Raw genomic sequence first — 57,671 nt, 5'->3', positions numbered from 1 at the left:
AAAACCGCCATGAGTGATGGCGGTTTTTAAAGTGCTTTTAAAACAGTTGGTTGAATTTATGCCAATTCTGCTTTCTCTGCGATAAGTTTATCTACAACGCTCGGATCGGCAAGCGTTGATGTGTCTCCGAGGTTGCTAGTATCACCCGTTGCAATTTTACGCAGGATTCGACGCATGATCTTACCAGAACGAGTCTTCGGTAAGGAATCCGTCCAGTGCAGTACATCTGGTGTTGCAATTGGACCAATCTCTTTACGCACCCAATCTTTCACTTCTTTGTGTAGCTCTGCTGACGGGAATTCACCATCGTTCAAGGTAATGTAAGCGTAGATAGCTTGGCCTTTGATATCATGCGGAATGCCCACAATAGCGGCCTCAGCAATTTTATGATGTGCGACAAGAGCCGATTCTATTTCAGCGGTACCCATGCGGTGACCCGACACGTTTAGTACGTCATCAACACGGCCCGTGATCCAGTAGTAACCGTCTTCGTCACGACGAGCCCCATCACTAGTAAAGTACATTCCCTTGAAGGTTGAGAAGTAGGTCTGTTCAAAGCGCTCGTGGTCGCCATAAACAGTACGCATCTGACCTGGCCATGAATCAAGGATCACCAAGTTACCTTCTGCTGCGGTTTCTTCAATGATGTTGCCCATGTTATCAACCAGTGCAGGTTGGACTCCGAAGAATGGTCGAGTTGCTGAGCCTGGTTTTAAATCTGTTGCGCCTGGTAGTGGTGCAATTAAGATACCGCCGGTCTCTGTTTGCCACCAAGTATCAACGATAGGCGAGCTCTCGTTACCAATCGTTTTGTAGTACCACTCCCACGCTTCAGGGTTGATAGGCTCACCTACTGAACCCATCACACGTAAGCTTGAACGAGATGTCCCTGCTACCGCTTCGTTACCTTTTGCCATTAGTGCACGAATAGCGGTTGGCGCAGTGTAGAGAATGTTCACTTGGTGCTTATCAACCACTTCACTCATACGAGCCGTGCTTGGGTAGTTTGGAACACCTTCAAACAGAATGGTTTTGGCCCCGTTCGCTAGTGGACCATAAATTAGGTAAGTATGGCCTGTAATCCAGCCCACATCCGCGGTACACCAGAAGGTTTCTCCTGGTTGATAATCGAAGACATATTTAAAGGTCATTGCCGCGTAGACGAGGTAACCGCCTGTAGTATGTAGTACGCCTTTAGGTTTACCTGTCGAGCCAGATGTGTAGAGGATGAACAGCGGGTCTTCGGCTTTCATCTCTTCTGGTGGGCAAACGTCAGAAACGTTGGCTGTTGCTTCGTGCCACCAAACATCACGGTGTTCATGCCATTCAACATCACCACCTGTACGTTTAAGCACGACGACTTTATTGATGGTTTTTACGTCTGGGTTGGTTAGTGCTTCATCCACGTTCTTTTTCAGTGGAACAGCGCGTCCGCCACGTACGCCTTCGTCTGCGGTGATCACGACTTTAGCGTCAGAGTCGATGATACGGCCGGATAGTGCTTCTGGTGAGAAACCGCCAAATACTACGGTGTGAACCGCACCAATACGGGTACAAGCGAGCATAGCCACAGCGGCTTCTGGCACCATTGGCATGTATAGACACACCACGTCGCCCTTGCGTACGCCTTGCTCTTTCAATGCGTTGGAGAATCTACACACTTCTTTGTGCAGTTCGTTGAAAGTGAGTGTTTTGTCGTCGGCTGGATCATCGCCTTCCCAAATGATGGCGACGTCGTCCCCGTGTTCTGCAAGATGACGGTCAATACAGTTAGCCGAGACGTTCAGTGTGCCATCTTCAAACCAGCGAATATCAACATGGCCAGTGTCGAAAGAAGTACTTTTTACTTTGGTGAAAGGTTTGATCCAATCAACGATTTTGCCGTGTTCGTTCCAGAAGCCCTCTGGATCGGTTACCGACTGCTGATACATGGCTAAGTAAGTATCATTATCCGCGTGTGTATGAGTTTTAATATTTTCTTTTACCGGATAAACGTGGGCTTCGCTCATGGCTTCTCTCCTTGTGCCTTATTTCTCGGCCTTACACCAATCTAGATAAGATTTTGAATATATTTTTGTAGGGCTGTTTTTTGGTTCTAAATAACTTGGTCGTGGTAATGACGACGTTGTGCTTATAACTGTCAGTCACCGCGCGTATTTCCACAATTAGACTTTAGGATGAGAGTGATAGAAGCGCCGGGAAATCGCTGAAACAAAAGTATTTCTGGGAGCTAGGTCAACTGATTTTTATGTATACGGCGTGGTTAGGTTGGGTAAATCGCCTTTCGTTAAGCGGACAAAGACCAAAGCGGCAGAAATCGCGTCTTGCAAGGCGTCGTGTTTGTCTTGGATAGGAAGTTCGAGGTGTTTACAAATGGCATCCAGACTTAAGTCGAAATAGGCATTCGGCAAATGTCGTTCCAACTTATCGTGGTAAATCTGACTGACTTCGATCAGTGGGTTAGGAAGTGGGAAGCCAAGTTGCCGCAGACAAGCAAGGTCTAAGATCTTTTTATCGTAACGAATGTGATAGCCCACAAGTGGTCGGTTGCCGATAAAGTCGAGCAGCTCGAGCAGCGCCTCTTTTTCACTGATGCCATCGACTAAGTCTTGGTGGCGAATTCGATGGATCTTGACCGAGCCTGAGTCGAGCGATTGCGGCGCGCGTAAGCGGACTTCAAATGGTTGACTGGTGATGATGCGGTTGTCGATGATCTTGGTGGCTGCAATAGTCACCAGCTCGGCGCGATTTGGGTCAAGGCTGGTGGTTTCGCAGTCAAGAGAGACGTATTCTGTTTTATCTGGCGTGCAAAACAGCGACTGATAAGGCGAGCCTTTCAATTTGTAATGCCAGTATTTGCGTTGTAACCAGTTCATTGCTTACGCCTCTGTGATTTATGAAAATCAGGGTTAATCACGAATTTGATAATGGAAGCCTAAAAATTGCTTAAATTTCTTCACCACATGTAAGCTGTGGCGAAGCAAATCACGCTCAGTTCTATCCAGTTGTTTAATATCAATGTTATTCAACGCTTCTTGCTTTTTGAGTTGCTGATTAAGACGAAGTTTAAAGAACAATTTAAGTGCTTCGTTGAGATTATCTGCCGTTTCGGATTCTAAGATGCGCTTATTTCTCAGAGCTTCAATGCGTTCAAACGTGTTCTTCTCTTCAATGGCATACTCCAAAGACAAGGCGCGAATGCCGTGTACAATTGGGAAAATACCGCCGCGTTTAATGTCCAATCCGTCTTTAGCACTTTTTACGTTGCCAAATAGAGTTAGGGGCACCGAAAACTGCAAGGCAGGGCGAGTAAAGTCAGACAATATCAACATGCGATCTTTCATTGTGTCACGAAGATGCGCCGCAATTGGAGCCAGCAGCTCGCAATTCCCAGCAACAGCATGGGCGTCACTGAAAATGGCTAAGTCCATGATTTGTTCTGGTGCGGCTTTAGCTATCCAGTGGTTTAGGGTGCTTATCCATTCTTGCTGTGTTTTGACCCATTTCGGGTTGTTAACCATCACTTTACCAGGGCAAAGTGGATAACCGAGCTGTTGTAGGGTGTGTGTGAAGGATTGCATCACTTGTTCGCAATGAGGCCATTCCAGACCATCTTGAATAATCAGGGCATTGTCTTGATCGGTTTTGAGAATTTGCTCTCCTCGGCCTTCAGAGCCGAGTACGATCAAGCAACAATGGTCGTGCAAGGCTGGTGGTATCACTAACTCGAACGCTTTCTCGATAATTTGTTCGTTTACGGCTGAGATAAGCTCCATGATGAAGCGAGTGCGGATGCCGTTTTTCAATAAGCTCTCGACCAATTGACGTTGGCGGTTTGAGGCCAAAGCGAGCTCTTCCACGCTGCTTGCTCGAGCAATACTGAGCGTTAACACGTGAGAGTGGGTTGAGAACGCGCTAAGAATTTGGGTCATATCCAGCATGCCGACAGCTCTGTTGCCTTCACATACCATGAGGCGTTTCATTCTATTTCTGGTCATTGTGATCATGGCGTTGAATAGAAAGTCTCCATCATCAACGTGATAAACAGGAAAGCTCGCGATCTCACCCACTGGTGTGTCGAGCGCGCAACCATCTATCATCACAGAATGCAGCATATTAGTACGAGTCACTATTGCGTACAGGTGGGCTGATGGCCATTTTTCCAATCGTGGATCATCGCCATGGAGTTGAACCAATGCAGCGTCAATCCCATTTTCTTTTAAGGCACGTGTTACCTCGTTAATTGGTGTATTTGGTTCAAGGATCATCGGTGGGTGATAAATGCTGCGGTCAACTTTAGTGAGAATAAACTCCGCTAAGTTTTGCTGTTGATGGGCCGCTTCGATGAGCTCTTGCCGTTTCGATAAATTGTTATCGAAATAGGCTGCAAACTGGCCATTTTCGTTGTAAAGGGCAAGGAAAACTTCTTTCGGCAGTAGGTAAGAGAGCGTGTCCTCAAGCGCGATGTAGTGATGACGTACCTTGTCTTCAAGTAACGAGCGTACATCGAACATATCGTCGTTGGCATAATGTGCGAACACTTCCTGTTGATCGTTGGAGCGCTCTTCTACCGCGCCTTTGATCAGAATATGTAAGTGGGGGTTCTTCTGTCCGCAGGATAAAATAACATCTCGAGCTCGATAGTAGGCGACGTCCAGAGACGATCGCAGTCGCGTTTGTTGTGCTTCAGTTAAGCGATCGAACGGTGGAGATTGCATGTTAAATTTGTCAGGCATGAGAACACCCAATAATGATGGAAGGAACACTCTCTAAGTCTGACAAATTTCTTACCGGAAGCCAGACGACTTTGGTCTAAATTACGATGTTTTCGTTTGAAGATGCCAAATGTCGCAAAGTTAGTATTCCATCGAGGAAACGATAAGTTTCTTATTCTTCCCTTTTTATAATACGCATGGCGATCCATAATTCCCGGCTCGAACGTTGGTGTTCCCGTTTTAGGATATTAGTAATGTTGAAACCTTCTCCGTATGGCTGGATTTCCCAGTACTTTCTCGGATTCTTCTTTGCGTATGGCGTGTATCTGCCATTTTGGTCACTTTGGTTTAAGGATCAGGGCGTATCTTCGACAGATATCGGTTTGCTGGTCGGGTTAGGCCTTGCGACACGTTGTGTTGCCAATATCGTGATCACCCCACGAGTACACAAAGTCGAACATCTTATGCCTGCTTTACGTTGGTTGAGTTTCGCTGCCCTCCTTTTTGTTGGATTTCACTTTTTTACGGGTGGTAGCTTTTGGTTAATGGCACTAGCGACAGTGTTGTTCAATCTTTGTTGTGGACCGATTATTCCGTTGTCGGACGCGATGGCAAATTACTACGCTCGCCTGAAAATGCTCGATTATGGCCGCACGCGGCTATGGGGTTCGATCGCCTTTATCGCAGGCTCGACGGCAGTGGGCTACCTGGTGGCTGAATTTGGCTCCGATATGATCTTGTACACTGCGATGTTCGGCGTGTTTATCTCGTTGCTGTTTGCTATGCGACCGACTAACCCAATGCCTGTAACGCACGGTGGGCAAAGCGCAGAACGTCCAAAGCTGACCGCTCTTTTGACCGACAAGCCGATACTAAAATTCTTAGTGTTGGTGTCACTAATTCAGGGCAGTCATGCGGCTTACTACGGCTTTAGTGCGATTCACTGGAAGGCCGCTGGTCACTCGGAAGATGTCATTGGCTACTTGTGGAGCTTAGGAGTAGCCGCAGAAGTGGCAGTGTTTGCATTGAGTAAGCGCTTATTCGTAGGTTGGTCAATACGCGCGCTGTTTATTGCTGCTGCCGTTGGTGTAATGATGCGTTGGGGTATTACGGCGTCGACAACATCAATTATTGCTTTGGTGGTTGTTCAACTATTGCATGGTGTGACTTTCGCTACCGCGCACATTGCCGCGATCCAATATATCCAAAACTCCGAAGAAAATAAGATCGTAGCGTTGCAAGCGTTGTATAACGCGATTCCGTTGGGCGCATTTATCGCGTTAATGACCGTATTGAGTGGCTGGGGTTATGAGCACTGGGGACCGCTTGTGTTCTGGGGCATGGCCGCGATGGGGTTATTGGCTCTGTTCATCAAGCTTGATTCGCAAGACCCACATCAGGTGGTTGATGTATCAGACAAGCCACTTGAAACACAGAATTAGACTTATGTAACAAAGGTTAAAAACTAAGCTTTGTCTCCGTTATCAAAGCAGTGTTAAATGAAACCTCTCCCTCATGGAGAGGTTTTTTTATTCTCTTGCTTTAAAAGTAGCAAGAAAGGCAAGAAAGGATATCGGATGCAAGGATGGCTGGTGGTTCCCGTTTCTTTAGCGTATTTGGGAGCTTTATTTATCATCGCGTGGTACGGCGACATTCAGAAAAGGTGGCTAGCGCGCTGGCGGCCTTGGATTTATAGTCTTTCCATTGCGGTGTACTGTACATCATGGACCTTCTACGGCACGGTCGGGCAGGCCAGCAGTAATCCTTGGTCTTTCTTGCCCATCTATATTGCCCCCATTTTAGTGTTTACCATCGGATGGCGCGTTTTAGCTCGGCTTATTTTGATTGCTAAACGGGAACACATCACGTCGATTGCTGACTTTATCGGAGCACGCTACGGTAAATCCCAAGGTTTGGCCGTGGTTGTTACGCTCATAGCGGTTGCGGGAATTTTGCCGTACATCGCTTTACAGCTGCGTGGTATCACTATGGGGCTTGAAATCATTGCTCCAGAGCTGGCTACTGATTTTGGTTATCAAAACGATAGCGTGTCGTGGTTTGTTGTGGTCGCATTGGCGATTTTTACGATGCTATTCGGTACCCGCCACATTGATAACACGGAACACCATCGTGGGATGATGATGGCAATTGCCTTCGAATCCATTATCAAACTGCTGGCTTTTTTAGTTGTTGGTGTCTTCATTGTTTGGTTGGCGATGAACACCGAGAGTTTGAGCTTACTTGATGTTGCCGCGCAGACGTATCAGTCACCAAATATCCCGACTATATTGATTCATACTGTACTGACCATGCTGGCGATCGTTTGCCTTCCGCGACAATTCCATACGATGGTGGTAGAAAATGAACGTGCTCAAGATTTGCATGTGGCTCGTTGGTTGTTCCCCATTTATCTGATCTTAATGGGGATTTTTGTTTTACCTATTGCGTGGGTAGGGCAAGGTCTCTTGAGTGGCGCTTCGCCTGATACTTATGTCATCAGTGTGCCGATGTCGGTAGGGGCGAGTGAAATCGCCTTGCTTGCGTTTTTAGGCGGTACTTCAGCGGCAAGCGGCATGGTTATCGTATCGACGATTGCCTTAGCGATCATGGTCTCGAATGACTTGGTTATGCCATTGCTATTGCGTCGCATGCGACTGACGCAGCGTAACCACCACCATTTTTCTGAATTATTACTGCGGATCCGCCGTGGTTTGATTTTAGTTTTGTTGATTGGCGCGTGGTGTTTCTATCAAGCGTTGGACACCATTCATTCACTTTCTGCTATCGGCTTTCTCTCGTTCGCGGCTATCACGCAATTCGCTCCTGCGCTGGTTGGCGGTATGTATTGGCGTCAAGGGAATAAGAAAGGTGTGTATGTTGGCCTCGCGGTGGGTTTTGCTACCTGGCTGATTACGTTAATGAGCCAAACAGACATGCTTGCCGGAGACGCCAGTAATAACTTCCTGATCTGGTTGATTACACCACCAGAGGTATTGGCTAGTTTTGATATCGCGATTTCAGATTGGGGGATGATCCTCAGCGTGGTCGCTAATGCAGTGTGTTTTGTTGTGGTTTCTATGGCTACCCGACCAAGCCTAAGTGAGCGCTTACAATCGGCATCATTCGTTGGTACACCGTTGCCTGAAAGCGAAAATATGAGTCTGTACCAGAGCCGCGTTACGGTTGCAGAACTGGAAATGCTAGCGTCCAGATTTGTAGGACGAACGCGAGTTAAAGCGGCGTTTCAAGCCTACTGGAGCCAGCAACGAGAAGAGTTAATGCCGAATCAACAAGCGCCATCTTCTCTGATTCGGCATACGGAGCGTGTGCTAGCAGGGGTATTTGGAGCATCTTCTGCTAAGTTAGTACTTACTTCCGCTCTGCAAGGAAGAAACATGCAGCTTGAAGAGGTGGCGACTATCGTCGATGAAGCCTCTGAACTGTACGATTTTAGTCGGGGTTTACTCCAAGGCGCGATTGAGCATATTGGACAAGGTATTGCGGTCGTCGATAAGCAACTACGCTTGGTAGCGTGGAACCAACGCTATTTAGAACTCTTTGAATTTCCGCCAGGCCTGATTCAAGTAGGTCGACCGATTGCGGATGTGATTCGGCACAATGCAGAGCAGGGGTTGTGTGGCCCTGGTGACCCTGATGACCACGTTCGTCGCCGTGTTTATCACCTTGAGCAAGGAACTCGGCACACCTCTTCTCGGGTTCGTCCCGATGGTCGCGTGATAGAGGTGCAAGGTAACCCAATGCCAGGTGGTGGCTTTGTGATGAGCTTTACCGACATCACCGTATTCCGTGATGCAGAGCAAGCACTGAAAGACGCCAACGAGACATTGGAAGAAAGGGTACGTCTGCGGACTCGAGAATTAGAACAACTTAACAAGCAGCTGGTGGAAGCGACGCAGCGCTCGGATTTGGAATCGAAGTCCAAATCACGGTTCTTGGCGGCAGTAAGCCATGACTTGATGCAACCGCTCAACGCGGCGCGTCTATTCGCATCTTCACTATCGGAAGTCGCCAAAGACAGCGAAGCCAAAAAGCTGTCAGCACACATTGAAAGTGCTTTAGAGGCTGCCGAAGACTTAATTGGAGATTTGCTGGATATCTCGCGTTTGGAATCGGGCAAGTTGGAAGTCAACGTGCATGGCTTTGCGTTAAATGATGTGTTATCGAATTTGAATGCTGAGTTTAGTGCGTTAGCCAAACAGCAAGGTATAGAGTTCACCATGATTCCGTCCTCACTCATGGTTAAGTCGGATCCCAAACTGCTGCGCCGTGTGGTGCAAAACTTCCTGACCAATGCGTTTCGTTATAACCCGAATGGCAAAGTCGCACTCGGTGTTCGCCGCGTGAAAGGGCGAGTGCGTATTGATGTATGGGATAATGGAGTGGGGATTGAAGAAGAGAAGCAGCAAGAGATTTTTGAAGAGTTTAATCGCGGAACTCAAGTTCGTTCCGACCAAGGTCTCGGACTTGGTTTGGCGATTTCGAAAGGAATTGCTCAGGTACTTGGGCATGAAATTTCGATGCGCTCTTGGGTTGGAAAAGGCAGTGTTTTTTCCATCACCCTAGATAAAGCTGATCATGTTCAGCCTCATCCAGTTCACGTGGCAATGAGTAAGCAATCTGAACTTGGTCATCTGAGAATCCTATGTGTCGATAATGAGCCTGACATTCTAGTCGGCATGGAAAACTTACTTTCCCGATGGGGCTGCGATACACGAGTTGCGATTGATTTAGTTGAAAGTCTACAAGCGCTTGAGGATGGTTGGATTCCGGATGTAATTTTCTCCGATTACCGACTTGATGATGGTCGTACTGGTTTAGAAGTGCTACAGCAATGCCGCCTGAGATTAGGCCACAGCTTTGAAGGCGTCATCATCAGTGCAGATCGTACCGATGATATGCTTGATGGCATCAAAGCAAATGGGTTCAGCTTTATTGCTAAGCCAGTTAAGCCGCTTAAGCTGCGTTCGGTGCTCAATCGAGTCGCTTAGGATTGGAGTGTTTGAAAAATAGCTATAAAAAGAGACCTCCGAATGGAGGTCTCGATGTTTGTAATCTTAGTTGATAGGCTGAGTTTGCCGTTTATTCTGCGACGCCGCCTTGGGTCAGTTTGGCTGGATTAAGCAATCGCTCTAGTGTGGCTCTATCCAAATCAGTTTCTTCTTCCGCGACATCAATAATCGCGCGTCCCTGTTTGTAGGCTTTTTTCGCGACTTCTGCCGCTTTTAGGTAACCAATGACCGGGTTGAGAGCCGTGACCAAAATTGGGTTTTTGGCGAGTGCAACATCCAAGTTATCTTGGCGAACTTCAAACGTCGCAATGGCTTTGTCAGCTAAAGCGGTTGCGCTGTTAGAGAGTAAATCGATGCTCTCCAATACGTTATGAGCAATAACTGGCAGCATGACGTTAAGCTGGAAGTTGCCCGCTTGGCCTGCGACGGTTATGGTGGTGTCATTACCAATGACTTGCGCTGATGCCATAGCTGCGGCTTCTGGGATCACAGGATTTACTTTGCCAGGCATGATGGAAGAACCCGGTTGCAAGCCTTGTAATTCAATCTCACCTAAACCAGCCAATGGGCCTGAATTCATCCAACGAAGATCGTTTGCGATCTTCATGATCGCAACTGCTGCTGTTTTGAGCTGTCCCGACAGAGCGACGATCGCATCTTGACTGCTTAAATTGAAAAAGAAGTTATCACTGGCCGTGAACTGAATACGAGTTGACTGGGTTAGGTTGCTAGCGAATAAGTCTGCAAAGCGTGGATCGGCATTGATCCCCGTTCCAACTGCCGTACCACCTTGGGCTAAGGCTTTTACAGCAGGAAGAGCTTGTTCAATCGCTTGTTTTGCATGCTCGATTTGGAACTGCCAACCGCCAAGTTCTTGAGCAAAGGTAATTGGCATCGCGTCCATTAAGTGGGTGCGACCGGTTTTTACAACATTTTTCAATGCTCGCTGCTTAGACTCTAGTGTTTGGCTGAGGTGTGACAGTGCCGGGAAGAGCTGGTTTTCGATGGCTAATGCTGCGCTAACTTGAATGGCCGTTGGTACCACATCGTTACTGCTTTGCCCCATGTTGACGTGATCATTAGGGCTGACAGTGCCGCCTAGATGCTGGGAGGCCAGTGTTGCAATCACTTCATTCGCATTCATATTTGAGCTAGTGCCTGATCCCGTTTGAAACACGTCAATTGGGAATTGCTCAATATGATTGCCTTCGATAATTGCTTGAGCTGCGTCAGCAATCGCGTTGGCAATATCTCCTTCAAGCAGCCCTAGCTGTGCGTTGGTGAGTGCCGCAGTCTGCTTGATGTGTGCTAACGCTTTGATAAAACCAGATGGCATTTTATGTTGACTGAATGAGAAGTTATCGACGGCGCGTTGAGTCTGAGCTTGGTAGAGAGCATCTGCAGGGACCGTTACTTCGCCCATACTGTCAGTTTCTATGCGGAATTCGGTGCTCATGGTAGGGATCCTTTTGGTTAATCGAGTGAGATTTGAATCAGGCGTAATTGTTGTTGTAGTGCGAGAAATTTCACGTCGCCTTGTTCAAACTGGTAGTAATAGCGTTTGAGGCAGAATAATGGCGTATGGATAGAATCGAGACAGACACGACGGAAGATACGACTGCGAGTTGAGTCTTGAATTGCGTCTAGTAAATGGAAATAAACCTGACGTAAAAACAGCTCACACAACAATAGATTTTCTTCATCGGCATCGTGTTCATAACAAGAAGACAACACCATTCCCCAATGAATATAGTCATGAATCACGTCTGGCTCAAAGCCATGTGGTGCGGCGAGAAGGAATCTATCTTGGGCTTTAAAAAATGCGTTAAAGATGTCCCGTTTGTTGTCCATAACCACCTCTCATTAAATGTAATGATAATTATTATCAATTAACTTGTGAGTTGGCAACCCTTTTTAGAGTAAGAGGTTGTTGAAGAAAGACTTACGGAAACAAAAGCCGACGCAAAGGCGTCGGCTGAGTAGGAATTCATTTATGCTGAGTGAAACTAAGTCACTGTCGTTTGAATACCGGTGAATTAGCTTGTCGCCGTTATTCAGTAAATAAGGTTTCGTACTTCACAAATGCGGTTTGTGTTTCACCATAATACAGTGTGCCGCCTGATTGAATGACGACTCTTAACCAGCTTTCTGCAGATGCAGGCTTTGGTAAGGTGATGTACCAGCTTTGGCCTGCTTGATCGGCGGGCTTCATATCAATCGGTTGAGCGTTTTTCTCTTTGTCACTCACAATAGAAACTTTAACCCCTTCGAGTGGGTAAGCGGCGTTGAGTGACAATTCTAAGTTATTTTTAGTGAGTTTTTCCGAGCGAAATTTCACTTTAAAATCGCCATTTTCCATATCACAAAGACCACTGGTGTAACGACAATTAGACTTACTCGCGAGTTTGTAAGTTTCCCCTTCTTGCGCCGCGTGGGGCTTCTCGCTGAGGGCCATATCGGTACCGAAGTAAGCGATCAAAGAGAGAACTGGCGCAATCAGTAGAGCGAGAATAAAGTGCTTGTTTTTGAACATCTTGGCTTCCTTGCAACGACATACTGCGAATATGGTAACTGAAAAGTGAGAATAAAAAAGCCCCGGACGGCTGGTTCCAAACGGGGCTTTTGTGGTTTTGATTAGTTTTTAGTGATCCACTGCGCTACCAGCACCTACTGGTACGCGAACGTGTTCGACTAGGTCTTTTACTTCTTGTGGCGTTTCTGCAGTTACTTTGGATACAGCGAATGCAACAATGAAGTTAAATAGTGCGCCGATAGCACCAAACGCGTTTGGCTCAATACCCAGGAACCAGTTTGTTCCCCAGCTTTCTAGATATTTCCAATCAGCGACGAAAAGAATGCCTTTGTGTTGGAATACGTAGAACAGCGTAATACTGATACCTGCAATCATACCGGCGATTGCGCCTTCTTTGTTGATGCTCTTGCTGAAGATGCCCATCATCAATGCAGGGAAGATGGATGAAGCGGCAAGACCAAAGGCGAGTGCTACCGTACCTGCGGCAAATCCAGGCGGATTTAGACCGAGATAGCCTGCGGCTGCTATCGCTACTGCCATTGATATTCGACTAGCAAGTAGCTCTTTTTTCTCGGATATGTTCGGATTGATAACCCCTTTGATTAAGTCATGGGAAATAGCTGAAGAAATGGCGAGTAGTAAACCTGCTGCGGTAGATAGTGCAGCTGCAAGACCACCTGCTGCCACAAGTGCAATCACCCAGTTTGGTAGTTTAGCGATCTCTGGGTTAGCCAATACCATGATGTCGTTATCAACGCGCAGTTCGTTGGTGGACGCATCTGAAGTGTATTGGATATTGCCATCGCCATTTTTATCGTCAAAACCGAGTAGTCCAGTTGTTTCCCAGTTTTTGAACCACGCAGGACGCTCGTCATACGCTAGGTGCTGACCCGGAGCTGGATTTACCGTATTCATTAGGTTGAGACGAGCCATCGCTGATACCGCTGGTGCTGTAGTGTAAAGGATTGCGATGAAGATCAGAGCCCAGCCTGCTGATGTACGTGCGTCGCGAACCTTCGGCACGGTAAAGAAACGGATAATTACGTGTGGTAGACCGGCTGTACCAATCATCAGTGACATGGTGTAGACAAACATATTAAGTGTGTCGCCACGTACTTGGGTCGTGTATTCACTGAATCCGAGTTCGGTCACAACTTGGTCAAGCCGATCGAGTAGATAGACATCGGTACCAGCCATGGTACTCCCCAGACCAATTTGTGGGATTGGGTTACCAGTGAGTTGCAGAGAGATAAAGATTGCAGGGATAGTGTAAGCAAGAATGAGTACGCAATATTGAGCAATCTGCGTGTAAGTGATGCCTTTCATGCCGCCAAGAACCGCGTACATGAAAACGATACACATACCAATTAATAGGCCAGTGGAGTAGTCCACTTCTAAGAAGCGACCAAACGCAACACCCACGCCTTTCATCTGACCGATAACATAAGTCACTGATGCGATGATAAGACAAACAACCGCTACGATACGTGCGGTATTGGAGTAAAAGCGTTCACCAACAAACTCTGGTACCGTAAACTTCCCAAATTTGCGTAGGTAAGGTGCTAGCAACAGCGCAAGCAGAACGTAGCCACCAGTCCAACCCATTAGAAATACTGAGCCGCCATAGCCCATGAAGGCAATTAAGCCTGCCATTGAGATAAACGACGCTGCGGACATCCAATCGGCTGCGGTTGCCATACCGTTTGCAATCGGGTTTACACCGCCACCAGCAACATAAAACTCTTTGGTTGATCCGGCGCGAGCCCAAATAGCAATCCCGATGTACAGGATGAACGTGGCGCCAACGACCAGGTAGGTAATAGTTTTCAAATCCATCTGAGTGACTCCTTATTCGTCCACGCCGAATTCACGGTCAATTTGGCGCATCTTCCATGCGTAATAGAAAATAATTCCTAGGAAGGCATAGATGGAGCCTTGTTGAGCAAACCAGAAACCGAGTTTGTAACCGCCTAGTTGAAATTGATTTAGTACGTCGACAAATAAAATGCCGCAGCCGAAAGACACGACGAACCAGATGACCATTAGGCCGATCATGAGCTTCACGTTTTTGTCCCAATAGGCTTTGGCTCTTTCTTCGCTTTCAAATGCCATTGCCGTCTCCTTACGATTGGTATTGTTGTTAATGAAATGTTTCAATATGTACATTAGCAAGGTGTTGGCAATAACTCTTTTCAACTTTAGTCGGGGTGTTAAAAATGAAGAACCCCCATATTATGGGCTTTTGCAGCGAACAAAGGGGTAAAACGTTATGTTAATAAACTGTTAAGTTAGCCAAAGGTCTAAAGGTTGATTGGATAAACAGGCATGATTAAGACGGGCCATTAATCTTTTCTTCATTGAACTTGGAGATGCTGTGTAAGTATTGGTGGTGATCTTGTGGCTCTTAAAGAGAGAAGGCGTAGATAAGAAAGCTCACAAGTAATTTATTTACATAAAGTTTTCGCATCAAATCACCGTTTTAACGCACAATAAAGTAATATAACTGAGTCATTCTCGTACAACCTCGCATTTTGAGACGGTGTAAAGGGGAGGCAGATTAGGGCATTACCTCATTAACGAAGTAGCCTTGCTCATCACAATTATTATCGTTTTTCATTAAGGGAGGGTGAGAATGGACGCAGACACCATTAACAGTTTTTTTCTAATAGGTGCGTTGTTAATCGCACTTAGCGTTCTTTTAAGCCCAGTGTCTTCTAAGTTGGGAATCCCAATTCTTTTGGTATTTTTAGCCGTTGGAATGCTAGCGGGGGAAGACGGCTTAGGCGGCATTTTATTCGATAACTTTTCCATCGCTTATTTGGTTAGTAACCTCGCATTAGCCATCATTTTGCTTGATGGTGGGATGAGAACGCGGGTCGCCAGCTTTAGGGTTGCGTTATGGCCCTCGGTCTCTTTGGCGACATTTGGCGTTGCGATCACCACCATTTTGACCGGGCTGATGGCAACGTGGTTATTCGACTTAGATTTATTGCAAGGCATATTGGTTGGTGCGATTGTTGGTTCCACCGATGCTGCCGCGGTCTTCTCTCTACTCAAAGGTCGTAGCCTGAACGAACGTGTTGGTTCAACGCTGGAAATTGAATCCGGCACCAATGACCCAATGGCGGTGTTTCTGACCGTAACTCTGATTGCTATTTTAGCGAACCCTGGCGCAGATTTAAGTGCGGGCTTTTTGGCGTTCAGTTTTCTTAAGCAGTTTGGTATTGGCGCGTTACTTGGCTTCGCTGGTGGCTGGATCTTATGGAAAGTTATCAATCGCAATCAATTACCAGATGGGCTGTATTCTATTTTAACGGTCAGTGGTGGCTTGCTTATTTTTGCTTTATCTAACACTTTAGGTGGCAGTGGTATTTTGTCGATTTACCTCGTTGGTCTTTTATTAGGTAACCGTCCAACACGCAGCCGACACTCTATTCTTCATGTTTTAGATGGTATGACGTGGCTAGCTCAAATTGGTATGTTCTTGGTGCTTGGCTTGTTGGTTACACCATCCAATTTACTCTCTATTGCGTTGCCAGGTCTTGCGCTTGCCTTCGGGATGATTTTGTTTGCCCGACCAATCTCAGTTTGGATTGGTTTACTGCCATTCAAGAGTTTCACGCCACGTGAAAAGTGGTTTGTCTCTTGGGTAGGATTGCGTGGCGCTGTACCTATCATCCTCGCGGTATTTCCGATGATGGCAGGGTTGCCAGATGCTCAACTGTACTTCAATTTGGCATTCTTTGTAGTAATGGTGTCTTTGATAGTACAAGGGGGCACGTTGACCAAGGCGATGTCTCTTGCAAAGGTCGAGCTACCTTCTAAGCCTGAGCCAATTTCGCGTACGGGGGTGGAGATTTACCCGACCAGTGAGTGGGAGCTGTTTATCTATAGACTTAAAGCAGATAAATGGTGCATTGGTGAGCCATTACGTAGTCTTTCGATGCCGGAAGGAACGCGTATCGCCGCTGTATTTCGCAGTAAAGAGCTATTGCACCCATCCGGCAGTACGCGCCTTGAGGAAGATGATACCTTGTGTGTATTAGCACAAGAAAAGGATTTAGATGCACTGAGCTTACTGTTTAGTGAAGCCCCAGAGAAAGCGTCGCTAGCGCGATTCTTCGGTGACTTCTTCCTCGATATTGAAGTGAAGCTTGCCGATATTGCCGTGATGTACGGTTTGAATCTGGGGGATGAACCGCTGGATAAAAGTTTGAGAAACCTTGTCGAAGAGCAATTAGGTAGCACGCCAGTATTGGGAGACCATTTCGAGTGGCAAGGTTTGCATTGGATCGTCGCTGATGTTGTTGATCAGCAGGTCACGAAAGTCGGTATCCGATTGCCAAACGAAAAAAGTAAGGACGATAAGACGTCAATCTAGTCGCTCATTTCCGTCAGCATAATCACGGCTTGCGTGCGGTTCTTTACGCCGAGCTTACGGAAAATCGCTGTCATGTGCGCTTTTATGGTGGCTTCTGAAACATTCAATTCGTAAGCGATTTGCTTGTTCAGCAAGCCATCGGACAACATTCCCAACACTTTATATTGCTGTGGTGTTAGCGCAGCAATCTTTTCCGCTAAGTCATTACATGCCGCGTTATTGGTGATCAACCCTTCAGGGAAATATGGGTCGCCATTTAGCACTTGATTGAGTGCGTTCACTAATTCGCGCATGTCGCTGGACTTGGGAATAAAACCAAATGCACCATGGCTTTTCACCTGCGTCACGATCGCCGGCTCTTCACTCGCTGAAACGACGACGATAGGTAAATCTGGATGCTCTGCTCGCAAATGAATCAAGCCAGACATACCATTTGCTCCTGGCATTTTGAGGTCCAATAGCACTAAATCTGGCTCTTCCTCTCGCTCCAACAAAGCCAGAAGTGCGTCGAGTGAGTCCGCTTCCAGCAAATTTGCACCACTAATAGCCATGTGGATAGATTGAAACAAGGCATTCCGGAAGAGTGGGTGATCATCTGCAATAATGATGGTGTAGGTCGAATCCATGACGTTAAACACTTTTGACTATTTCGTTAAATTTATTATTGTCCAGCTTTGAGAGAGTGGACAATATTTATTCGCTAAAAGTCTGAACCAAATCGACTTTTATTAGGAAAATTGCATATAAACGCAATGTTCTTATTCAAATCTGAGCAATAAAAAACGCCAGTGGACATCACTGGCGTTTGAATATCTGGTTATCAGAACTGCTTGATATGCTCTAAGAAAGGCTCGGCTTGCATAAAGCCCGTCAAACGAGCGTTTGAAACGTGTTCGCCACTGGCATCCCAAAACTCAATTGTTGGTAAACCAAGTACATTCATGTGCTTCAATAGTTCGATGTCTTGCACTTGGTTTTTGGTCACGTCCGCTTGCAGAAGAACGAAGTCTTGCAGTTTGGCTTCGACGCTTGGGTCATGGAAGGTGTACTTTTCAAACTCTTTACATGCTACACACCAATCGGCGTAGAAATCGAGCATGACGGGTTTACCTGCCGCTTTCGCAAGTGCCAGTTGTTCTTCAAGCTCCGCCACGTTAGCAATGCGAGTAAAGCTAACAGTGGCTTGCTGAGTTTGTGTTGTGTTGTTGCCAAACCAGTAATTTAAGATAGGTTGTGCTGAGGCTAGCAAACCTAAGACGGCGATTATGCCCACGGCACTTTGTTTCCAGCCACCAAACTCTAGACTGTTTTTGATGTGGTATAGCCAACCAAAAGCAGCAATACCCAGTGCTGACCACAGAATCGTTGACCACATTTCTGGCATGATACGCTCTAGTAAGAAGATAGGTGCGGCAAGCAGAATAAAGCCGAACAGCGTTTTCACGCGGTCCATCCAACCGCCGGCTTTTGGTAGCAACTTGTTGCCAAATACCGCTACAAGGATCAACGGAATACCCATGCCCATCGCTAGCGCGTAAAGGGCGACCCCACCGGTGAGTAAGTCGCCACTTTGTGCGACGTAAAGCAGCGCACCAGAGAGTGGGGCGGTAGTACACGGAGAACAAACCAAGCCAGATATTGCCCCCATTGCAAACACGCCAGCACTGCTACCACCTTGCTGCTTGTTACTTAAGTTATTCAGCCACGTTTGCACGCTGCTTGGTAGCTGTAATGAGTACAGACCAAACATAGAAAAAGCGAGTGTGATGAACAGTACGCTCAAGCCAATCAGCACATAAGGGTGCTGCATTGCCGCTTGGAACTGCATACCTGCAGATGCCACCACAAGGCCGAGTAGAGTGTAAGTCAGCGCCATGCCTTGCACGTAGACGAATGACAAGCCTAGCGCACGGCGTTGGCTTAGTTTGCCACTGCCAAGCACTATGCTGGTCAGAATTGGGTACATAGGCAGCACACAAGGTGTAAACGCCAAGCCCACACCAAGCGCCAAGAACAGAAGTGGTGTCCACCAGTTATCAGCAAGGTTGGCTGCAAGGCTATCTTGCTGTGTTACTGGCGCTGATGATGTGTCACCAGACGTAGATGATTGCGCCGCTGGTGGCGTTGCTGTTGGTGTCTGTTCTGCTTTTGATGCAGTTGTCGCCGTTGTTGAATCTGAGTTCGACGAAGTAAACGCGCCGATAGGAATCACGCGAGTTTCTGGCGGGTAACAGAAGCCTGCTTTCGCACAACCTTGGTATTGCACGACTACGCGAGCACCGTCTTGCCAATCATGCATTGGTACATTAACGAAGAGAGGTTGAGTATAGATATGCACGTCACCAAAGAATTCATCTTTATGCGGTGTGCCGTCTTCCATTTGCAGTTCGCCTAGCGATACTTTCTCACCAGCTACAGACAAGCGCTCTTGATATAGGTAGTACCCGTCACGTACCTGCCAATCGAGCATCAATTTGTCATCTTGCTGGTAGAAGTTAAATGGAAACGCCTGATCAACAGGAACAAAACTGTCGCTGCTGCTACCAAAACTGTTGTTCTGGCTACTGTTAAACTGGTCTTTGCCAAATAAAGCTAAAGACGGAGTGGAAAAGGTAATGAGCCCTAAGAGTAAAACGGAAAGTAATGCGCGCATAAAAGAGTCAATTCATCTTAGATAATTGCCGTTAGTGTAACTCAATCAGACCCGGAGGCGAGTCAATAAGTTTCATGAAAATGAAGATTTATTGAGCATAAATCAAGACAACAGGCAATAAAAAAGGGAGCCGAAGCTCCCCGAGTAAGACTCTGTTTCTACTAGATCAGTAGACCACCGAATGCGAAGCCAAGTGCTACCGCAGAAGCGATGGTTACCACACCAGGTACAAAGAATGGGTGGTTGAATACGTACTTACCGATACGAGTTGAACCCGTGTCGTCCATCTCAACCGCGGCAAGTAGCGTTGGGTAAGTTGGCAGCACGAATAGCGCACTTACTGCTGCGAAAGATGCAACTGCGGTGAGTGGTGCGACACCGATTGCTAGTGCTGCTGGCATCAGCGCAACAGTGGTTGCACCTTGTGAGTAAAGCAGCATTGAAGCGAAGAATAGAACAAGTGCTAGCATCCATGGGTAGTCTGCTAGTAGCGCACCCGCAACTTCTTTGATGCCGTCAACGTGCGCGTTAACGAACGTAGAACCTAGCCATGCCACACCAAGAACACACACACACGCTGTCATACCAGAGCGGAATGTTGCTGCTGCTGGGATTTTGCCAGCATCGATTTTACAGCTCATTACGATAGCTGCCGCAGCTGCTAGCATTACCGTCATGATAGCTTCGTTACGACCTAGAGCAGGGTTCTCGATAAGGCCAACAGAGCCAGAAATTGCTGCTGCGTAACACACGACAAATGCGATTGCGCCTAGGAAGATGAAGGTTGCTTTCTTCGCTGTTGGTAGGATTTCGCGTTTTGCTTCTGTATTTAGCTTGATTAAGCCTTTTTCTAGACGCTCTTGGTATTCAGCATCGTCTTTTAGCTCACAGCCCATGAAGTTCGCCACGAACGCACCGATCATGCACGCGATGAACGTCGTTGGGATACAGATTGCTAGTAGTGTTAGGTAGTCAACGCCAAATGGGTGCAGCATTGCCGCGAACGCTACAACAGCCGCTGAGATTGGTGATGCGGTGATAGCGATTTGCGATGCCACGACCGCGATAGACAGTGGACGAGAAGGGCGCACGCCTTGGCCTTTCGCTACTTCTGCAATCACTGGCAAAGTAGAGAATGCCGTGTGGCCAGTACCCGCCATTAATGTCATTAGGTAAGTTACGATAGGCGCATAAAAGGTGATGCGCTCAGGATGCTTGCGCAAAAAGTTTTCAGCAACTTGCACCATCCAGTCTAAACCACCAGCTACTTGCATTGCTGCGATAGCGGTGATTACAGACATGATGATCAAAATTACGTCAACGGGAATGTAAGCTTGGCTTGTTGGTACGCCCAAGATCAAAGACAACGCAATGACCCCAGCACCACCGGCAAAACCAATGCCGATACCACCGATTCTTGCCCCCAAATAGATGAAGAGCAGAACCACGAAGAGTTCGACCATGACCATATTGATACCTCTTTAGTTTTTTATTTGATTCTGATTTTTTGAACACTCAGGAACAGGAGTAAATGCTCAGAGAATGAGAACCTAGTGGTTTAGCGGCAATAAAAGCATATAAAAAATGTGGTTAACCGTATGAGAGCCTAAAAAAGGGGCCTGAGTGGCCCCCTTCGGATTCGTTATTACTCGTAACGTTTTGCTTTGTAAGTAGGATGCATGAAGTTTTCTACTGACAAGATTTCATCAAGCTCCTCTGCTGTAAGCAGACCGCGCTCTAGCACGACTTCACGAACACTCTTACCAGTTTCTGCACAAATCTTACCTACGATGTCACCTTCGTGGTGGCCGATGTATGGGTTTAGGTAAGTGACGATACCGATAGAGTTGTAAACGTAGTTTTCGCAAACTTCTTTGTTCACAGTGATGCCGTCGATACATTTATCACGTAGGTTCACACACGCGTTGTGTAGTAGAGAGATAGACTCAAACACACTTTGTGCGATCACAGGTTCCATTACGTTTAGCTGTAGCTGACCGCCTTCTGCTGCGAAAGAAACCGTGTTGTCGTTACCGAGAACTTTGAAGCAAACTTGGTTTACTACTTCTGGGATAACTGGGTTTACTTTAGCTGGCATGATTGAAGAGCCTGCTTGCATTTCAGGTAGGTTCAATTCATTTAGACCCGCACGAGGACCAGAAGAAAGTAGACGAAGGTCGTTGCAGATCTTCGATAGTTTCACTGCTAGGCGTTTTAGCGCGCCGTGAGTCATTACGTATGCACCACAGTCAGACGTTGCTTCGATAAGGTCTTCTGCTGCAACAACGTCAAGGCCTGTTACTTCCGCTAGGTGTTTTACTGCAAGCGCTTGGTAGCCAGTTGGTGTATTTAGACCAGTACCGATTGCGGTTGCGCCTAGGTTGATTTCTAGGAGGAGTTTAGATGTGTAATCTAGAGCACGAATCTCTTCGTTTAGTGTTACCGCCCATGCATGGAACTCTTGACCTACTGTCATTGGTACTGCGTCTTGAAGCTGAGTACGGCCCATTTTCAGTACATCTTTAAACTCAACGGCTTTAAGTTCGAATGCGCCTTTTAGGTACTCAATTGCTTCCATTAGCTTGTGTACGCTGTTGTATACCGCAATACGGAAACCTGTTGGGTACGCACAGTTGGTTGATTGGCTCTTGTTTACATGGTCATTTGGATTAACAAATTCGTATTGGCCTTTCTCTTTACCCATCAACTCAAGCGCAACGTTTGCGATCACTTCGTTCGTGTTCATGTTAACTGAAGTGCCTGCACCGCCTTGGAATACGTCTGATGGGAACTGATCCATACACTTGCCAGTTTCTAGGATCAAATCACACGCTTCGATGATGTAGTTTGCAACGTCTTTTGGAATAGCGCCAAGTTCTTTGTTTGCTAACGCTGCGGCTTTTTTGGTCATTACCATGCCGCGTACAAATTCTGGTACGTCAGAGATGGTCATATTAGAGATGTTGAAGTTCTCGATCGCACGTAGCGTATGAATACCGTAGTACGCATCTGCAGGGACATGACGTTGACCTAATAGATCTTCTTCAATACGAGTGGCTGGGTTTGCTGTTTTTGGAGCATCAGATAGGGTAGCCATAGCAGGATCCTTAGATGATAATTCTGATAATAAAGTTATTTATTAGCCATTTCTGCAATCTAGAATCCATTCATCAGAATTTTTGGCTGGAAAATCCGTCCTGACTTATGTGGCACATGATACTGCACCTAGCGCATAAAAATAGTAACTAGATCACCTTTTTCGTTTTTCATGAGTCAATAATTTGCAAAGTATGAACGGGTTATTAATAACCCTTTATAGGTACTCGATTTTCCTCGACAAACATGAGTTTTTAGAGTTCGAAATTAGCACTTTAAAAGCACGAAAAAATCGGTATGCAATTGAATGAAACGTGCTCCTGCTACTTTGTCTAAAAGAGAAGGAGACCAGTATGAACACGCTTTTTTACAACGATTCGTTTGAGCTTAGTCTGCTTTTACCATTACACTGAATTAAACAAAGGAGGGCGTGTGTTTCCTATCTTATTATTAGCGTTTATTTTTGTTCCGATCATTGAAATCGGCTTATTTATTCAGGTGGGCGGCTTTTTAGGTTTATGGCCGACCATTGCACTAGTCTTAATCACGGCATTTGTTGGTGCATCGTTGGTTCGTAGCCAAGGTATACAAACACTGATGTCAGTACAGGGGCGTCTTGAACAAGGTGAAATTCCAGCCCAGCAAATTTTTGAAGGCGTAATGCTAGCGGTGGCTGGCGTGCTACTGTTAACCCCGGGCTTTATGACCGATGCCCTTGGTATGTTGGTGTTGCTTCCTGCGCCACGCGCCGCGATAGCTAAATACTTGATGAGCAAAATGGTGGTGAAAACCATGCATGGCGGTGGCTTCCAAGGTGGTTTCTCTAACCAGGGGCCATTTGAGCAAGACCCGTTCCGTCGTGACCCATTTGATTCCCAGTCAGATAATGGCAATACCTTCGAAGGGGAATACGAGCGTAAAGACGATGATGATCGCAACAAGCTCAACTGATTGAGTTAGACAGTAAAGAAAACAAAAGGGCGCACCAAGCGCCCTTTTTTGTATTTGGAATTCGTGCTGCTTACAATGCGCCTTCAAAGCCCATTTGACGCCATGCTTCAAAAGCAATGATCGCAACGGCATTCGAAAGGTTTAGGCTGCGTGCGTCCGGCATCATTGGAATGCGAATACGCTGCTCCATTGGCAAGCTATCGATGATTTCAGCAGGCAAACCACGAGTTTCTGGACCAAACATCAAAACATCACCTGTTTGGTATTGTGCATCAACGTGGTGACCTGTGGTTTTGGTGGTGCAGGCAAACAATCGGTAGTTACCTTGCTTCTCTTTCTCTAAATATTCTAAGAACGCTTGATAGTTTTTATGACGCGTTACGCGAGCTAAATCATGGTAATCCAAACCAGCGCGGCGGACTTTTTTCTCTTCAAGATCGAAACCCAGAGGTTCAATTAAGTGAAGGTTTGCACCGCAGTTGGCGCATAGTCGAATGATGTTGCCGGTGTTCGGCGCGATTTCTGGTTCGTATAAAGCGATATCAAACATGGTATTGAAATAGAGTTGGTCAAAGAGAGGGGCAGTATATACCCAAGTCACCGAAATATGCGAGATTCAGCAAGATTGACCTGGGTATGAAAGCAGGCATTAGCGCGGATGTTAATACCGTAAGTAGCGATGCTCTTTATAAGAGAGCGTGAGCATAGTTTTCTTCAACTGCTCGCCAGTTGACGACGTTCCACCACGCATCAATATATTCTGGGCGACGGTTTTGGTAGCTGATGTAATACGCGTGCTCCCACACGTCTAATGCGAGGATTGGTTCACCGCGCACATCCACTACGTCCATCAGAGGGTTGTCTTGATTACTGGTGGACGTAATGTGAATCTCACCATCTTTTACGATCAGCCATGCAAAGCCAGACCCAAAGGTATTGATGGCTGCTTGGGCAAACGCCTCTTTAAATTGCGCAAAGCTACCAAATTTATCGTTAATTGCTTGAGCAAGCGCGCCTTGAGGCTCTCCGCCACCGTTTGGTGACATGCAATTCCAATAAATGATGTGGTTGTAATAGCCGCCACCATTATTACGTACTGCTGGACTGAGCTTAGAGATATTGTCAAAGATCTCGTCTAATGACTGAGTTTCGAGCTCGCTCCCTTCAACGGCATTTACAAACTTATCAAAGTACGTCTTGTGGTGTTTGCTGTAATGCACTTCCATGGTTTTCGCGTCGATGTACGGCTCTAGTGAATCGTACGGGTAAGGCAGAGCGGGAAATGTATGTGACATAGTAAATCCTCCTTAATTGGAAAATTTACTTTAATGCTAACGATAATTATTATCAACTTTGATCTTTGTAAGGGTATTCTAAGAAGCCTCACCAATTTCTAAAGTGAGGGTGGGGCTGTGAATCACTCACTCTAGAAATATGGTGCGAATTATTGTTAGTTCATCAAATTGAGACTAACAATTGATCGGTAAGGTGATACTCATGCGCAATCCGCCTAAAGGACTTCGGCTGGCTGCGATCGTGCCACTGTGCTGGCGAATGGCACTTTCGGTAATGGTTAGGCCGAGACCTGTGCCGCCAGAGTGGCGATCGCGTGCCGTGGAAACGCGATAGAACGGGCGAAAAATCGCGGCCAGTTCCTCTTCTGGTACACCTTCTCCATTATCGTCAACCGTGATACGAAGCGTATCGTCATCGGCTTTGATGTCGATTTGTACCTCATCTTTTCCGTAGTAAATGGCGTTACGAACGATATTTTCCACCGCACTCATCAGCAGTTTAGGGTTACCGGAAATATTGCGCTTAGGTAATTCTGAATAGTGTAGCTGTTTGCCCATTTGCTCTGCTTCAAACTGCGCATCTTTAATGATTTCTTCCCATAAACTTTCTAGTGGCTGTGTTTCGCGAGTCATATGACTGTTCGCCTGCATGCGAGAAAGCTCTAATAGTTCACTGATCATCTGTTCCAAGCGCTGCGCTTCGGTATCGATACGAGTCAGTTCTGGGCTTTCGCCTTGTTTACGCGTCGCTAATGCGCTTGCCATGCGCAGACGAGTTAAAGGTGAGCGCAGCTCGTGAGAGATATCGGATAGCAAACGTTGTTGTCCTGAAATCATTTGATTAACCGCTTCGACCATCTGGTTGAAGCTGCTGCCTGCTTGACGAAATTCCGCCGTACCTTTTTCTAAATTTGGGTCTGTGACAAATTCACCTTTCGCCACACGTTGAGCAGCGGCTTCAAGACGACGTGCAGGCTGACTCAAAGCCCAAGCAAGCCATAACAGCAATGGTGTACTAACCAGCATGACTGCAAGCAAGAGCTGGAATGGGTGATCAAACAGACGCAGGAGTAGAGGTGGTGGCTCATTCCATTTGAAGCCCACGTACATCAAGATATCGGAACCTGCCAAAGTGATAGGAATTGGGCCCGCAATCATGTATCGACCATACAGCTTCTGCTTTGGATTATTGTAATCTTCGATACTGGTGACAAAGTTTTGCATGGCACGCAATTGAAAATTGCTGCGTTTTTCTGTCGTAAGAACATTACCGCTGTAGTCAGAAAAAAAGACTCGTGGGCGAGGGTCGTGCTTGCCGTGACGGTTGCCCTCGATACGAAAAAGTATGCGGCCTAAATCAGTTTGCTGGCTGTATTTTTGTTGGATTGAGTCACGCGTTTCTACCATACGTTTGTAGTGTTCTTCTGGAATATCGCGAGCTTTGCGTGGGTCCAAATGTGGCAGTGATAGCACGGCTATCAATACTAATAACATGGTGAACCAAAAAATGGCAAAGATGCGTCCATACAGGCTATTGATGTTTGGCAGTTTGATGCGTGATAGGCGCATTAATCCTCCTCAAGCAGCATGTAGCCACGACCACGCAGGGTTTTAATTCGCGGCTTGCCATTGCTTTGATCTGGTAATTTTTTACGTAAGTTCGAGACATGCATATCGATTGCACGGTCAAAGGCCGCCAGTCGTTTACCAAGCACATCTAAGCTCAGTGTCTCTTTGGTCAGCACTTGTCCTGGGTTTTGTACGAAGTGGGTGAGTAGCGCAAACTCGGTTGCTGTGAGATCGAGTAACTGTTGCTCACAATACGCTTCTTGCTTACCGGGATAGAGGCGGATTTCTTGATACTCAATGCAATCGCTGTTTTTGGTATTTTTTTGTGTGCTGCTAGTGCGGCGTAAAATCGCGCGGATTCGCGCTAACAGCTCTCGGTCACTAAAAGGTTTTGGTAAATAATCATCCGCGCCCAGTTCCAAGCCGATCACGCGATCAATTTCTTCCCCTTTAGCGGTCAGCATCAAGACGGGAGTTTCCCAATTTTCACGTAAGCGTTTCAGCGTTTCCATGCCATTGAGTTTTGGCATCATGACATCCAACAAAATCAAATCAATCTTATCATTGATCGCGGCTAAGCCGGCTTCACCGTCATTTGCTTCGCTGACGTCAAACCCTTCGAAACTGAGTACTTCTTTTAATAAGCTAGTTAGCTCGATATCGTCATCGATTAAAAGAATGTTTGCCATGGGGGCACCTATAGTAAGTTACCGATAGCCTAATATTACATTGGAATGATGCGCAACGAAGAGGAGAAAAATCACTCTTTACGATTCTTTACGCTCCCTATACGTCGCTTTACCTAGCGGGTCGTATTCTATACTCAAGCGCTGTGAGAACAGCTCAGAAGAACCACTCACCTGTGTAAGGAATCGTATTATGAAGTCTGCAAAAAAACTTGTGTTAGCTGCTGTTGTTCTACCTCTTACTCTTGGCGCCGCAAGCGCATTCGCTTACGGTGGTAAAAACCATCATAAAGGTCCTCGTGACGAATGCGGCATGGGTATGGACCGAGGTGTCATGCGTCAACTAGACCTGACTGATGCACAAAAAGATCAGCTAAAAGAAATGCGTGAAGCAAACAAAGCAGAAATGAAAGCAAAATTCGCTGATGGCAAAGAAGCACGTATGGCTGAGCGTCAAGCGCATCACGCAAAAGTGCAATCGCTTTTGCTGGCGGATAATTTTGATGAAGCTCAAGCTACCGAATTAGCAAAAGAGATGGTTGAGCGCCAAACGGAACGTCGCGTGCAAATGCTAGAAAGAAAGCACCAAATGCTTAGTGTATTAACACCTGAGCAGAAAGCGAAATTTGTTGAGCTACAAAATGAACGTATGCAAGAGTGTGGCGACAGAATGCACAAGCGCATGGAAAAGTCGCGCAATAATTAAGTCATGAATTGATGTTATATAAAGAGGCAGCCATTGGTTGCCTCTTTTTGATCTGGTTATTTCATGGTCATTCAATATACTCAACGTATGGTTTTAGTTAACTCTTTGATTATGAAACAGCAATACGCACGTTTAGTTACGACCGCCGCTTGGACTGCAACCATTGTGGCGACGCTTCTTCTGATAGTAAAAGTCATCACGTGGTGGGTAACCGGCTCAGTGAGCTTATTGGCGTCATTGATTGACTCCATGTTAGATATCGCGGCTTCGGTTGTGAATCTTGTGGTGGTTCGTTACGCCTTACAACCGGCAGACCGCGAACATACGTTTGGACATGGTAAAGCTGAGTCCTTAGCGGCCCTAGCCCAAGCAATGTTTATTTCGGGCTCGGCAGTATTTTTGATTCTTAACGGGATTGACCGATTTTTCCGCCCACATGCTTTACACGCACCGGAGTTAGGTGTGTATGTATCGCTGTTTGCGATTGTGGTCACACTTGGCTTGGTGATGTTCCAAAAACATGTGGTTCGCGTGACGGGGAGCCAAGCAATAGCGGCGGATTCTCTGCATTATCAGACTGACTTGTATATGAATGCTGCGATCATGGTTGCTCTGGGGCTCAGTTATTTTGGAGTGACTCAAGCGGATGCTGTGTTTGCGATTGGTATTGGTGTCTTCATTCTTTATAGCGCTTTCAAAATGGTCAGCGAAGCGATTCAAACCTTACTTGATAGAAAGTTGCCCGATGAAGAGCTTGAGCAAATTAACCAAGCTTGTTTGAGCGTAAAAGGGGTATTGGGCGTGCATCAGTTACGCACGCGAATGTCCGGACCGACGCGCTTTATACAGTTGCATTTAGAGCTAGACGATAACTTACGATTAATTGAGGCGCATTACATTGCTGATAAAGTGGAAGATAATTTATTGGCTCTGTTTCCTGATGCGGACGTACTGATCCATCAAGATCCATTGTCTGTCGTTTTCGGACCTGAGAAAGAGCAGAAAGCGCAAGATTGGTAGGCTTGAAAAATCCATCAGTGCCCGACGACAAACAGGTACTTATTGACTATCTTTCCATCAATACTTATTAAGATTCGTGATCCTGATATGAATCAACAAAGTTTCATAGAGAAACTGTAATACTCTTACATAAGTAGAAAAGTTACATAAAAAAGTGCGTTTTCATTGGTAATCCTGTAGAGGAAATGTAACATAACGCACAGTTCTGGATTATGCAGGTTGCTTGGTAACAAGGGGCCTAAAAGAAAATTAAATAATTGATTGCCAAAGATCGAGGGTGAGCATGATTAAGAAGATCGGTGTTTTAACAAGTGGCGGTGACGCACCTGGTATGAACGCTGCGATACGCGGCGTAGTACGTACAGCACTATCCGAAGGATTGGAAGTATTCGGTGTGTACGACGGCTACCTAGGCCTATACGAAGGCCGCATCGAGAAGCTAGATCGTTCTAGCGTTTCAGATGTGATCAACAAAGGTGGTACGTTCCTAGGTTCTGCACGTTTCCCTGAATTTAAACAAGTGGAAGTTCGTGAAAAAGCGATTGAGAACCTTAAAAAACATGGTATCGATGCACTAGTGGTAATCGGTGGTGATGGTTCGTACATGGGTGCGAAGAAACTGACTGAAATGGGTTACCCATGTATCGGTCTTCCGGGCACAATCGACAACGATATCGCAGGTACGGATTACACTGTGGGCTACCTAAGTGCACTAAACACCGTTATCGATGCAATCGATCGTCTACGTGATACTTCTTCATCTCACCAACGTATTTCAATTGTAGAAATCATGGGCCGTCACTGTGGTGATTTGACTCTGATGTCTGCAATTGCGGGCGGTTGTGAATACATCATCACTCCGGAAACTGGTTTAGACAAAGACAAGCTGATCAGCAACATCCAAGATGGTATCGCTAAAGGTAAGAAACACGCGATCATCGCGCTTACTGAGCTAATGATGGATGCTAATGAACTAGCACGTGACATCGAAGCCGCGACAGGTCGTGAAACTCGTGCAACAGTACTTGGTCACATCCAACGTGGTGGTCGTCCAACTGCATTTGACCGCGTACTAGCATCTCGTATGGGTAACTACGCTGTTCACCTATTGATCGAAGGTCATGGTGGTCGTTGTGTAGGTATCGTGAAAGAGCAACTTGTTCACCACGATATCATCGACGCAATCGAAAACATGAAGCGTCCAGTACGCAACGATCTATACAAAGTTGCTGAAGAACTGTTCTAAGTAAGCTTGAAATAGATAAACAAAACCGCGGCTTTCCGCGGTTTTTTTTGTATTTGAGAATCAACAAAAAAGAAACTAGCGATAGACGAGTGCTAAGACACGCTGCTCTGCTCTATGAGCGTTAATTTTCGCTCGCGCAGCGCAAACAAGTAGCCCAGTAGCCCACCCAACGTATTTCCAACCGCGATACCGATAAACAAGCCTTCAATGCTGTAGATTTGGCTCCCGATCCACGCCGATGGCAAGGTAAAAATGAACAGCCGCATAAAGCTCCACTGGAATGCACGCAATGGCTTGTGCATCGCATTCAAACCACTGACTAACATCATTACGATGCCTTGGAAGCCATAACTAAATGGCACCACCAGTAAATAATGCCAAAGCAGGTTTTTCACCGCATCTTCCTGAGAAAATAGCGCAGCCAGAGGAATGCTCAGCGGTACCATCATCAAGAAGATAAACCCTTGGAATACCACTGCAAAACGCATGCTAATAAATAAACCGGAAAAGGCTCGTTGCGGTTGTTTGGCTCCTAAATTTTGTGCCATAAACGGTGTGAGGGCAGAGGTCAGCGACATCAATACTAAAATCAATATAGACTCAATACGCTGCGCTGCGCCGTAAGCAGCAACCGCCGCTGTACCATGGTTGGATAACAGCATCATCAGAATGGCACCGGACAACGGATTCATCGCGTTTGATAGCGCAGCAGGGGTACCAATTTTTAGTGTCTGTTGCCAGTCTTGTTTCAGCAAAGCCCATTGGGGTTGAGCAAGCAATTTTTCCCGTTTAATTAGCACATAGAATGAGCCACACAAAGCACCTAACCAGCTAAAGGCACTTGCTATGGCTGCGCCTTGAATGCCAAGTTCCGGAAAAGGGCCATAACCGAAAATCAACAATGGATCGAGCATGCCATTAATCAAACCAGCCAACATCATGACTTTTGCTGGTGTCTTTGTGTCGCCAGTAGCTCGGATAGCACTGTTGCCCGCCATTGGGATCACTAGCAGAGGAATGGTGAGATACCAGACCTGCATATACTGCTCAATAAGAGGGATGAGATCATCAGACGCACCAAGAAAACGAAACAATGGCGCAATGGTGGTAAAGCCAATAGAAGACGCGATAGCCACAAGTAACACGGCTAATAACAAACCGTGGGTGGTGAACCGTGCAGCTTGTGGTGCATGACCTTGCCCAAGCAAGCGACCAATATTGGTCGATAGTCCCATCCCAATCCCCATCGTAATGCAGTTAACCGCAAAGGTGACAGGGAAGGTATAGCTGATAGCTGCTAGCGCTTGAGTGCCAAGCAACGAGATAAAAAACGTGTCCACCAAGTTAAACATCAAAATTGCGATCATGCCCATGGTCATGGGTACGGTCATTTTCCGCAGCGTTTCAGGAATGGGTGCGGTCAACAAACCATGCTTATCGGTCGCTTGGGGTTCCAGCTTGTTATTTTCCTGCATGTGTGACAACTATCTGGTGAGCAAACTGCAAGGATACAAGAAAGCGAGATGCCGAGCGAGTGAGCATTTCTAACGCAAACCGTTGCCTAGTTGTTCGTTATTTTAACTAAGTCACAAAAATTTTGTGCCACCCCCTTGGGATCGCTGCTTCGACCCCTTATATAGGGATCACGTGTCTGGGGCTACAGTCCCTAAGGACAATTATCAAATAAACATGGAAATTTTCAGGAGAGACGACCGATGAACATTCGTCCATTACATGACCGAGTTATCGTTGAACGTAAAGAAGTTGAATCTAAGTCTGCTGGTGGCATCGTTCTGACTGGTTCTGCTGCAGAAAAATCGACTCGCGGTGTTGTTCTAGCTGTGGGTAAAGGCCGCATCCTAGAAAACGGCACCGTACTGCCACTAGACGTTAAAGTCGGTGATACCGTTATCTTCGCTGAAGGTTACGGTACAAAAACTGAAAAAATCGACGGTAAAGAAGTGCTTGTCATGTCTGAAAACGACATCATGGCGATCGTTGAATAATAGCAATCATTGAGTAATTTTTTGCTCAGATTCAATTACGAAATTACACACAAAGAATTTTAGAAAGGAAATCAAAGATGGCTGCTAAAGACGTTAAATTTGGTAATGACGCACGAGTTAAAATGCTGGAAGGTGTAAACGTTCTGGCTGACGCAGTAAAAGTAACACTGGGTCCTAAAGGACGTAATGTCGTTCTAGACAAATCTTTTGGTGCACCAACTATCACTAAAGATGGTGTATCAGTAGCGCGTGAAATCGAGCTGGAAGATAAATTCCAGAACATGGGCGCACAAATGGTTAAAGAAGTTGCGTCTAAAGCAAACGACGCAGCGGGTGACGGTACAACAACAGCAACGGTACTAGCACAATCTATCGTTAACGAAGGTCTAAAAGCAGTCGCAGCGGGCATGAACCCAATGGATCTTAAGCGTGGTATCGACAAAGCTGTTGCCGCGGCAGTTGAGCAACTAAAAGAGCTTTCTGTTGAATGTAACGACACAAAAGCGATCGCGCAGGTTGGTACTATCTCTGCAAACTCAGACGCAAGCGTAGGTAATATCATTGCAGAAGCAATGGAGCGTGTGGGTCGTGATGGCGTTATCACGGTTGAAGAAGGTCAGGCGCTACAAGACGAGTTAGACGTAGTAGAAGGTATGCAGTTCGACCGCGGTTACCTGTCTCCTTACTTCATCAACAACCAAGAATCAGGCAGTGTTGATCTAGAAAACCCATTCATTCTTCTAGTAGACAAGAAGATCTCAAACATTCGTGAGCTTCTTCCAACGCTAGAAGCTGTCGCGAAAGCATCTCGTCCACTGCTTATCATTGCAGAAGATGTGGAAGGCGAAGCGCTAGCAACATTGGTTGTGAACAACATGCGTGGCATCGTAAAAGTTGCAGCTGTGAAAGCACCTGGCTTCGGTGACCGTCGTAAAGCAATGCTACAAGACATCGCTATCCTAACTGGCGGTACTGTGATTTCTGAAGAGATCGGTCTAGAGCTAGAAAAAGTTGCACTAGAAGATCTAGGTCAAGCGAAGCGTGTTTCTATCACGAAAGAAAACACGACTATCATCGATGGTATCGGTGAAGAAGAGATGATCTCTGGCCGTGTTGCTCAGATTCGTCAACAAATCGAAGACGCAACTTCAGACTACGACAAAGAGAAACTACAAGAGCGCGTAGCTAAACTGGCTGGCGGTGTTGCAGTAATCAAAGTTGGTGCTGCGACTGAAGTTGAAATGAAAGAGAAGAAAGACCGTGTAGAAGATGCGCTAGCCGCAACTCGCGCAGCGGTTGAAGAAGGTGTTGTTGCTGGTGGTGGTGTTGCACTTATCCGCGCGGCATCTAAGATTGCTCACCTAACGGGTGACAACGAAGAACAAAACGTTGGTATCCGCGTTGCACTACGTGCAATGGAAGCGCCAATCCGTCAAATCACGAAGAACGCAGGTGAGGAAGACTCAGTTGTTGCGAACAACGTGAAAGCGGGTGAAGGTAGCTACGGCTACAACGCGGCAACAGGCGAATACGGCGACATGCTAGAAATGGGTATCCTAGATCCAACTAAAGTTACTCGTTCTGCACTACAATTCGCAGCATCGGTTGCAGGTCTGATGATCACAACTGAAGCGATGGTTACTGACCTACCGCAAAAAGACGCGCCAGCGATGCCTGACATGGGCGGCATGGGTGGCATGGGCGGTATGGGCGGCATGATGTAAGCCAGCTTATCTCATCGCTCTAGGGAAACCTTATAGCGGAAAGATAACCGACCAAACCCTTAAAAGTCGAGGCAGATGCCTCGACTTTTTTATGCGTGTCACCTGAGAAACATGACGTTCTGGTGTGGCTTATCATGAAATTTTTGAGCGTAAAAAGCGCCATTTCAGAAGCAAAAAATCGAAGAGAAATATTTTTTCTTTTGAGTCAGATGGTTAAATCTGACCTATTGCTAACACTTTTTGAACGGGGACAGAGCAAAATCTGAACATTACACTATGTTGTAAATTGTTGCTTCCCATCATGGAGATGAAAATGAAAAAGCTTATGACGTCATTGGCGGTTGCAGCCGCTATCGCATCACCTGTTGCTTTTGCCGACAGTACTCCTGTGATGTTCTCTACTATCGATAACACAAACGCACCCTCTAATTCTTCAGTAGGTGGCGTTCGTTTAGCTGTGTTGCATGGGCAGGTAAATGAGGTTAAAGGTGTCGACTTTTCACTGCTTGGTATGTCAGAAACGGATCGTACGACAGGTGTGAACTTCGGTCTGTTTTTTGGCGCAGCAAAAGTAAATCAAGAAATGAAAGGCGCGTCTTTAGGCTTAGTTAACTGGAACCAAGGTCAGACGACGGGTGTTAACTTGGGTGCTGTTAACATTACGAACAACGTAAAAGGCTTGAACTGGAGCGCGGTGAACTATTCTGAAGGCTACACCATGGCGGATGTGGGCTTAGCGAGTATCTCTAAGAAGTCTAATTTCCAGTTTGGTTTCTTCAACATGACCGATCAAATCGATGGTGTGCAAATTGGTCTTTTGAACTGTGCGGATAACGGTTTCTTCAAGTGTTTCCCACTCATCAACTTTGCTAAGTAATCCCTGAGAAAGTCAGAATCTTTATATACAGAAAGCCCTCGATGTTCGTCGAGGGCTCTTTAATTGCTGATGAGATGAAGCGAGTTTCTCGGAGCGTTAACTATTTAATTAATCGTGATGAAGTTTTGCGTTGTTGAATTCTTTGATGAACACCGCGGCGTAATGCTTTGATGTGGTTTTCTGCTTTATCCACACCTAACAACACGGTTAATGTCAGGAGAGTAATAACCACCGACTGCGTTAAATAACCCAAACCTATCATCAAACCTAAACCTGCTAGCACCCATATTACAGCCGCGGATGTTACGCCATGGATTTTTCCATCAAGTGTCATCATAACGCCAGCGCCTAAGAAGCCGACGCCAGTAATGATCTGACCAAGCACTCGTGCTTGATCAAGTGTATTTGGCGATAACGACACTGCCATCGACATAAACAGGTAGGTGCCTGAAATAATTAATATTGCTGTGCGAATGCCAACCGGTTTACCACGAGTTTGGCGCTCTATACCGATCATGAGCCCATTAATGGCGCAGCATAGTAGGGCAGGCCAACTGAATGGGCCAAGATCGAAAATTTGTTCGAATGCTGTATGCATCTTGACCTCCAAAAGTGCGGAGTATGCATAGACTTACCGTGCAAAGCGAACAAAAATAATCAATCTAGACGACAAATTTAATTGAGCGTCAGAGCTTATTCTAAATGCAAATCCAACGGCGTTTTACTTGGCCTGCCACCAATTTCTCGTGTGAGTTTTGGTACCAGATAACCCGATACACGCGTGATGAGTCCGCGCATAATAGCTTTCGCTTCTTCGTCCGAAATAAAGTAGTGCGCTGCGCCTTGCACCTTATCAAGAACGTGGAGGTAATAAGGCAAGATGCCCGCGTCAAATAAGGCCTCACTTAACGCCACTTGAGCTTCTACCGAATCATTCACGCCTTTCAGCAGAACGCCTTGGTTTAGAAGCGTAACGCCCGCTCTTTTGAGCTTGAACATCTGTTCAGAAAATTCGTCATTGATTTCGTTGGCATGGTTGATGTGAGTGACGAGGATGATTTGTAACCTTGATGCTTGCAGCAGTTGGCATAGTTCATCAGTGACTCGAGCTGGAATCACCACAGGTAAACGGCTATGAATACGCAGACGTTTGATGTGAGGAATATGAGCAATGTGCTCTAAAAGCCAATGAAGTTCATCGTCTTTTGCCATTAATGGATCACCACCTGAGAAGATGACTTCGTTCAACTCTGGTTGTTGTGCCAGGTACTCTAAGCACTTGGTCCATGCTTGTTTCCCGCTTTTGTTCTCTTGATAAGGGAAGTGACGACGAAAGCAGTAACGGCAATTTACCGCGCAGCCACCTTTGACAATCATCAGGGCGCGGTTGCGATACTTGTGTAGCAGGCCAGGGACTTCATTGTCCTGCTCTTCCAATGGATCATTGGAGTAACCCGGATGCACCTCAAATTCGTCGTTCAGTGGTAAAACCTGACGTAAAAGAGGGTCTTTAGGGTTGCCTTTCTCCATCCTATCGACAAAACTTTGCGGTACACGCTGTGCAAACAGCTTGCGCGCGGCAAACCCGTCTTGCCACGGTGAAGGATCAATTTCCAGTATTTCGAGCAATTTTGCAGGATCAGAGATCCCATTCGCCAACTGTTTGAGCCAGTTTTGCTCAACAGATTCGACTTTTCGGGTTATTATGTGCGGCATTGAATTTAGCTCTAAGAATGTAAGAGGAAAAAATGGCTACAGTTAGCACCAATGAATTTAAAGGCGGTCTTAAGTTAATGCTTGATAACGAGCCTTGTGTAATTCTGGAAAACGAATACGTTAAACCAGGTAAAGGCCAAGCGTTCAACCGTGTTAAAATTCGTAAACTTCTTTCTGGTAAAGTGCTAGAGAAAACATTCAAGTCTGGTGACACTTGTGAAGTGGCAGACGTAATGGATATCGACCTAGATTATCTATATTCAGACGGCGAATTCTACCACTTTATGAACAGTGAAACGTTTGAACAGATCGCAGCGGATGCAAAAGCGGTAGGTGAAAACGCTAAGTGGTTGGTAGAAAACAACACTTGTATGATCACTCTTTGGAACGGTAACCCAATTACTGTTACTCCACCAAACTTCGTTGAGCTAGAAGTTGTAGACACAGACCCAGGCCTGAAAGGTGATACTCAAGGTACTGGCGGTAAACCAGCGACGCTATCAACTGGCGCTGTTGTTCGTGTTCCTCTGTTCATCTCAATTGGTGAAGTGATTCGCGTAGATACTCGTACTGCTGAATACGTAGGTCGTGTGAAGTAAGCACTTTATATGATTGTTAGAAAGGTCGCTTCGGCGGCCTTTTTTATTGCCTGTGATTCTTCTCTTTTAATCCCTCTGCGTAAAACATCGATATCCTCCGCAAATTTTTGATGATTTTGTATTATTCGTAAAAATCTTATTTATTCCATGAATCTGTCGATTATTCCTTAATGTAACATTTTGATACATTAGTACATGTCGCTGAGTTGCATAGCAATCTGATTTTTATCGATTTAACTCAGTAACAATCCAAAAAGGAGAACAAAATGGAAAGCAGAGGTTTAGGAAGGGGTTTAAAGGTGGAAGAAAGACGTCAGTTACTACATAAAGGATTAAAAGCAGCCGTATTTGGCGTACCGCTGTTGGCAATAGGCTTAACGATTAATAGCTCGGTGCTGATGACCGATGCGGGTTACAGCTACGTGCATCAGAATAATATTACTGGTGAGTTGGATGTGTTTACTGAACCTGGCATTCATTTTCGTATGCCATTTCTGTCCAAAATCACCAAGTATGACCAAGTGATCACCGTGTCATTCGGTAACAGCAAGGGCGAAGATTTTTATCAACGTCTTGATGCGATTCAGGTTCGATTTGCCGACACCTATATTGGTCAGATCCCCGTAACATTCCGCTTTAAGCTCAGTAATGACCCTGAAGCGGTGAAGAAGATGCATAAAGAGTTCCGCAACAACAGTAACTTGATCGATGCGCTGCTTGTAAAGAACGCACGTAACGTAACGGTGATTACCGCAACCCAATACACGGGTGAAGAGTTTTTCCAAGGTGGTTTGAACCAGTTCAAATCGAAACTTGGCGATCAGTTACGAGAGGGGATTTATCTAACAGAGCGACGTCAGGTTGAAGTGGAAGAGTTGGATCTTGCGCCTGTTGGGGTGAATCAAGCTAATCCGAACCAATTACAGCGCACCAATCAACTGGTATGGAAAACTGTGCCAGTCGTAGACAAAACCGGGCAACCAATTCGTCAAGACAATCCGTTACAACAATACGGTATTCAAGTGACGCAGGTGACCATTGGTGACCCGCAGCCAGAAAAGCAATTAGATCAGCTATTGGCAGATAAAAAGCGTTTAGTGGCGGATCGTATTCGCGCGATTCAGGAACAAGAAACGTCGAAAGCACAGGCAGAGACCGAGCAGTTACGCAAAGAGATTCAACGAACACGTGAGGTGCAAGACGCCCAGCGTGGTAAAGAACTCGCAATTATTGCTCAACAAAAAGAAGTGGAAGTTGCACGTCAGATTGCAGAGCGTGAAATCGTTGAAGTGGAAAAAACCAAACGACTTGCTGAAGTAGAGAAGGAGAAAGAGCTAGCTATCGCAGAGGCTAACTTAGCGATTCAAAAAGCGAACGCACTTTCTGCTGAGTTTGAAGCGAAAGCGATATTAGCGAAAGGTCGCGCAGAATCTGAAGTCCTAAAAGGTAAGTATGCGGCGTTAGGAGCAAACCGTGAAGTTTACTTGGCAGAATTGAATCGAGACGTAGCGAACTCGCTGTACAACAATTTGCAAAACTTCCAAGTTCAGATGCCACAAAATTACATTGGTGGAAGTGACGAAACGGGCTTGAAAACAAACCTAGATGTGATTACTGGCTTTGGTGCTCTGGGTCTTATGGACCAGACAAAGAAGGTCGCACAGCAATAAGATCATGGGTGGTCAAAAGCTTAAAAAGCAAAAAGATCATAGGTAACCCAAAGCAATAAAAAAGCTGGCATTTAGCCAGCTTTTTCTTTTTTTGGTCAGTCTCTTAAATCATGAAGATAAAGATAACTGCTAGTGCAGTGATGAGGCCTGCAAATGCATAGCATGCAATTTTACCAATCACACCAGTGTGGAATTTAAGGTCGTGCATGCCGTGGTGTACACGGTGCATTGCATGCCACATTGGCAATGCTAGCGTGCCAATGATGAATAGCGCACCGATGATGCTGGTTGCGAAGGCAGAGACACGCTCGTAGCTCATCGCTTCTGCGTCAATCACGCCTAGTGGTACCAAGATACCTAGCACAAGAACGGTGATTGGCGTGATCATCGCGAACCAAGTACCACCTGCGCCAAACAGACCCCACCAGATTGGCTCATCAGAACGTTTTGGTGATGTGTTTACACTATAATTCGGTTTCATTGCTCAGCTCCTTACACCACGATGAGAACGATCAGTGAGATGAACGCAACAGCGGCCCACTGAGTCAATACGATGATCTTCTTGTCCACTGGTTTGCCCTTCAAACGAATTGGCATTACTTGTGGCATCATGCTGAAGAAAGTTTGAGCGTGGAATAGGCTACCGAGTAGTGCAACGATGTTGATTGCGACTACGATTGGGTTCGCCATGAATGCTAACCAACCTTGCCATGCTTCAGGACCTTTCACCAAGCAACCTAAACCGAAAGTTAGGAACAGAGTGAATAGGATTAACGGAAGCACCGTCGCTTCACGTAGCATGTAGAAGCGGTAGAAAGGATGGTTCTTCCACCAAGTGCGTTTAACTTCACGAACGTAAGGTTTACGATTGCTCATCCTTATGCCTCCACTTTCTTTGGTGAACCATCAGGTTTCAACATAGCAATCACGAAGTCCATAGAAGACTCCACTTTGCCTTGGTTTACTGCCGCTGCTGGGTCAACGTTCTTCGGACAAACTTCAGAACAGTAACCAACAAACGTACAACCCCAAGCACCGTTTTCACCGTTGATAAGCTTCATGCGCTCATCTTTACCGTTGTCACGGCTGTCTAGGTTGTAGCGGTGGGCTAGCGTTAGTGCAGCAGGACCGATGAACTCTGGGTTAAGACCAAACTGAGGACATGCTGCATAGCACAGACCACAGTTGATACAGCCAGCGAATTGCTTGTATTTCGCCATCTGTTCTGGCGTTTGCAAGTTCGTACCGTCTTCTGGTTTACGATCGTTACCAATGATGTATGGTTTGATTGCTTCTAGGCGCTCGATGAATGGCGTCATATCAACAATCAAGTCTTTCTCGATTGGGAAGTTCGCTAGAGGCTCGATAGTCACACCGTCTGGGTAGTCACGTAGGAAGCTCTTACAAGCAAGTTTCGGTACGTTGTTCACCATGATGCCGCAAGAACCACAGATCGCCATACGGCAAGACCAACGGTAAGACAGATCTTTGTCTAGGTGGTCTTTGATGTAACCAAGCGCGTCAAGTACAGACATGGTTTCATCGAATGGGACTTCGAATGTTTGCTTGTATGGTTCTGCATCTTTCTCTGGGTCGTAACGCAGGATGTCTACTTTTTGAATGCGATTTGCTGACATTATGCTTGCTCCTCTGCGTTCTTCTCTTCAGCCGCTGCTTTTTCTGCTGCTTCACCGTATAGACGAGCTTTTGGCTGTGACTTAGTGATGGTCACATTGCTGTAATCGATACTTGGTGCTGACTCTGGCTTGTAGAAAGCAAGTGAGTGTTTTAGGAAATTCACGTCATCACGTTCTGTACAACCGTCGTCTAGACGTTGGTGCGCGCCGCGCGACTCTTTACGTAGAATCGCAGAGTGAACCATCGCTTCTGCGACTTCTAGGCCGTAACCCACTTCGATTGCGTATAGAAGGTCTGTGTTGAACACTTTACCTTTGTCTTTGATGCTGATGCGTTTGTAGCGTTCTTTCAACTCAGTGATTTTGTCGATAGTCGCTTGCATCAAATCTTCTTGGCGGTATATACCACAGCCCGCTTCCATGGTGTGGCCCATTTCTGTGCGTATTTCTGCCCAGTTTTCGTCGCCTTCTTGGTTCATCAGTTTCGCGATGCGCTCTTCAACGGCTTTGACTTGCGCGTCAATTGCCGCGTCGTTCCAACCTTTGAATTCTGCTGCGCGTTTCACTGCGTTTTCACCCGCTACGCGGCCAAATACCACGAACTCAGCCAGTGAGTTAGACCCTAAACGGTTTGCACCGTGAAGACCAACAGACGCACATTCACCCACCGCGAATAGGCCTTTAATGCGAGTTTCACATCCGCCGTCCGTTTCAATACCACCCATGGTGTAGTGAACGGTTGGACGAATTGGAATTGGCTCTTTTGCAGGGTCCACGTTTACGTAAGCTTTTGCTAGCTCACAGATGAACGGTAGACGCTCTTGTAGGTACTCTTCACCAAGGTGGCGAAGGTCTAGGTGCACCACGTCACCCAGTGGGTGTTTGATGGTGTTGCCTTTCTGTTGTTCGTGCCAGAAAGCTTGAGAAACTTTGTCACGAGGACCCAGTTCCATGTACTTGTTCTTCGGTTGGCCAACTGGAGTTTCAGGGCCCATGCCGTAATCTTGTAGGTAACGGTAGCCATTCTTGTTAACGATGATACCGCCTTCACCACGACAACCTTCCGTCATCAGGATACCTGTGCCTGGAAGACCGGTTGGGTGGTATTGAACGAATTCCATATCACGTAGAGGAACGCCGTGACGGTAAGCCATTGCCATACCATCGCCCGTTACGATACCGCCGTTGGTGTTACAGTGGTAAACACGGCCCGCGCCACCTGTTGCTAGAACAACAGATTTTGCTTTGATAGTAACAAGCTCGCCTTCAGACATGTGAATAGCAATCAGACCTTGAACTTCGCCTTCATCAACAAGCAGATCCACCACAAAGTACTCATCAAAACGTTTGATGTTGCTGTACTTCATTGATGTCTGGAATAGCGTATGAAGCATGTGGAAGCCAGTTTTGTCTGCAGCGAACCAAGTACGTTCAACCTTCATACCACCAAAGCGGCGTACGTTGACTTCACCGTTCTCTTTACGACTCCATGGGCAACCCCATTGCTCCATTTGGATCATTTCGCGAGTCGCGTTCTCTACAAAGTATTCAACAACATCCTGTTCACATAGCCAGTCACCACCGCCAACAGTGTCGTTGAAGTGGTTGTCTAAGCTATCTTCATCCTTGATAACTGCTGCTGAGCCACCCTCTGCAGCGACCGTGTGGGAGCGCATTGGATAAACTTTAGAAATCAGAGCGACTTCTAAGTCTGGGTTTGCTTCAGCCGCTGCAATAGCAGTACGAAGACCAGCGCCGCCTGCGCCGATGACTGCGATATCTGTGGTGATAATTTGCACAGTTATCCTCCAGTGTGTGATTGCGGAAATCCGCTTGTTATTGTCATTACGAGGCGCTCTTTAAAAAGAACTCCCCAAAAGTAGTAGGGTTAGTGTAGATGAGCCACATGGCAGAAAAATTGATGTAATTGGGTTTTTGCTTCGGTAATGCACTTAAGGGCATAGAATTTACAGGTTATGTGACTGCTATCACGGCATCGAGGTTTTGGCCCTCAAGCATTAACATTAGGGATGTTAAACCTGTGTTGCGTGACATTAACCGCATGGATAATAGGATTTTAACTGAGCGTTTTTTGTTCTGCGGCACGAGTAATGCTTGCCTCAAATTGGCGAGCACATTAGTAAAAAGAAGAAGGGATATTCCTCTCTTCTTGAAGAGTAAAAAGCATGTAGAATGAGACTTTCCTCGCTGAATTAAAGTTTGAGAGACTTGTTATGCAAACCAACTGGCAACCTACTGCTTCCATTGACCAACTTCGTCAACGTGCGACGTTAATCGCGTCGATTCGACAATTCTTCGCTGACCGACAGGTGATGGAAGTCGATACGCCAGCCATGAGTCACGCAACCGTGACTGACATTCATTTGCATACTTTCCAAACCGAGTTTGTTGGCCCAGGCTATGCCGATGGCAGTAAGCTGTTTTTTATGACCAGCCCAGAGTTCCATATGAAGCGCCTTTTGGCTGCGGGCAGCGGTTGTATTTATCAAATCAACAAAGCATTTCGTAATGAAGAGAATGGTCGCTACCACAACCCTGAATTCACGATGTTGGAGTGGTATCGCGTTGGCTTTGACCATCATAAATTGATGGATGAAATGGATGACCTGTTGCAGCTGGTATTGAAGTGTGGCGCAGCGCAGCGCATGACGTATCAGCAAGCCTTCATTGATGTGTTGGGTGCGTGTCCACTGGAAGGCTCGATGACTGAGCTGAAAGCGGCGGCAAGCAAGCTGGGTTTGAGTGACATTGCTGAGCCAGAAGAAGATCGCGATACGCTGCTGCAACTACTATTTAGCGTGGGAGTAGAAAAAAAAATTGGTCAGGACGTGCCGGCTTTTGTGTACGACTTCCCTTCATCACAGGCGGCGCTTGCGAAAATCAATCCTCAAGATCATCGCGTCGCGGATCGTTTTGAAGTGTACTTTAAGGGGATAGAGCTGGCGAACGGATTTCATGAACTGGATAACCCGAAAGAGCAATTAGCGCGCTTTGAACAAGATAACGCAAAGCGTATCGAAATGGGTTTAAAACCACAGCCGATCGATTATCATCTGATCTCTGCACTGGAAGCAGGGTTGCCAGATTGTGCAGGGGTCGCGTTGGGTATCGATCGTTTGATCATGCTGGCGCTAGGCTGTGACCACATTGATCAAGTGACGGCCTTTCCATTTCCAATTGCATAAGGACGTCCAATGAACCTGACGGCTGCACGTTTCGTCATCTTTAGCTACGCCATATTGATCGCTTTTTTATCTCTGAGTTCAGGTGAACTGCAAGACTGGGGCAATATCGCGTATCTCGACAAAATGCAGCACGCTATGGCGTACAGCGGCTTTGCGTTTTTAGGTTGTTTTTGCGTGTGGCGTTGGCGTCAACGTTGGGCGGTAGCGATTAGTATTTTGCTATTCAGCGCCGTTATTGAGTGGTTGCAAGGGTATGTAGGGCGACAAACTTCTTGGTTAGACCTTGTCGCCAACTCAACTGGCATCTTAACTGGTCTGTTATGTTACCGTATTTGGAGCCTCTATCGACCTAGGTTGGTGAAGTCGCTATACTCGATTCGTTAATGAAGAGGGAACACGATAACAATGAAAACGCGCGACAAAATCGTCTACGCGGCACTGGAGTTGTTCAACCAACATGGTGAGCGCAACATCACCACCAATCACATTGCCGATCACATCGAAATTAGCCCTGGTAATCTGTATTACCACTTCCGCAATAAGCAAGAAATCGTTCGCGAGATCTTTGCGCTTTATTCAGCAGAACTTTTAGAAAGATTTACCCCTATTCAAGGTTCGCAAGAGAGCCTGACTATGCTGAAGAGCTACCTAGACTCTATTTTTACCTTGATGTGGAAATACCGCTTTTTCTACGCAAACTTACCAGAAATCTTGTCACGAGATGAACAGCTACACGAACAGTACATCGATGTGCAAGAGAAGCTGCAAGCGAACCTCATTGCTATTATGCAAGAGTTCGTAACGATGAAGCTGTTGAATGTCGATCAACAACAGTTGAAGTCATTAGTATGTACATTGCACTTGATTGCGTGTAGTTGGTTGGCGTATCAATCCGCGATGGCTTCAAAAACCAACATTACCGAGCAAATGGTGAAGCAAGGGATGTTGCAGATGCTTAATGTCGTTAAGCCATTAGCAACTGAGCAGGGCTTAGAGCAGCTACTGTTATTAGAAGATGCGGTTAGCAATCTACACAGTTAAACGTCAAACTGCTTAATATTTCGAGAGTCACTCTCATTTTCGAGTCGTGGCTCGAGTTGACTTGTCAAATATGCCACGCACAATAGTCCCATATGCTAAAAACCCTTGCAGGGATAAGATTCTCGATAAAGGAACTATCGCCCCATGAATTACGACATTTTTAATGGTGATGCTGATGGCATCATTGCTCTTCTACAATTGCGTTTGGCTGATCCTGTCGATGCCCAGTTAATAACCGGTGTAAAGCGCGACATCAAGCTGGTGGAAAAAGTAGACGTGCAAGCGGGTGATGAGCTGACTGTGTTAGACATTTCGATGGAAAAGAACATGGCAGGTCTAGAGCAAGCTTTGGCTCAAGGCGCGCACGTCTTTTACGCCGATCATCACAAAGCGGGCGACATTCCTCAGCATGGTAATTTGGATGCGCACATCGATCTCGATGCCAACATGTGCACGGCGTTGATTGTCGATAAGTTGCTTGATGGGCGTTTTCATGACTGGGCGATTACGGCGGCTTATGGCGATAACATGATTGCTAAAGCCGATGAGTTAGCGAATAACGCGGGCTTGTTGCAGCAACAGAAAGAGCAGCTAAAAGAGCTGGGTACTTTAATTAACTACAACGGCTACGGATCGAAGGTCGAAGATTTACACTTTCACCCTGCGGAGCTGTACCGAGCTTTGCTGAAGTACACGTCACCATTTGAAGCTATTGAAGATACGGCCTCGCCATACTACCAATTGCAATCGGCTTACCAACAAGACATGGAGGCGGCTCTCGCAGTGCCTGCCATGCATGAGAGTGGTAAGCTGAAGTTGTTTGAGTTACCAAACACGGCGGCATCACGCCGAATCAGTGGTGTTTATGGCAACTGGCTAGCAAACCAAACCCCTGACTCTGCGCATGCGGTACTTACTGAAAATGCAGATGGTACTTATACGGTTTCACTCCGCGCCCCATTAAACAATAAACAAGGTGCCGTTGCCGTGTGTGGTCAGTTCCCGACAGGTGGGGGGCGAGAGGCGGCGGCAGGAATCAACGCGTTAAGCAAAGATGATGTGAATGCTTTTATTGATGCGGTAGAAACCTACTACGCATAGCATTTTCCAAAATATGAATACAAAAAAGGAGCCGAGTGGCTCCTTTTTTATTATAAGTCTATGAGTCAGATAATCAGCGTTTTAACCAAGATTTCGGATTCTGCGCTTCACTATTACGACGAATTTCAAAGTACAGCGATGGTCTGTCTTGACCACCTGTATCACCCGCGAGAGCAATCACTTCGCCGGCGGTGACTCGGTCGCCTTCTTTTTTAGTTAAGGCTTGGTTGTAACCATAGAGGGTCATGTCACCTTTGCCGTGGTCGAGCAGTACCACTAAACCGTATCCGCGCAGATACTCCGCAAATACGACAGTTCCAGGATAAACGGCTTTCACTTGTTGACCATAGTTGGCAGACAGCACCATGCCCTTCCAGTTTACCTGCCCGGTTTGTCGCGTACCAAAGTTGTGTAACACACTGCCTTTGAGTGGCCAAGGCAGCTTACCGCGCTGTTTGCCGAGTCCGTCCATTGGCACCGCATTACGCTTCGCTGCTTTGGCGATCTCTGCTTTTAAACGGGTTTCGTTGCGTTGCAGCTCGGCTAAGTAGCGTTTGTCATTCTTGATACTGCTCTGAATTTTATTCAGGGTTTGCTTACGCTTGGATTGTGTACTCGCTAGCGCTGTACGTTTTTCGGATTGCTGCTTGAGCAGAGTCTCGATTTGCTCTTTTTCTAGCTCGAGTTGGTTTTTGTTGTGCGCTAATTCTTGGGTTATTTTGGTGATCGCATCAATCACTTCAGCACGTGCTTTAGCTAAATGCTGGAAGTATTGGCTCATGCGGTCTTCTTCCACACCTTGATTTAACAAGTGACCATTGGCCTTCGCTCGCTCGGTTACGTAATACGTTTGCAGCAGCTGTTTGAGTTCTTCTTCTTGCTCTTGACGCTGTGCTTCTTGCAAGGCAATTTTCTCTTCTAGGTTTTCTATGTTTTTGTCTGCTTGTGCGAGGTTAGACTTGGTTTGTCGTATTTCACGCTCAAGCTTAGAAATACCAAGCTCTTGATCTTTTAGTGATTTCTGTAACTCATTGAGCTGCTTTTCTTGGGAAGAGAGCGATTTGCGCTGACGGCTTATCTCACTGGATACGCCTTTGAGCTCTTGCTGACTCACAGCAGAGGAGGTAATGGGATAAGTGGCAGATAAAGCACAAGTTAATAAAATAGCCGAGCGTAGAACAGGGTGATTTTGTTTTCGCACTTGAGAGTTACCTACCACGTTGTTGTCAAAAAGGTTTGTTGACGATTAAATACCATCTCCATGGATAAAGCTTTGCGACTTGCCGTTAAAGCCTTGATCCATATCGAGAGAGGGTTTGTCCGTTTTTGGACGTCCGACGATTTTTGCAGGCACGCCAGCCACCGTTGTGTGAGGAGGCACGGCTTGCAATACCACAGAGCAAGATCCGATTTTCGCGCCTTCACCGACTTCGATATTGCCAAGAATCTTTGCACCAGCTCCGATCATCACACCCTCGCGAATTTTCGGGTGACGATCACCGCATTCTTTACCAGTACCACCAAGGGTGACATCTTGCAGTATAGACACGTCGTTTTCGACCACGGCAGTTTCACCAATCACGATGCCTGTTGCATGGTCGAGCATGATGCCACTACCAATGCGCGCTGCAGGGTGAATATCGACCTGACATGCTACCGAAATCTGATTTTGTAGGTAAGTCGCAAGAGCGTGACGACCTTGCTTCCACAGCCAGTTTGCTACTCGGTAGCCTTGCAGTGCGTGATAGCCTTTTAGGTACAGCAATGGCATTGAGTACATTGAAACAGCAGGGTCGCGATTGACCGTGGCACAAATATCACAAGCCGCGCCGTCAGTGATGGTTGGATCTGCCGCAAAGGCTTCTTCAACCACTTCACGCACAGCCATCGCTGGCATGGAAGCGGTGTTCAATTTGTTAGCCAGAATATAACTCAGAGCGGCACACAAACTTTCATGCTTGATAATAGTGGCATGATAGAAGCTCGCCAGCATAGGCTCTTGTTCTGACATTTCACGGGCTTCTGAGACAATTTTGTTCCAGACTTTTTGTTTTTCGCAGTGTTTCATTCTCAATATCCAGAGTGGTTCTTCCGTGACCCGACAACTTCAATTTTTCTCAGATGAGCTGCAAAGGGCGGTAGATTGCTACTTTCCTTCGGCTTTTTTGTCACGAGCAAGTAAATCTTGCGCTGCTAAGCGCGCATCTTTTCCTTGATACAATACTTGATAAATTTGATCAACTATCGGCATCTCAACACCCATACGTTGAGAGAGTAGCCATACTTCTTTTGTATTGCGGTAACCCTCAACCACTTGACCAATTTCTTCTTGAGCCGTATCAACGTCTTTACCTTGGCCTAATGCCAAGCCAAAGCGTCGGTTACGTGATTGGTTATCGGTACATGTCAGGACAAGATCGCCTAAACCCGCCATGCCCATAAAGGTTTCTGGCTGTGCACCCAGCGCAGCACCAAGGCGACTCATTTCAGCCAAGCCACGAGTAATTAATGCAGTACGGGCGTTGGCGCCAAAACCGATACCATCAGACATACCCGCACCAATCGCAATAACGTTTTTCACAGCGCCACCCAATTGCATACCAATAAAGTCACTATTGGCATATACGCGGAAGGTTTTGCTACAGTGGATTTTTTCTTGTAGATCCGCAACAAATTCAGAATCTGGAGACGCAACAGAGATTGCAGTCGGCATACCCATTGCGAGCTCTTTCGCAAACGTTGGGCCAGACAATACTGCTAGTGAGTAGTTTTCACCGATAATGTCATAAGCGACGTCTTTCAGCAGGCGCCCCGTTTCAGGTTCAAGCCCTTTGGTTGCCCAACAGATGCGAGAGTCTTCGCGCAAGAATGGTTTACAGCTGTTTAGCACGATGCCAAAGACATGGCTTGGAACCACAACCAACAAATCTCGGCTTGCTTGAACGGCTTTTTCTAAATCCGATTCAATGATCAAGCTTTCAGGGAAATCAACACCTGGTAAAAAGGCATGGTTAGCTCGGTCTGCTTCTAGGCGAGCCATGTGCTCTGGCTCGTGTCCCCAAAGGACAACGTTCGCGCCGTTACGAGCGAGTGAGATTGCCAAAGAGGTGCCGTATGAGCCTGCGCCAATCACAGTCATTGCGATGTCTTTACCGTAAGCATTGTTTGTATTTGCTTGTGTCATGCTACCGCCTAATTGTCTTGCTACTAGTAGAATCTAGTTCCTAATCGTCAAATTTTACGCCTTCTGGCGATTAGGAACTAGGAACTTTTGTCAGAAATAAAAAATGCACATTGCATCGAATGGTAGACGCTCTGTGCATTTTATTTGAGTCGGTGACGTCAGCACTGTGGCTATTCGTCACTTATAAAACGTGAATTACGCTTCAGCTTCGCCTTGTTGAGCTTGCTGTTGTAGGTAGTTCATGAATAGCGCGTCAAAGTTTACTGGCGCTAGGTTCAGTTGAGGGAACGTACCTTTAACGACTAGGCTTGAGATAGTTTCACGAGCGTATGGGAATAGGATGTTCGGGCAGAATGCGCCTAGGCAATGTGCAAGTTGACCAGCTTCCATTTGTTCAGCAGTGAAGATACCACCTTGTTGAACTTCACATAGGAACGCAGTCTCTTCTTCGTTCTTCACAGTAACGGTTAGGCGTAGAACAACTTCGTAAACGCCTTCACCAAGCTCACGGCTTTGAGTGTCTAGGTCTAGTTTAACGTCTGGGTTCCACTCTTTCTGGAAAATTACTGGAGAGTTCGGCGCTTCAAAAGAAACGTCTTTTAGGAAGATGCGTTGAATTGCGAAGTTTTGTTGTGCGTCTTGAGGTGCTGCTTCAGCCATTTTTTAATCCTTAAATCAATATTTGTTGAGCCTAGAAACGTCTAAGCTCAGAAAACTGGTATGTCTTGAGACTAACTGAGCCAATCTACCTTGACTAGATGAAGCGTGTATTACGTGCAAAGCGTCACAACTTAGTGCTCCAACTGCTTTCAATTTGCTCAGTTTTTTGTCCGCGAGGCTTGGTAAAAGCGCGTTTAAACGCGAACTTTCGTTCTTGCCACGTTCCTACTTCTTACCGCGAACTAACGGCAGGTTCGCTTCGTTCCACGCAATCAAACCATTTTTTAGTAGGCTCACGTTTTCGAAGCCAGCTTTTACTAGTAGGTTTGCGCTTTCTTGAGCGGTCTGTCCTGTCTTACATACAACAATGATTGGGTCTGATTTGTGGTTTTCAAGGCTACCCAAGTTACCCGCTTTGATGTCTGACGGTAAAATGTGAAGTGAGTCGGTGATATGACCTTTTTTGAACTCGTCTTTGGTACGGATATCCACTACAACGCCGTTTTCACGGTTCATAAGATGTGTCAGTTGGTTTACGTTGATTTCTTTGTATGCGGCTGTCGCTGATTTCACGATGTTCATGATAAAGGCGACAAGAAGACCTACCCAAACCAAAGATAGAATCATGTTCTGTTGGAAAAATTCAATGTACTCTTGCATGTCTTGAGCTCTTACGCTGTTGGCGGAAAAATAAAGCAGGAGTATAGCGAGGTTACGGCTCTTAGGCGAGAGGGTTAAAATTTTCTAACGAATAATTGAGATCTCTATAAACCCTTTATGCCCTTACTATCCGTACATTTTGCTCTGGTAGCTTGATTGCTTTTGCCTATTGGACTTATCGGTTTAAGTGACTTCTGTTTTACTGAGAAAAGAGAACAATAGGTATTAACCCATCTTGTTTGATGTTGCTTTAAATTAGCGCTGTTTCAAGTGCAAAAATAAGAATGAGAAGCGTAAGAAAACCAAACTTAGACAGGGGTGTACAAAGCGTATTAGAAATGACTATGCTTGTGGAACACGATTGTCGGCACTGACTCGTTGTTCGCTTAACTTGTAAGATAGCAACAATAAATCGCAAACATTATTTGATCTTAACCTACAGTTTTGGTTAAAAAGTGTAGTAAAATTACGCTAGTTTTGTTTCAAGGTTAGATAGGGCAGCGAGGCCCTACGCCAAAAGTTACTTAAATTTGATGAGGTCATCACTATGTCAGCTAAGAAGCCACTGGCTCTAGTTATCCTTGACGGTTACGGTTACCGTGAAGACACAGCAAGTAACGCAATTGCGAATGCGAAAACACCAGTAATGGATGCTCTGATTGCGAATAACCCACACACATTAATCTCTGCTTCAGGCATGGATGTTGGCCTTCCTGATGGTCAAATGGGTAACTCTGAAGTTGGTCACACTAACATTGGTGCAGGCCGCGTTGTATACCAAGACCTGACTCGTATCACTAAATCAATTGCTGATGGTGAGTTCGAACAAACGCCTGCGCTAGTTGAAGCAATCGACTCTGCTGTGAAAGCTGAAAAAGCAGTACACATCATGGGCCTGATGTCTCCAGGCGGTGTTCACTCTCACGAAGACCACATTTACGCAGCAGTTGAAATGGCAGCGGCGCGTGGCGCAGAGAAAATCTACCTACACTGCTTCCTAGACGGCCGTGACACACCACCACGTAGTGCTGAAAACTCACTACAACGTTTCCAAGACCTATTTGCGAAACTAGGTAAAGGCCGCGTTGCTTCTCTAGTAGGTCGTTACTACGCAATGGACCGTGACAACAACTGGGATCGCGTCCAAGTTGCTTATGATCTTCTAACTCAAGCTAAAGCGGAGTTCACAGCAGAAACGGCAGTTGAAGGTCTAGAAGCGGCTTACGCTCGTGAAGAAAACGACGAATTCGTTAAAGCAACAGCTATCAAAGCGGAAGGTCAAGAAGACGCAATCATGCAAGATGGCGATGCGGTTATCTTCATGAACTACCGTGCTGACCGTGCACGTCAAATCACTCGTGCATTCGTTCCTGCATTTGACGGCTTTGAGCGTGCAGCATTCCCTGCAATTAACTTTGTGATGCTGACTCAATACGCGGCTGATATCCCTCTAGCTATCGCATTCCCACCTGCGTCTCTAGAAAACACTTACGGTGAGTGGCTATCTAAACAAGGTCAAACTCAGCTACGTATCTCTGAAACAGAGAAATACGCACACGTGACTTTCTTCTTCAACGGTGGTGTTGAGAACGAATTCGAAGGCGAAGAGCGTCAGTTGGTTGCTTCTCCAAAAGTTGCAACGTACGACATGCAGCCTGAAATGAGCTCTCCAGAACTAACAGAGAAGATGGTTGCGGCTATCAAGTCTGGTAAGTTCGATACCATCATCTGTAACTACCCGAATGCAGATATGGTTGGTCACACTGGCGTTTATGAAGCGGCTGAGAAAGCAATCGAAGCTCTAGATGAAAGCGTGGGTAAAGTGGTTGAAGCAATCAAAGAAGTTGGCGGTCAACTATTGATCACTGCGGACCACGGTAATGCAGAAATGATGATCGACCCTGAAACTGGCGGCATCCACACTGCTCATACTAACCTACCAGTACCTCTAATCTATGTAGGTGACAAAGCGGTTGAATTCAAAGAAGGCGGTAAACTGTCTGACCTTGCACCAACCATGCTTTCTCTAGCTGGTCTAGAAATCCCAGCAGAAATGACGGGTGAAGTACTAGTTAAATAATTAACTAACGGCTCCGAATGACAAAAGCCCGAGTTTAAACTCGGGCTTTTTTGTATCTGGCAGTAAGGGCTGGTCTGTAAGGTTACTGAACCAAAATGCCAGCACCAATCACAGCTAGGGCTGCGCCCAACCATGCAAATCGGTTTGGTCGGCGTTTAGTGTAAATCCAGAGCAGTGGTAGCAACATAATTGGCGTGGTTGAAGATAGAAGTGCAACCATACCTACATTTCCTTCTTGGAGTGCGTATAAGATTAGCGTCATGCCGACGGCCATCGCCAAGAAACCATTAAGGGCAGTAATACCAAATACGCGCCAAGTAATGTGTTGCGTCGAGCGAGCGACTTTGACTCCTAGAACTAACAACATGCTGTGGGCGAAAAAGGCACTGATCATTCGAATAGCAGAAGCCGCAACTGGGTCAATACTGGTTTGCATTACTGGCTTGGCGATAATGCCTCCCAATGCTTGGCACATTGCTGCGGTTAAGCCAAGTCCAATACCTACCCAGATGTTACCTTTAATGTCTTCCAAGACGTTATTCACTTGACCTCTTCGGCCAAAGAATATCGCCATCACCACGCCGCTAAATACCAATGATGCGCCCAGTAGTTCTATTGTGGTCATGACTTCGCTAAATAAGAAGTAGCCCAAGATGGCAGAGAACACGGCGTGGCAAGAGAAGAGTAACCCGGCTTGTCTTGGCCCCATACGATTCAAACACGCGAATAGAGCGGTATCGCCAATAAAAATACCAATCAGTCCTGAGGCCATCATTGGCGTTACATGTTCCCAAGAAACCGTTAACCAGCCGCCAGTTATCCAGGCCATTGTTGATAAGATCACGGCTGTGCAGCCCATACGCCAGCGGCTGTAAGAAAATGCGCCTAGGTGTTGTGCAGGAATGACCGAAATTAGGCTAGAAACTGCCCACAGAAAAGCGGCGCATAAAGCAAGCCATTCGTAACCCATGATGTGTCGACGTCCTTGTAGAGTAGAGGAGTCTTAATATGCACGAAATTTATGGGATGTAAAAGCCGCTCTGTAAGGGCAGTAGCTGGAGAGCAGCTCCATGACAACACGCTTTTTCATGGAGCTCTTCGATTAAAACAGTACCAAAACTGCGCCATACACGATAATTAGACCAATCAAACCGAGAATCAGGCCTACTTTCGCCATGTCTTTGCTCTCGATGAGGCCTGTTGAATAAGCCAAAGAGTTTGGTGGTGTGGAAACCGGTAAGATCATGCCAAGTGATGCGGAGAAGGCGACGACAACCAGTAAACCTTGTAGGCCACCAACCGCAATAAGGCTTGGCATGGATGTACCAATAGCGGCAGCAATAGGCATCAATAAGTTTGCCGTTGCGGTATTAGACATAAAGTTCGCCATTAACCAGCACACTACCGATAGGGCTAAAACAACGGCAAATGGTGATAGCAGGCTGTAATCAATAGCGTGCGCTAATGCTTCGGCTAAGCCTGTTTTGTCTAAGGCAATACCAATTGCTATACCACCGGCAACCAGCCATAAAACATCCCAGTTAATTAGCTTGAGCTCTTCTTTTCCCATAATGCCCGTTAACGTGAACACTGCTAGTGGGATAATCGCGACAACATATGTATTCATGCCATGCACTTTCGTTGTCATCCAAAGCAAAATGGTTAGTGCAAAAGTGATGTAGACGACGATCGCACGCCAGCTCTTTTTGAATGTACCATCTAGCTTTAGTTTCATTTCTGGTTCGCTAGACGGAAACAGCTTTTGCAACAAGAACCAAGCTACAGTGAGTTGTACCAACACAAAGGGTAGACCCATTGTCATCCACGATAGGAAGTCTATCGCGTTTTCTCCAGTGAGATATTGAAGCGCTATCGCATTAGGTGGCGTGCCTATCGGAGTCGCAATGCCGCCTGTATTCGCTGCAATTGGAATACACAACACCAGTGCTTTAATGCCTAAATCCCCTTTAGGTGCTGAAGCGACGATGGGGCCAAGCAGGGCTAGCATCATCACGGTCGTGGCAGTATTGGACATAAACATTGAAAAAACGGCGGTAATTAACATCAAGCCCAGCATGATGAACTTAGGTTGTGTGCCGAATGGTTTTAATAGAACTCGGGCGAGGTTGTTGTCGAGCTCGTATTTGGAAGCCGCAATCGCGAGAGCAAAACCACCCATAAAAAGAATAATGATCGGTGAAGAGAAGGCCGAGAAAATATCGGTGTAAGCAATTAACTCTCCTAAATCATGTCCCGCTGGTGGATTGCGAAATAGATGCAAACCTTTATCCGATATCATGATCAGTTCAAGAGCGATAATAAGAATGGACGTAGCAAAAACGGGAACCGGCTCGAGAACCCAAAGTAGGGCAGCAAGAAGAAAAATAGCTAACAGGCGATGCTGAATTAAAGTGAGATCGTCAATAGGAATAGCATCGATCGGCATCATCAAAACACCGAGCGGAATTAAAAAGCACACCAGCAATTTCGCCAACGTGTTTACACTCATCTTTGGCATTGGCTGCCCCTCTAAATATTCATTCTAAGCGCAGGATAATTGATTGTGGAATGAGGGTCTTAGAGGCAGGTATGAGTTTGAGAAATAGAGGCTAAATTTCGAACGGAGTTTTGCTTTTTATCAATAAAAAGAGCCCTTAATAAAGGGCTCTTTAACGGTGTTTTACTTATTTTTTCAAGGCGTAAGGTGTGCCCATAACGGTTGGCTTACCGTTTTCCATGCTTGCGTCAAACTCAATCGCGTCTTTGGCAAACAGGTTAATAACAGTAGAACCCAGTTTGAAGCGGCCCATCTCTTCGCCTTTTTTCAAGATCACGGCCTTGTCACCCTCTGCTGGGTAATCCCATTTGTAGACAGTGTTTCCACGAGGCGGAGTGATCGTGCCAGCCCATACTTGCTCAATGCTACCAACAATTGTCGCACCAACAAGCACCTGTGCCATTGGACCAAACTCAGTATCGAAGATACACACCACACGCTCGTTACGTGCAAATAGGTTCGGTACGTTTTCTGCTGTCAGAGGGTTTACTGAGAACAGGTCACCTGGTACGTAAATCATTTGGCGCAGAGTGCCGTCACATGGCATGTGTACACGGTGGTAATCGCGCGGAGATAGGTACAATGTCGCAAAAGAACCATCTTTAAATTCGTCAGCTAAATTCGCGTCACCGCCCAGCAATTCTTGTGCTGAGAAGTGATGACCTTTTGCTTGGATAAGTTGACCATCTTCAATAGGGCCAAACTGGCTAACACAAGCGTCGGCTGGATGAGTGATGACGTTTTCGCCTTCAGAAATTGGGCGTGCGCCTTCTTTTAGCTCACGAACGAAAAACTCGTTGAACGTTTTAAAATGCTTAGGATCTGAGTGCTTTGCCTCATCCATATTCACATTGTATTGTTTGATAAACCAACGAATAACTGCTGTTGTTAGACCGCCAGCTTTTGCTGAAGCCAGTTTACCCATTAGGCGAGTGAGGCCGTGTTGTGGGATCCAGTACTGCAGTCCAACTTTAAACTTGTCCATCTTTAATTCCGATACTTCTGTTAGATTCGCGCTTTAGGGCGCGTGATGTTACTGAAATTTAATTTGCTTGTCAGTATTAGGTGAAGACTTTTTACACAGTTACAGCCTTAACTCAATTACAGATCGGCTTTTTTATTACGTGAATACTGACGATTTGCTTTGTTTTCAACCATGCTTTCCAAAATGCGATGATAGTTTTCAAAGCGAGTTTCGTTAATTTCCCCGTTCTCGACAGCTTCGCGTAGAAGGCAGCCTGGGTCATCATTGTGTTTACAATCTCGGAACTTGCAACCGCCTAAATATGGTCGAAATTCAACGAATGCTTTTGTTACTTCTTCTGCTTCCAAATGCCAAAGACCAAATTCACGTACTCCAGGTGAGTCGATCAAATCGCCACCCGTTGGAATGTGGTATAAACGTGCAGCCGTCGTGGTGTGTTGGCCCAAGCCAGAGTTCTCAGAGACTTCGCCTTCTTCCACTTCGCTCTCTAGTTCCGGCATTAACGCGTTGACTAAGCTGGATTTCCCTACGCCTGATTGACCAACAAAGATATTAATTCGGTCACGCAGCAGGGTTTCTAGTTCAGCAATGCCTTCTCCAGACTTCTTGCTGACCAGAAGCACTTTATAGCCAATGCGTTCATATTCTTTGAGCCATTCTTCATACATTGCACGATCATCGGCTTCTAGAAGGTCGACTTTATTTAAGACCAACAATGGCGCAATATTCAGTGTTTCTGATGCAACGAGATAGCGGTCAATAATATTTAGCGATAGCTCTGGTAATACCGAAGAGACAATGACCATTTGATCAATATTGGCTGCAACGGGTTTTAGGCCATCGTAATAATCTGGACGAGTGAGCACTGAAGAGCGAGGTTCTACCGCTTCAACAACACCAGAGATGCCCGCCATAGACTCCAATCCTTCGCGCCATAAAACACGATCGCCAGATACTAGAGACTCAATACCACGGCGGAGGTTACAGCGTTGAATTTCGCCTGTTTCAAGGTCTTCAATGTCCGCGTGCTGACCAAAACGAGTGATCACGAGACCTTGCTTGCTGGCGCCTAGCATGTTTTCATCCCACTGGATGGAATCTTCTTGCTTCTTCAAACGCTTTTGTTGGTTGCTACGTACGCGTCGCACCTGACCTTTGGTTAACTTTTTCTTCTTTGCCACAATTCTGTACTTTATGTGAATTTACTCAAATGGTTGAGCCGTACTCTTGGCTCCGTGTATGAGTATCGTGTTTCTCGTATTTTGAGGTATAGTACCTCTTTTATCGATAAACAAATAGGCGGCGTAACCATGTCCTTTAGCGATCAAAACCTAATTTGGGTTGATTTAGAGATGACAGGGCTTGATCCTGAAACGCACAAAATCATCGAAATTGCTTCTATTGTCACGGATAGCGAACTAAATATTTTGGCTGAAGGTCCAGTGTTAGCGATTCATCAGCCGGAAGAAGAACTGGCGAAAATGGACGACTGGTGTACTAATACGCATACGGCAAGCGGTTTGGTGGAGCGCGTTCGAAACAGTCAAATCTCAGAACAAGACGCAGTCGCACAAACCATTGAATTTTTAGAAAAATGGGTGCCAAAAGGGGCGTCGCCAATATGTGGTAACAGCATTGGGCAGGATCGTCGCTTTTTATACAAGCATATGCCTGAGTTGGAAGAGTTCTTCCATTACCGATATGTTGACGTTAGTACTCTTAAAGAACTAGCACGTCGCTGGCAACCTGAGGTGCTAAATGGGTTCACAAAACAGGGAACACATTTGGCCTTGGACGACATTCGTGAGTCCATCGCAGAACTTAAGTACTATCGAGGTACTATTTTCAAGATTTAACTGTTAAGGTTGCGATCCAAATTGTTGTAATTTATATCGCTTTTGATTGCTTTTTCGTCGTTCAGTAAAAAAATAAAGTTTTTTTGAAGGAAGGACTTGCATCACAAAAAAATGCTCTTATAATTCGCAGCCCTAAACAGCGGAAACGTTGTTGATGCGACACTAGCTCAGTTGGTAGAGCGCAACCTTGCCAAGGTTGAGGTCACGAGTTCGAACCTCGTGTGTCGCTCC

50 protein-coding genes and 1 tRNA gene are annotated in these 57,671 nt (G+C 46.2%); 19 read left to right on the top strand and 32 right to left on the bottom strand.

The window, feature by feature from the left end; translation table 11 throughout:
• Positions 1 to 56: 56 nt before the first annotated feature.
• The 3 genes from acs to R7O03_RS19910 form a co-directional block, all read right to left on the bottom strand.
• The gene (acs, locus tag R7O03_RS19920; RefSeq protein ID WP_318131969.1) at positions 57 to 2,009 is read right to left on the bottom strand and encodes an acetate--CoA ligase; all 1,953 of its coding nucleotides are present in this window, start codon (positions 2,007 to 2,009) and stop codon (positions 57 to 59) included.
• 237 nt (positions 2,010 to 2,246) lie between these two features.
• Entirely contained in the window at positions 2,247 to 2,876 is a 630-nt protein-coding gene (locus tag R7O03_RS19915; protein WP_042523697.1) for a 3'-5' exonuclease, read from the bottom strand.
• Between the two features lie 33 nt (positions 2,877 to 2,909).
• Positions 2,910 to 4,736, bottom strand: coding sequence for a DUF294 nucleotidyltransferase-like domain-containing protein (locus tag R7O03_RS19910; protein WP_318131968.1), 1,827 nt, complete (start codon positions 4,734 to 4,736; stop codon positions 2,910 to 2,912).
• Between the two features lie 233 nt (positions 4,737 to 4,969).
• On the opposite strand from R7O03_RS19910, the gene R7O03_RS19905 reads away from it, so the two are divergent.
• Together R7O03_RS19905 and R7O03_RS19900 are read left to right on the top strand one after the other, a co-directional pair.
• Entirely contained in the window at positions 4,970 to 6,157 is a 1,188-nt protein-coding gene (locus tag R7O03_RS19905) for a 3-phenylpropionate MFS transporter (RefSeq protein WP_053307400.1), read from the top strand.
• 135 nt (positions 6,158 to 6,292) lie between these two features.
• Positions 6,293 to 9,724: a PAS-domain containing protein gene (locus R7O03_RS19900; RefSeq protein WP_033907290.1), complete on the top strand. Its 3,432-nt coding sequence runs from the start codon at positions 6,293 to 6,295 to the stop codon at positions 9,722 to 9,724.
• Positions 9,725 to 9,815: 91 nt separating this feature from the next.
• Here R7O03_RS19900 and R7O03_RS19895 read toward each other — a convergent pair whose 3' ends face one another.
• The 5 genes from R7O03_RS19895 to R7O03_RS19875 form a co-directional block, all read right to left on the bottom strand.
• The gene (locus R7O03_RS19895) at positions 9,816 to 11,201 is read right to left on the bottom strand and encodes a class II fumarate hydratase (protein WP_262640701.1); all 1,386 of its coding nucleotides are present in this window, start codon (positions 11,199 to 11,201) and stop codon (positions 9,816 to 9,818) included.
• A gap of 17 nt (positions 11,202 to 11,218) precedes the next feature.
• Positions 11,219 to 11,596 (bottom strand): hypothetical protein, encoded by a 378-nt coding sequence (locus tag R7O03_RS19890; RefSeq protein ID WP_005382370.1) that lies wholly within the window; start codon positions 11,594 to 11,596, stop codon positions 11,219 to 11,221.
• A 199-nt stretch (positions 11,597 to 11,795) separates the two neighbouring features.
• Positions 11,796 to 12,278: a hypothetical protein gene (locus R7O03_RS19885; RefSeq protein WP_005382371.1), complete on the bottom strand. Its 483-nt coding sequence runs from the start codon at positions 12,276 to 12,278 to the stop codon at positions 11,796 to 11,798.
• A 108-nt stretch (positions 12,279 to 12,386) separates the two neighbouring features.
• Entirely contained in the window at positions 12,387 to 14,114 is a 1,728-nt protein-coding gene (locus R7O03_RS19880) for a sodium:solute symporter family protein (protein WP_005382372.1), read from the bottom strand.
• 12 nt (positions 14,115 to 14,126) lie between these two features.
• Positions 14,127 to 14,390 (bottom strand): DUF4212 domain-containing protein, encoded by a 264-nt coding sequence (locus R7O03_RS19875; RefSeq protein WP_005382373.1) that lies wholly within the window; start codon positions 14,388 to 14,390, stop codon positions 14,127 to 14,129.
• A gap of 520 nt (positions 14,391 to 14,910) precedes the next feature.
• Between R7O03_RS19875 and R7O03_RS19870 the strand changes: the two genes are divergently transcribed.
• Positions 14,911 to 16,659 carry a potassium/proton antiporter gene (locus R7O03_RS19870; RefSeq protein ID WP_213874998.1) on the top strand — a complete coding sequence of 583 codons (1,749 nt, stop codon included), beginning with the start codon at positions 14,911 to 14,913 and terminating at the stop codon, positions 16,657 to 16,659.
• On the opposite strand, the gene R7O03_RS19865 is transcribed toward R7O03_RS19870, so the two are convergent.
• The 4 genes from R7O03_RS19865 to aspA all read right to left on the bottom strand — a co-directional run bounded on the left by R7O03_RS19865 (position 16,656) and on the right by aspA (position 22,409).
• Entirely contained in the window at positions 16,656 to 17,285 is a 630-nt protein-coding gene (locus R7O03_RS19865; RefSeq protein ID WP_005382375.1) for a response regulator, read from the bottom strand. The two genes, R7O03_RS19870 and R7O03_RS19865, sit on opposite strands and share 4 nt — an antisense overlap.
• Positions 17,286 to 17,479: 194 nt before the next feature.
• Positions 17,480 to 19,312, bottom strand: a complete 1,833-nt coding sequence (locus R7O03_RS19860; protein ID WP_318131967.1) for a protein-disulfide reductase DsbD — start codon at positions 19,310 to 19,312, stop codon at positions 17,480 to 17,482.
• A gap of 161 nt (positions 19,313 to 19,473) precedes the next feature.
• The gene (locus R7O03_RS19855; protein WP_005382378.1) at positions 19,474 to 20,781 is read right to left on the bottom strand and encodes an anaerobic C4-dicarboxylate transporter; all 1,308 of its coding nucleotides are present in this window, start codon (positions 20,779 to 20,781) and stop codon (positions 19,474 to 19,476) included.
• A gap of 176 nt (positions 20,782 to 20,957) precedes the next feature.
• The gene (aspA, locus tag R7O03_RS19850; protein WP_005382379.1) at positions 20,958 to 22,409 is read right to left on the bottom strand and encodes an aspartate ammonia-lyase; all 1,452 of its coding nucleotides are present in this window, start codon (positions 22,407 to 22,409) and stop codon (positions 20,958 to 20,960) included.
• Between the two features lie 431 nt (positions 22,410 to 22,840).
• Between aspA and R7O03_RS19845 the strand changes: the two genes are divergently transcribed.
• Positions 22,841 to 23,359 (top strand): FxsA family protein, encoded by a 519-nt coding sequence (locus R7O03_RS19845; RefSeq protein ID WP_033907286.1) that lies wholly within the window; start codon positions 22,841 to 22,843, stop codon positions 23,357 to 23,359.
• A 70-nt stretch (positions 23,360 to 23,429) separates the two neighbouring features.
• Here R7O03_RS19845 and trmL read toward each other — a convergent pair whose 3' ends face one another.
• From trmL to R7O03_RS19825, 4 genes are all read right to left on the bottom strand, one after another.
• On the bottom strand, positions 23,430 to 23,909 hold the full coding sequence (gene trmL / locus R7O03_RS19840; RefSeq protein ID WP_025768811.1) for a tRNA (uridine(34)/cytosine(34)/5-carboxymethylaminomethyluridine(34)-2'-O)-methyltransferase TrmL: 480 nt from the start codon (positions 23,907 to 23,909) through the stop codon (positions 23,430 to 23,432).
• Between the two features lie 136 nt (positions 23,910 to 24,045).
• Positions 24,046 to 24,654 carry a superoxide dismutase gene (locus R7O03_RS19835; protein ID WP_005382382.1) on the bottom strand — a complete coding sequence of 203 codons (609 nt, stop codon included), beginning with the start codon at positions 24,652 to 24,654 and terminating at the stop codon, positions 24,046 to 24,048.
• 174 nt (positions 24,655 to 24,828) lie between these two features.
• Positions 24,829 to 26,223 (bottom strand): envelope stress sensor histidine kinase CpxA, encoded by a 1,395-nt coding sequence (cpxA, locus tag R7O03_RS19830; protein ID WP_005382383.1) that lies wholly within the window; start codon positions 26,221 to 26,223, stop codon positions 24,829 to 24,831.
• Positions 26,223 to 26,912: a response regulator gene (locus R7O03_RS19825; protein ID WP_005382384.1), complete on the bottom strand. Its 690-nt coding sequence runs from the start codon at positions 26,910 to 26,912 to the stop codon at positions 26,223 to 26,225. The genes cpxA and R7O03_RS19825 overlap by 1 nt, the downstream gene beginning before the upstream one ends.
• Before the next feature lie 190 nt (positions 26,913 to 27,102).
• Between R7O03_RS19825 and R7O03_RS19820 the strand changes: the two genes are divergently transcribed.
• The 3 genes from R7O03_RS19820 (at position 27,103) to pfkA (ending at position 29,881) form a co-directional block, all read left to right on the top strand.
• On the top strand, positions 27,103 to 27,615 hold the full coding sequence (locus tag R7O03_RS19820) for a CpxP family protein (RefSeq protein WP_047104268.1): 513 nt from the start codon (positions 27,103 to 27,105) through the stop codon (positions 27,613 to 27,615).
• A 111-nt stretch (positions 27,616 to 27,726) separates the two neighbouring features.
• Positions 27,727 to 28,635: a CDF family cation-efflux transporter FieF gene (fieF, locus tag R7O03_RS19815; RefSeq protein WP_025768809.1), complete on the top strand. Its 909-nt coding sequence runs from the start codon at positions 27,727 to 27,729 to the stop codon at positions 28,633 to 28,635.
• Between the two features lie 283 nt (positions 28,636 to 28,918).
• The gene (gene pfkA / locus R7O03_RS19810; protein ID WP_005381521.1) at positions 28,919 to 29,881 is read left to right on the top strand and encodes a 6-phosphofructokinase; all 963 of its coding nucleotides are present in this window, start codon (positions 28,919 to 28,921) and stop codon (positions 29,879 to 29,881) included.
• Positions 29,882 to 29,973: 92 nt separating this feature from the next.
• On the opposite strand, the gene R7O03_RS19805 is transcribed toward pfkA, so the two are convergent.
• A complete protein-coding gene (locus R7O03_RS19805; RefSeq protein WP_017821828.1) occupies positions 29,974 to 31,356 on the bottom strand; it encodes an MATE family efflux transporter in 1,383 nt (460 codons plus the stop codon).
• A 240-nt stretch (positions 31,357 to 31,596) separates the two neighbouring features.
• Between R7O03_RS19805 and R7O03_RS19800 the strand changes: the two genes are divergently transcribed.
• The 3 genes from R7O03_RS19800 to R7O03_RS19790 all read left to right on the top strand — a co-directional run bounded on the left by R7O03_RS19800 (position 31,597) and on the right by R7O03_RS19790 (position 34,488).
• Positions 31,597 to 31,887, top strand: coding sequence for a co-chaperone GroES (locus tag R7O03_RS19800; protein WP_005381516.1), 291 nt, complete (start codon positions 31,597 to 31,599; stop codon positions 31,885 to 31,887).
• Between the two features lie 77 nt (positions 31,888 to 31,964).
• A complete protein-coding gene (gene groL / locus R7O03_RS19795) occupies positions 31,965 to 33,611 on the top strand; it encodes a chaperonin GroEL (RefSeq protein ID WP_005381509.1) in 1,647 nt (548 codons plus the stop codon).
• Between the two features lie 313 nt (positions 33,612 to 33,924).
• A complete protein-coding gene (locus R7O03_RS19790; protein ID WP_005381507.1) occupies positions 33,925 to 34,488 on the top strand; it encodes a VC2662 family protein in 564 nt (187 codons plus the stop codon).
• A gap of 100 nt (positions 34,489 to 34,588) precedes the next feature.
• Here the strand turns inward: R7O03_RS19790 and R7O03_RS19785 are convergent, their stop codons facing one another.
• On the bottom strand, positions 34,589 to 35,086 hold the full coding sequence (locus R7O03_RS19785; protein WP_005381504.1) for an MgtC/SapB family protein: 498 nt from the start codon (positions 35,084 to 35,086) through the stop codon (positions 34,589 to 34,591).
• Positions 35,087 to 35,181: 95 nt separating this feature from the next.
• Complete coding sequence (epmB, locus tag R7O03_RS19780) at positions 35,182 to 36,204, bottom strand: EF-P beta-lysylation protein EpmB (protein ID WP_318131966.1); 1,023 nt, start codon at positions 36,202 to 36,204, stop codon at positions 35,182 to 35,184.
• Between the two features lie 32 nt (positions 36,205 to 36,236).
• Between epmB and efp the strand changes: the two genes are divergently transcribed.
• The gene (gene efp / locus R7O03_RS19775) at positions 36,237 to 36,803 is read left to right on the top strand and encodes an elongation factor P (RefSeq protein WP_005381500.1); all 567 of its coding nucleotides are present in this window, start codon (positions 36,237 to 36,239) and stop codon (positions 36,801 to 36,803) included.
• 266 nt (positions 36,804 to 37,069) lie between these two features.
• A complete protein-coding gene (locus R7O03_RS19770; protein WP_042523712.1) occupies positions 37,070 to 38,473 on the top strand; it encodes an SPFH domain-containing protein in 1,404 nt (467 codons plus the stop codon).
• A 103-nt stretch (positions 38,474 to 38,576) separates the two neighbouring features.
• Here the strand turns inward: R7O03_RS19770 and frdD are convergent, their stop codons facing one another.
• The 4 genes from frdD to frdA are packed head-to-tail and all read right to left on the bottom strand — an operon-like array spanning position 38,577 to position 41,909.
• Positions 38,577 to 38,954 (bottom strand): fumarate reductase subunit FrdD, encoded by a 378-nt coding sequence (frdD, locus tag R7O03_RS19765; RefSeq protein WP_005381493.1) that lies wholly within the window; start codon positions 38,952 to 38,954, stop codon positions 38,577 to 38,579.
• Between the two features lie 11 nt (positions 38,955 to 38,965).
• Positions 38,966 to 39,349, bottom strand: a complete 384-nt coding sequence (frdC, locus tag R7O03_RS19760; RefSeq protein WP_005381491.1) for a fumarate reductase subunit FrdC — start codon at positions 39,347 to 39,349, stop codon at positions 38,966 to 38,968.
• 2 nt (positions 39,350 to 39,351) lie between these two features.
• Positions 39,352 to 40,110, bottom strand: a complete 759-nt coding sequence (locus R7O03_RS19755) for a succinate dehydrogenase/fumarate reductase iron-sulfur subunit (RefSeq protein WP_005381489.1) — start codon at positions 40,108 to 40,110, stop codon at positions 39,352 to 39,354.
• Positions 40,110 to 41,909: a fumarate reductase (quinol) flavoprotein subunit gene (gene frdA, locus R7O03_RS19750; RefSeq protein ID WP_005381487.1), complete on the bottom strand. Its 1,800-nt coding sequence runs from the start codon at positions 41,907 to 41,909 to the stop codon at positions 40,110 to 40,112. The genes R7O03_RS19755 and frdA overlap by 1 nt, the downstream gene beginning before the upstream one ends.
• Positions 41,910 to 42,344: 435 nt before the next feature.
• Between frdA and epmA the strand changes: the two genes are divergently transcribed.
• From epmA to R7O03_RS19730, 4 genes are all read left to right on the top strand, one after another.
• On the top strand, positions 42,345 to 43,316 hold the full coding sequence (gene epmA / locus R7O03_RS19745) for an elongation factor P--(R)-beta-lysine ligase (RefSeq protein WP_318131965.1): 972 nt from the start codon (positions 42,345 to 42,347) through the stop codon (positions 43,314 to 43,316).
• Positions 43,317 to 43,325: 9 nt separating this feature from the next.
• A complete protein-coding gene (locus tag R7O03_RS19740; protein WP_017635567.1) occupies positions 43,326 to 43,700 on the top strand; it encodes a VanZ family protein in 375 nt (124 codons plus the stop codon).
• A 21-nt stretch (positions 43,701 to 43,721) separates the two neighbouring features.
• Positions 43,722 to 44,357: a TetR/AcrR family transcriptional regulator gene (locus R7O03_RS19735; protein ID WP_005381480.1), complete on the top strand. Its 636-nt coding sequence runs from the start codon at positions 43,722 to 43,724 to the stop codon at positions 44,355 to 44,357.
• Positions 44,358 to 44,501: 144 nt separating this feature from the next.
• Positions 44,502 to 45,458, top strand: a complete 957-nt coding sequence (locus tag R7O03_RS19730; protein WP_017821834.1) for an acetyltransferase — start codon at positions 44,502 to 44,504, stop codon at positions 45,456 to 45,458.
• A gap of 73 nt (positions 45,459 to 45,531) precedes the next feature.
• On the opposite strand, the gene R7O03_RS19725 is transcribed toward R7O03_RS19730, so the two are convergent.
• The 5 genes from R7O03_RS19725 to R7O03_RS19705 form a co-directional block, all read right to left on the bottom strand.
• The gene (locus R7O03_RS19725) at positions 45,532 to 46,677 is read right to left on the bottom strand and encodes a murein hydrolase activator EnvC family protein (RefSeq protein ID WP_005381476.1); all 1,146 of its coding nucleotides are present in this window, start codon (positions 46,675 to 46,677) and stop codon (positions 45,532 to 45,534) included.
• 27 nt (positions 46,678 to 46,704) lie between these two features.
• Positions 46,705 to 47,526 carry a serine O-acetyltransferase gene (gene cysE, locus R7O03_RS19720; RefSeq protein WP_005381475.1) on the bottom strand — a complete coding sequence of 274 codons (822 nt, stop codon included), beginning with the start codon at positions 47,524 to 47,526 and terminating at the stop codon, positions 46,705 to 46,707.
• 78 nt (positions 47,527 to 47,604) lie between these two features.
• Positions 47,605 to 48,642: an NAD(P)H-dependent glycerol-3-phosphate dehydrogenase gene (gene gpsA, locus R7O03_RS19715; RefSeq protein WP_005381474.1), complete on the bottom strand. Its 1,038-nt coding sequence runs from the start codon at positions 48,640 to 48,642 to the stop codon at positions 47,605 to 47,607.
• Positions 48,643 to 48,837: 195 nt separating this feature from the next.
• A complete protein-coding gene (gene secB / locus R7O03_RS19710; protein ID WP_005386410.1) occupies positions 48,838 to 49,302 on the bottom strand; it encodes a protein-export chaperone SecB in 465 nt (154 codons plus the stop codon).
• 225 nt (positions 49,303 to 49,527) lie between these two features.
• Positions 49,528 to 49,962 carry a rhodanese-like domain-containing protein gene (locus tag R7O03_RS19705; RefSeq protein ID WP_005386415.1) on the bottom strand — a complete coding sequence of 145 codons (435 nt, stop codon included), beginning with the start codon at positions 49,960 to 49,962 and terminating at the stop codon, positions 49,528 to 49,530.
• Positions 49,963 to 50,509: 547 nt separating this feature from the next.
• On the opposite strand from R7O03_RS19705, the gene gpmM reads away from it, so the two are divergent.
• Positions 50,510 to 52,042 (top strand): 2,3-bisphosphoglycerate-independent phosphoglycerate mutase, encoded by a 1,533-nt coding sequence (gene gpmM, locus R7O03_RS19700; RefSeq protein ID WP_167415498.1) that lies wholly within the window; start codon positions 50,510 to 50,512, stop codon positions 52,040 to 52,042.
• 82 nt (positions 52,043 to 52,124) lie between these two features.
• On the opposite strand, the gene R7O03_RS19695 is transcribed toward gpmM, so the two are convergent.
• From R7O03_RS19695 to rsgA, 4 genes are all read right to left on the bottom strand, one after another.
• Positions 52,125 to 53,012, bottom strand: coding sequence for a DMT family transporter (locus tag R7O03_RS19695; protein WP_005381469.1), 888 nt, complete (start codon positions 53,010 to 53,012; stop codon positions 52,125 to 52,127).
• A gap of 132 nt (positions 53,013 to 53,144) precedes the next feature.
• A complete protein-coding gene (locus R7O03_RS19690) occupies positions 53,145 to 54,560 on the bottom strand; it encodes an SLC13 family permease (RefSeq protein ID WP_053303033.1) in 1,416 nt (471 codons plus the stop codon).
• Positions 54,561 to 54,726: 166 nt separating this feature from the next.
• Positions 54,727 to 55,584 (bottom strand): archaetidylserine decarboxylase, encoded by an 858-nt coding sequence (asd, locus tag R7O03_RS19685; protein WP_005381465.1) that lies wholly within the window; start codon positions 55,582 to 55,584, stop codon positions 54,727 to 54,729.
• 116 nt (positions 55,585 to 55,700) lie between these two features.
• Complete coding sequence (gene rsgA, locus R7O03_RS19680; RefSeq protein ID WP_005386419.1) at positions 55,701 to 56,765, bottom strand: small ribosomal subunit biogenesis GTPase RsgA; 1,065 nt, start codon at positions 56,763 to 56,765, stop codon at positions 55,701 to 55,703.
• A 129-nt stretch (positions 56,766 to 56,894) separates the two neighbouring features.
• Here rsgA and orn point away from each other — a divergent pair, with 129 nt between their 5' ends.
• Together orn and R7O03_RS19670 are read left to right on the top strand one after the other, a co-directional pair.
• Positions 56,895 to 57,440 carry an oligoribonuclease gene (gene orn / locus R7O03_RS19675; RefSeq protein ID WP_017635574.1) on the top strand — a complete coding sequence of 182 codons (546 nt, stop codon included), beginning with the start codon at positions 56,895 to 56,897 and terminating at the stop codon, positions 57,438 to 57,440.
• 156 nt (positions 57,441 to 57,596) lie between these two features.
• Positions 57,597 to 57,669: transfer RNA gene (locus tag R7O03_RS19670), tRNA-Gly, on the top strand.
• Positions 57,670 to 57,671 lie beyond the last annotated feature (2 nt).

The sequence above is a fragment of the Vibrio sp. Vb2960 genome (genome assembly GCF_033337665.1).
Classification (GTDB): domain Bacteria; phylum Pseudomonadota; class Gammaproteobacteria; order Enterobacterales; family Vibrionaceae; genus Vibrio; species Vibrio alginolyticus.
The sequence above is the reverse complement of the archived record's forward strand: the minus strand, read 5'-3'. Positions and strand labels throughout refer to the sequence as shown.

Coding starts and splice junctions, on each gene's coding strand:
- cpxA (WP_005382383.1), bottom strand. CDS start 26,223: ATGCGCCTATCACGCATCAAACTGCCAAACATCAATAGCCTGTATGGA.
- R7O03_RS19835 (WP_005382382.1), bottom strand. CDS start 24,654: ATGTCACATACATTTCCCGCTCTGCCTTACCCGTACGATTCACTAGAG.
- aspA (WP_005382379.1), bottom strand. CDS start 22,409: ATGGCTACCCTATCTGATGCTCCAAAAACAGCAAACCCAGCCACTCGT.
- R7O03_RS19915 (WP_042523697.1), bottom strand. CDS start 2,876: ATGAACTGGTTACAACGCAAATACTGGCATTACAAATTGAAAGGCTCG.
- R7O03_RS19705 (WP_005386415.1), bottom strand. CDS start 49,962: ATGCAAGAGTACATTGAATTTTTCCAACAGAACATGATTCTATCTTTG.
- R7O03_RS19865 (WP_005382375.1), bottom strand. CDS start 17,285: ATGGATTCGACCTACACCATCATTATTGCAGATGATCACCCACTCTTC.
- R7O03_RS19770 (WP_042523712.1), top strand. CDS start 37,070: ATGGAAAGCAGAGGTTTAGGAAGGGGTTTAAAGGTGGAAGAAAGACGT.
- R7O03_RS19805 (WP_017821828.1), bottom strand. CDS start 31,356: ATGCAGGAAAATAACAAGCTGGAACCCCAAGCGACCGATAAGCATGGT.
- R7O03_RS19790 (WP_005381507.1), top strand. CDS start 33,925: ATGAAAAAGCTTATGACGTCATTGGCGGTTGCAGCCGCTATCGCATCA.
- R7O03_RS19880 (WP_005382372.1), bottom strand. CDS start 14,114: ATGGATTTGAAAACTATTACCTACCTGGTCGTTGGCGCCACGTTCATC.
- R7O03_RS19755 (WP_005381489.1), bottom strand. CDS start 40,110: ATGTCAGCAAATCGCATTCAAAAAGTAGACATCCTGCGTTACGACCCA.
- acs (WP_318131969.1), bottom strand. CDS start 2,009: ATGAGCGAAGCCCACGTTTATCCGGTAAAAGAAAATATTAAAACTCAT.
- gpsA (WP_005381474.1), bottom strand. CDS start 48,642: ATGACACAAGCAAATACAAACAATGCTTACGGTAAAGACATCGCAATG.
- R7O03_RS19690 (WP_053303033.1), bottom strand. CDS start 54,560: ATGCCAAAGATGAGTGTAAACACGTTGGCGAAATTGCTGGTGTGCTTT.
- R7O03_RS19870 (WP_213874998.1), top strand. CDS start 14,911: ATGGACGCAGACACCATTAACAGTTTTTTTCTAATAGGTGCGTTGTTA.
- R7O03_RS19730 (WP_017821834.1), top strand. CDS start 44,502: ATGAATTACGACATTTTTAATGGTGATGCTGATGGCATCATTGCTCTT.
- R7O03_RS19820 (WP_047104268.1), top strand. CDS start 27,103: ATGAAGTCTGCAAAAAAACTTGTGTTAGCTGCTGTTGTTCTACCTCTT.
- R7O03_RS19800 (WP_005381516.1), top strand. CDS start 31,597: ATGAACATTCGTCCATTACATGACCGAGTTATCGTTGAACGTAAAGAA.
- orn (WP_017635574.1), top strand. CDS start 56,895: ATGTCCTTTAGCGATCAAAACCTAATTTGGGTTGATTTAGAGATGACA.
- R7O03_RS19695 (WP_005381469.1), bottom strand. CDS start 53,012: ATGGGTTACGAATGGCTTGCTTTATGCGCCGCTTTTCTGTGGGCAGTT.
- R7O03_RS19785 (WP_005381504.1), bottom strand. CDS start 35,086: ATGCATACAGCATTCGAACAAATTTTCGATCTTGGCCCATTCAGTTGG.
- fieF (WP_025768809.1), top strand. CDS start 27,727: ATGAAACAGCAATACGCACGTTTAGTTACGACCGCCGCTTGGACTGCA.
- efp (WP_005381500.1), top strand. CDS start 36,237: ATGGCTACAGTTAGCACCAATGAATTTAAAGGCGGTCTTAAGTTAATG.
- R7O03_RS19890 (WP_005382370.1), bottom strand. CDS start 11,596: ATGGACAACAAACGGGACATCTTTAACGCATTTTTTAAAGCCCAAGAT.
- R7O03_RS19855 (WP_005382378.1), bottom strand. CDS start 20,781: ATGGTCATGGTCGAACTCTTCGTGGTTCTGCTCTTCATCTATTTGGGG.
- pfkA (WP_005381521.1), top strand. CDS start 28,919: ATGATTAAGAAGATCGGTGTTTTAACAAGTGGCGGTGACGCACCTGGT.
- frdC (WP_005381491.1), bottom strand. CDS start 39,349: ATGAGCAATCGTAAACCTTACGTTCGTGAAGTTAAACGCACTTGGTGG.
- R7O03_RS19885 (WP_005382371.1), bottom strand. CDS start 12,278: ATGTTCAAAAACAAGCACTTTATTCTCGCTCTACTGATTGCGCCAGTT.
- R7O03_RS19905 (WP_053307400.1), top strand. CDS start 4,970: ATGTTGAAACCTTCTCCGTATGGCTGGATTTCCCAGTACTTTCTCGGA.
- asd (WP_005381465.1), bottom strand. CDS start 55,584: ATGGACAAGTTTAAAGTTGGACTGCAGTACTGGATCCCACAACACGGC.
- R7O03_RS19875 (WP_005382373.1), bottom strand. CDS start 14,390: ATGGCATTTGAAAGCGAAGAAAGAGCCAAAGCCTATTGGGACAAAAAC.
- gpmM (WP_167415498.1), top strand. CDS start 50,510: ATGTCAGCTAAGAAGCCACTGGCTCTAGTTATCCTTGACGGTTACGGT.
- R7O03_RS19740 (WP_017635567.1), top strand. CDS start 43,326: ATGAACCTGACGGCTGCACGTTTCGTCATCTTTAGCTACGCCATATTG.
- R7O03_RS19735 (WP_005381480.1), top strand. CDS start 43,722: ATGAAAACGCGCGACAAAATCGTCTACGCGGCACTGGAGTTGTTCAAC.
- groL (WP_005381509.1), top strand. CDS start 31,965: ATGGCTGCTAAAGACGTTAAATTTGGTAATGACGCACGAGTTAAAATG.
- R7O03_RS19900 (WP_033907290.1), top strand. CDS start 6,293: ATGCAAGGATGGCTGGTGGTTCCCGTTTCTTTAGCGTATTTGGGAGCT.
- frdD (WP_005381493.1), bottom strand. CDS start 38,954: ATGAAACCGAATTATAGTGTAAACACATCACCAAAACGTTCTGATGAG.
- secB (WP_005386410.1), bottom strand. CDS start 49,302: ATGGCTGAAGCAGCACCTCAAGACGCACAACAAAACTTCGCAATTCAA.
- R7O03_RS19825 (WP_005382384.1), bottom strand. CDS start 26,912: ATGGCAAACATTCTTTTAATCGATGACGATATCGAGCTAACTAGCTTA.
- epmA (WP_318131965.1), top strand. CDS start 42,345: ATGCAAACCAACTGGCAACCTACTGCTTCCATTGACCAACTTCGTCAA.
- cysE (WP_005381475.1), bottom strand. CDS start 47,526: ATGAAACACTGCGAAAAACAAAAAGTCTGGAACAAAATTGTCTCAGAA.
- R7O03_RS19910 (WP_318131968.1), bottom strand. CDS start 4,736: ATGCCTGACAAATTTAACATGCAATCTCCACCGTTCGATCGCTTAACT.
- epmB (WP_318131966.1), bottom strand. CDS start 36,204: ATGCCGCACATAATAACCCGAAAAGTCGAATCTGTTGAGCAAAACTGG.
- trmL (WP_025768811.1), bottom strand. CDS start 23,909: ATGTTTGATATCGCTTTATACGAACCAGAAATCGCGCCGAACACCGGC.
- R7O03_RS19860 (WP_318131967.1), bottom strand. CDS start 19,312: ATGCGCGCATTACTTTCCGTTTTACTCTTAGGGCTCATTACCTTTTCC.
- R7O03_RS19895 (WP_262640701.1), bottom strand. CDS start 11,201: ATGAGCACCGAATTCCGCATAGAAACTGACAGTATGGGCGAAGTAACG.